At 68.5% G+C, this 41,997-nt stretch carries 40 protein-coding genes; 15 read left to right on the plus strand and 25 right to left on the minus strand.

The features are described from left to right. A partial coding sequence (locus AAG565_RS14135; protein WP_348820279.1) for a hypothetical protein occupies positions 1-217 on the plus strand: 217 nt, incomplete at its 5' end. A gap of 335 nt (positions 218-552) precedes the next feature. Here the strand turns inward: AAG565_RS14135 and AAG565_RS14140 are convergent. From AAG565_RS14140 to AAG565_RS14155, 4 genes are read right to left on the minus strand one after another with little or no spacing between them, the layout of a single operon-like run. Further along, on the minus strand, positions 553-924 hold the full coding sequence (locus tag AAG565_RS14140; protein WP_348820280.1) for a hypothetical protein: 372 nt from the start codon (positions 922-924) through the stop codon (positions 553-555). A gap of 29 nt (positions 925-953) precedes the next feature. Next, the gene (locus AAG565_RS14145) at positions 954-1,211 is read right to left on the minus strand and encodes an acyl carrier protein (protein ID WP_348820282.1); all 258 of its coding nucleotides are present in this window, start codon (positions 1,209-1,211) and stop codon (positions 954-956) included. 42 nt (positions 1,212-1,253) lie between these two features. Continuing rightward, entirely contained in the window at positions 1,254-2,078 is an 825-nt protein-coding gene (locus AAG565_RS14150) for a lysophospholipid acyltransferase family protein (protein WP_348820283.1), read from the minus strand. A gap of 29 nt (positions 2,079-2,107) precedes the next feature. After that, the gene (locus tag AAG565_RS14155; RefSeq protein ID WP_348820284.1) at positions 2,108-3,112 is read right to left on the minus strand and encodes a pteridine-dependent deoxygenase; all 1,005 of its coding nucleotides are present in this window, start codon (positions 3,110-3,112) and stop codon (positions 2,108-2,110) included. Between the two features lie 262 nt (positions 3,113-3,374). Between AAG565_RS14155 and AAG565_RS14160 the strand changes: the two genes are divergently transcribed. The 10 genes from AAG565_RS14160 to AAG565_RS14205 all read left to right on the plus strand — a co-directional run bounded on the left by AAG565_RS14160 (position 3,375) and on the right by AAG565_RS14205 (position 10,993). Next, positions 3,375-3,659, plus strand: a complete 285-nt coding sequence (locus AAG565_RS14160) for a phosphopantetheine-binding protein (RefSeq protein WP_348820285.1) — start codon at positions 3,375-3,377, stop codon at positions 3,657-3,659. Positions 3,660-3,680: 21 nt separating this feature from the next. Continuing rightward, positions 3,681-4,289: a hypothetical protein gene (locus AAG565_RS14165; protein WP_348820287.1), complete on the plus strand. Its 609-nt coding sequence runs from the start codon at positions 3,681-3,683 to the stop codon at positions 4,287-4,289. A gap of 2 nt (positions 4,290-4,291) precedes the next feature. Next, positions 4,292-5,560 carry an AMP-binding protein gene (locus AAG565_RS14170; RefSeq protein ID WP_348820288.1) on the plus strand — a complete coding sequence of 423 codons (1,269 nt, stop codon included), beginning with the start codon at positions 4,292-4,294 and terminating at the stop codon, positions 5,558-5,560. After that, positions 5,553-5,879 (plus strand): hypothetical protein, encoded by a 327-nt coding sequence (locus AAG565_RS14175; protein ID WP_348820289.1) that lies wholly within the window; start codon positions 5,553-5,555, stop codon positions 5,877-5,879. The genes AAG565_RS14170 and AAG565_RS14175 overlap by 8 nt, the downstream gene beginning before the upstream one ends. A gap of 25 nt (positions 5,880-5,904) precedes the next feature. After that, complete coding sequence (locus AAG565_RS14180; RefSeq protein ID WP_348820290.1) at positions 5,905-7,152, plus strand: NAD(P)/FAD-dependent oxidoreductase; 1,248 nt, start codon at positions 5,905-5,907, stop codon at positions 7,150-7,152. A gap of 1 nt (position 7,153) precedes the next feature. Next, a complete protein-coding gene (locus AAG565_RS14185; RefSeq protein WP_348820291.1) occupies positions 7,154-8,056 on the plus strand; it encodes a lipid A biosynthesis acyltransferase in 903 nt (300 codons plus the stop codon). After that, complete coding sequence (locus tag AAG565_RS14190) at positions 8,053-9,234, plus strand: beta-ketoacyl-[acyl-carrier-protein] synthase family protein (protein ID WP_348820292.1); 1,182 nt, start codon at positions 8,053-8,055, stop codon at positions 9,232-9,234. Before AAG565_RS14185 ends, AAG565_RS14190 begins: the two co-directional genes overlap by 4 nt. Further along, positions 9,231-10,013, plus strand: coding sequence for a beta-ketoacyl synthase chain length factor (locus AAG565_RS14195; RefSeq protein ID WP_348820293.1), 783 nt, complete (start codon positions 9,231-9,233; stop codon positions 10,011-10,013). The genes AAG565_RS14190 and AAG565_RS14195 overlap by 4 nt, the downstream gene beginning before the upstream one ends. Beyond that, the gene (locus AAG565_RS14200) at positions 10,010-10,459 is read left to right on the plus strand and encodes a hypothetical protein (RefSeq protein ID WP_348820294.1); all 450 of its coding nucleotides are present in this window, start codon (positions 10,010-10,012) and stop codon (positions 10,457-10,459) included. The genes AAG565_RS14195 and AAG565_RS14200 overlap by 4 nt, the downstream gene beginning before the upstream one ends. 114 nt (positions 10,460-10,573) lie before the next feature. Beyond that, complete coding sequence (locus AAG565_RS14205; protein ID WP_348820295.1) at positions 10,574-10,993, plus strand: hypothetical protein; 420 nt, start codon at positions 10,574-10,576, stop codon at positions 10,991-10,993. Positions 10,994-11,226: 233 nt separating this feature from the next. On the opposite strand, the gene AAG565_RS14210 is transcribed toward AAG565_RS14205, so the two are convergent. From AAG565_RS14210 to gltB, 10 genes are all read right to left on the minus strand, one after another. After that, a complete protein-coding gene (locus AAG565_RS14210) occupies positions 11,227-12,159 on the minus strand; it encodes an acyltransferase (protein WP_348820296.1) in 933 nt (310 codons plus the stop codon). Positions 12,160-12,176: 17 nt separating this feature from the next. After that, positions 12,177-13,232, minus strand: a complete 1,056-nt coding sequence (gene hemE, locus AAG565_RS14215) for a uroporphyrinogen decarboxylase (RefSeq protein ID WP_348820297.1) — start codon at positions 13,230-13,232, stop codon at positions 12,177-12,179. Between the two features lie 12 nt (positions 13,233-13,244). Then, entirely contained in the window at positions 13,245-13,991 is a 747-nt protein-coding gene (pyrF, locus tag AAG565_RS14220) for an orotidine-5'-phosphate decarboxylase (RefSeq protein WP_348820298.1), read from the minus strand. 45 nt (positions 13,992-14,036) lie between these two features. Then, positions 14,037-14,726: a hypothetical protein gene (locus AAG565_RS14225; RefSeq protein WP_348820299.1), complete on the minus strand. Its 690-nt coding sequence runs from the start codon at positions 14,724-14,726 to the stop codon at positions 14,037-14,039. A 72-nt stretch (positions 14,727-14,798) separates the two neighbouring features. Beyond that, a complete protein-coding gene (hrpA, locus tag AAG565_RS14230) occupies positions 14,799-18,635 on the minus strand; it encodes an ATP-dependent RNA helicase HrpA (protein WP_348820300.1) in 3,837 nt (1,278 codons plus the stop codon). Between the two features lie 49 nt (positions 18,636-18,684). After that, positions 18,685-19,338 (minus strand): DUF480 domain-containing protein, encoded by a 654-nt coding sequence (locus tag AAG565_RS14235; protein ID WP_348820301.1) that lies wholly within the window; start codon positions 19,336-19,338, stop codon positions 18,685-18,687. Beyond that, complete coding sequence (locus tag AAG565_RS14240; protein ID WP_348820302.1) at positions 19,335-20,471, minus strand: PQQ-dependent sugar dehydrogenase; 1,137 nt, start codon at positions 20,469-20,471, stop codon at positions 19,335-19,337. The genes AAG565_RS14235 and AAG565_RS14240 overlap by 4 nt, the downstream gene beginning before the upstream one ends. Positions 20,472-20,485: 14 nt before the next feature. Then, positions 20,486-20,872 carry a group II truncated hemoglobin gene (locus AAG565_RS14245; protein WP_348820303.1) on the minus strand — a complete coding sequence of 129 codons (387 nt, stop codon included), beginning with the start codon at positions 20,870-20,872 and terminating at the stop codon, positions 20,486-20,488. 12 nt (positions 20,873-20,884) lie between these two features. Beyond that, entirely contained in the window at positions 20,885-22,303 is a 1,419-nt protein-coding gene (locus AAG565_RS14250) for an FAD-dependent oxidoreductase (protein ID WP_348820304.1), read from the minus strand. A 12-nt stretch (positions 22,304-22,315) separates the two neighbouring features. Further along, positions 22,316-26,818, minus strand: a complete 4,503-nt coding sequence (gene gltB, locus AAG565_RS14255) for a glutamate synthase large subunit (RefSeq protein WP_348820305.1) — start codon at positions 26,816-26,818, stop codon at positions 22,316-22,318. A 196-nt stretch (positions 26,819-27,014) separates the two neighbouring features. Here gltB and AAG565_RS14260 point away from each other — a divergent pair, with 196 nt between their 5' ends. Continuing rightward, positions 27,015-27,275 (plus strand): type II toxin-antitoxin system Phd/YefM family antitoxin, encoded by a 261-nt coding sequence (locus tag AAG565_RS14260; RefSeq protein ID WP_348820306.1) that lies wholly within the window; start codon positions 27,015-27,017, stop codon positions 27,273-27,275. Continuing rightward, positions 27,275-27,700: a hypothetical protein gene (locus AAG565_RS14265; protein ID WP_348820307.1), complete on the plus strand. Its 426-nt coding sequence runs from the start codon at positions 27,275-27,277 to the stop codon at positions 27,698-27,700. Before AAG565_RS14260 ends, AAG565_RS14265 begins: the two co-directional genes overlap by 1 nt. A gap of 59 nt (positions 27,701-27,759) precedes the next feature. Here AAG565_RS14265 and AAG565_RS14270 read toward each other — a convergent pair whose 3' ends face one another. The 8 genes from AAG565_RS14270 to AAG565_RS14305 form a co-directional block, all read right to left on the minus strand. After that, positions 27,760-28,908, minus strand: a complete 1,149-nt coding sequence (locus tag AAG565_RS14270; RefSeq protein ID WP_348820308.1) for a deoxyguanosinetriphosphate triphosphohydrolase — start codon at positions 28,906-28,908, stop codon at positions 27,760-27,762. Continuing rightward, complete coding sequence (gene aroB, locus AAG565_RS14275; protein WP_348820310.1) at positions 28,905-30,017, minus strand: 3-dehydroquinate synthase; 1,113 nt, start codon at positions 30,015-30,017, stop codon at positions 28,905-28,907. Before aroB ends, AAG565_RS14270 begins: the two co-directional genes overlap by 4 nt. A 31-nt stretch (positions 30,018-30,048) precedes the next feature. Next, on the minus strand, positions 30,049-30,579 hold the full coding sequence (aroK, locus tag AAG565_RS14280) for a shikimate kinase AroK (RefSeq protein WP_348820311.1): 531 nt from the start codon (positions 30,577-30,579) through the stop codon (positions 30,049-30,051). Positions 30,580-30,642: 63 nt separating this feature from the next. Beyond that, a complete protein-coding gene (locus AAG565_RS14285) occupies positions 30,643-32,721 on the minus strand; it encodes a type IV pilus secretin PilQ (RefSeq protein WP_348820312.1) in 2,079 nt (692 codons plus the stop codon). A 44-nt stretch (positions 32,722-32,765) separates the two neighbouring features. Further along, positions 32,766-33,281, minus strand: a complete 516-nt coding sequence (locus AAG565_RS14290) for a pilus assembly protein PilP (RefSeq protein ID WP_348820313.1) — start codon at positions 33,279-33,281, stop codon at positions 32,766-32,768. Then, positions 33,278-33,934: a type 4a pilus biogenesis protein PilO gene (locus AAG565_RS14295; RefSeq protein WP_348820314.1), complete on the minus strand. Its 657-nt coding sequence runs from the start codon at positions 33,932-33,934 to the stop codon at positions 33,278-33,280. The genes AAG565_RS14290 and AAG565_RS14295 overlap by 4 nt, the downstream gene beginning before the upstream one ends. Then, on the minus strand, positions 33,931-34,539 hold the full coding sequence (locus AAG565_RS14300) for a PilN domain-containing protein (RefSeq protein WP_348820315.1): 609 nt from the start codon (positions 34,537-34,539) through the stop codon (positions 33,931-33,933). The genes AAG565_RS14295 and AAG565_RS14300 overlap by 4 nt, the downstream gene beginning before the upstream one ends. Before the next feature lie 28 nt (positions 34,540-34,567). Further along, positions 34,568-35,647 carry a pilus assembly protein PilM gene (locus AAG565_RS14305; RefSeq protein ID WP_348820321.1) on the minus strand — a complete coding sequence of 360 codons (1,080 nt, stop codon included), beginning with the start codon at positions 35,645-35,647 and terminating at the stop codon, positions 34,568-34,570. A gap of 177 nt (positions 35,648-35,824) precedes the next feature. Between AAG565_RS14305 and AAG565_RS14310 the strand changes: the two genes are divergently transcribed. Beyond that, a complete protein-coding gene (locus tag AAG565_RS14310; protein WP_348820316.1) occupies positions 35,825-38,209 on the plus strand; it encodes a penicillin-binding protein 1A in 2,385 nt (794 codons plus the stop codon). A 46-nt stretch (positions 38,210-38,255) separates the two neighbouring features. Beyond that, positions 38,256-38,846, plus strand: coding sequence for a hypothetical protein (locus AAG565_RS14315; protein ID WP_348820317.1), 591 nt, complete (start codon positions 38,256-38,258; stop codon positions 38,844-38,846). Positions 38,847-38,912: 66 nt separating this feature from the next. Here AAG565_RS14315 and AAG565_RS14320 read toward each other — a convergent pair whose 3' ends face one another. From AAG565_RS14320 to rpmE, 3 genes are all read right to left on the minus strand, one after another. After that, positions 38,913-40,208 carry a citrate synthase gene (locus tag AAG565_RS14320; RefSeq protein ID WP_348820318.1) on the minus strand — a complete coding sequence of 432 codons (1,296 nt, stop codon included), beginning with the start codon at positions 40,206-40,208 and terminating at the stop codon, positions 38,913-38,915. 10 nt (positions 40,209-40,218) lie between these two features. Beyond that, entirely contained in the window at positions 40,219-41,475 is a 1,257-nt protein-coding gene (locus AAG565_RS14325) for a malic enzyme-like NAD(P)-binding protein (RefSeq protein ID WP_348820319.1), read from the minus strand. 136 nt (positions 41,476-41,611) lie between these two features. Beyond that, entirely contained in the window at positions 41,612-41,821 is a 210-nt protein-coding gene (gene rpmE / locus AAG565_RS14330; protein ID WP_348820320.1) for a 50S ribosomal protein L31, read from the minus strand. Positions 41,822-41,997 lie beyond the last annotated feature (176 nt).

The following is a 41,997-nucleotide window of genomic DNA, read 5'->3' on the forward strand; positions in this document are numbered from 1 at the left end:
AGATTTCCGACGCACCGCCGACAACCTCATCGTCAATGCCAGAGCGGGTTGCAGCCGGAGCATGGGCGTCAAATCACCCACACGGAATCACGAAGAGCCTGAAAACGTGCCTCTCCATCGCTGTGGCGACAAGCTTCTTGTCAAGCGCGAGAGCGCCCAAGACCTGCTCGTCTTGACTCAAGATCGAGACAGTTTCGTCCTCCTGGGTGGCGCTTAGTGGCGCCTTGAGGTCGGATGCCGGATTCAGGATCTCAGCAGCGGCGAGACCTCTAAGTTGTTGTCGAATCTGCGACGGATCGAGCGCGAAAGCTGTGCTTGACACAAGCAGAACCGACGCGGCAGCAAGCCGCAGACATGACATTAGGCTGGACATTCCCCACTCCCCGTTGCAACCCGGCGGGTTGCTGTAAGTCTTGCCGTACAACAGTACGGGTCGAATTCTTACAAAAGCAACTAGCCATCCGGCCAATTGACAGATTGCGATTTATTTGCTTTCGCTTGCGTGGCAAGAACGCGGCGGCGGTCCGGATTGTTCCAATGCGCAGGCGCTACCTACGTCGGACGTAGAGAAGGGGAGGCCGCGGCGGCATTGAAGCGCAGGCGCCCGGACGAGTGCACGGTAGCGCCGGCGACGTAGCTGAAGGCAACGTCCTGCGCGCCCAGCTTCTCGAGGCGCAGGGTCAGACGGTCGCCCGGGCGCAGCGGCTGCATGAACTTGAGCCCGCTCAGGCGCGCGAGCTCGCCGGGCATGCCGCACTCGCGCTGCGCCGCGCGCACCGCCCAGCCCAGCTGAACGACGCCGGGCAGCATCGGGTATTCGGGGAAATGGTCCGGAAAGACATCCAGCGACGGTTCGATGCGGATGCGCAGCTCGACGCGATCACCGTCGCGCACGACGGCCTCGGGACGGAGTTCGGCGAGCATCCGCGTGCCGGGTCCGGTCGGGCCGCCGCTCAGGGCGTGGCGAACAGGGCCTGCACGGCATCGACGACGTCGCCGACACTGCGCACGTGCTTGAAATCCTCGGGCCGCACCTTCTTGCCGGTGTAGTCCTTGAGCTGCAGGATCAGGTCGATGGCGTCGATGCTATCGACCTCCAGATCCTGGTAGAGCTGCGCCTCGAGGCTGATCTTGGCCGGATCGACCTCGAACAGCTCGACGAGCAGGGATTTGACGCGCTCGAAGATCTCTTCTTTGCTGGGCGTGGACATGGCCTTGCAGGCTCTGCGGGTGATGACGCGGACGGTATTGTGTCACGCCACCGGCGCCGCCGGCAGCGTGCCGGCCGGGGCGCCGGGGGCCTCCCCGCGGCGCTGCTCGAAATAGCGCATCCAGTCCTGCGACAGGCGCCGGGCGGCGATCGCGGTGTTCGGCGCCTCGCGCAGGTAATGGCGCACGTCGGCCGGCTCGCCGACCTCGATGCGGTAGTGCCCGGGCCGCTCCGGCACACGGTGCCAGGGCACGTGCTTGCTGAGCATGATCGGCTCGCAGCGGATCGTCACCGGCAGCACCGGCACGCCGGCCTCCAGCGCGATGCGCGCCGTGCCGTGCGGGATGTGGATCGGCCGGCCGGGCACGCTGCGCGTGCCTTCGGGGAAGATCAGCAGCGAGTTGCCGGCCTTGAGCGTCGCCGCGCAGTCCTCGACCAGCTGCGTCGGCGGCGCACCGCTGCCGGAGCCGTTGCCGATGTATCCCGCCCAGCGGATCGGGAAGCGCGTGAACGGATTCCGGAACAGCGCTTCCTTGACGATGCAATCGACTTCCGGGATGTAGCCGATCAGCAGCACGACGTCGATCAGTGTCGGATGGTTGGCGATGATCAGCTGGCCGCGCCGGCGCAGCTTCTCGGCGCCGTGGATCTCCCACGAAATCACCCCGACGACGCGCATCAGGTGCGAGAACAGGTGGAACCAGCGCCAGACGATCCACTGCGCGCGGCGCTTGGCCACTCGCGGGTCGCGCGTCGTCAGGCAGGCGGCCGGGAAGATCGTCAGCCCGCAGACCACGCCGACGACGCCGAACACGACGAAGCACAGCCCCGTCGCGAACTGCCGCCAGCGCCGGTCGAGCGCCCGCATCAGGGAGGAACGCCGCGAGACCTGCGCGCTCACAGCGGTGCGTCGATGCGGAACACCGCTTCGGCTTCCAGGATCAGGTCGCTGCGGCAGATGTCGCCATGCAGCACCAGCAGCGGCACGTCGCCGGCGCCGCGCAGCCGCGTCAACTGCCCACGCAATGCGGGCAGCAGGCCGGGATCGCGCAGGTACAGCTTGACCGACTCCGCATGGACCGCCGCGCGCGGCAGGCCGCCGAAATGCCGCGCGAGCGCGTTGTCGATCAGCGCGTCGAAGTTGCGCAGCGTCTCGTCGAGCTGAAGCACCGGATCGCCGGGGTGGACGCTCTCGTGCCCAACCACGCTGGCGGTACCGGACACCAGCAGGCGCGAGTCCGCGCCTGCACCGATCAGCGTCGCGCGCGCGAAGCTGGGACTGCGCGGGCCGTACTGCCGCGGGTAGCGGTAGGCGCTGACCTGACGTGGGTTCTCGACCGGCTGCCCCGGCTGCTTGCCGGCGAGGAAGTACACCACCAGCCCCGGTTCGGCCATGCCGATCGCGGTGGCCGCCGGCAGGCGCTGCTCGAAATCCGGTTTGAGCGCCAGTGCGCGGCTGCGGCCGGCGCTGAACAGGCGATAGCGTTCGTGGTCGCCTTCGCCGGCGTTGATGCCGGCGAGGAAGTTCCACATGCGCAGGCAGTGGGGATAGCCGAGCTTGCGCAGCAGCTGCTCGATGTGCACGTAGAGCTTGAGCGTCGCGCGCTCGAGGTCCACCAGCTCCGCTTCGGGCAGGTGGATCTGCCCGAACAGCACTTCGCCGTCGTGGCTGTAGCCGAAACCGTCGGCACGGCCGGAACGCACCGGCCGGGTGCTGACCCATTGCTCGGCCCAGCACGGCAGTTCGAGCGCCTCCAGGCCGACGCGCACACGGCGCGGGTCGTCGTCGCCGCGCGCACCACGGCCGAACTCCACGCGCCCGAGCGCGCCCGCCGGCAGCGCGGTGTCGGGGGCAACGTATTCGCAGCGCAAGGCGCGGCTGTTGAAGATGTGGGCGGTCATCGGGGCCATCGCGGGGCAGGATCCGCGCATTCGCTCGTGCGGCCGCACCCTGCGCGGCTGCCGGTGTATGATGATTCCATGGGGCCTGGGTCGGGCGGGGCTGCGGGCCGCGCCCGGGGCGCGGATGCCGCCGGGACCCCTCCCGTTGCACCTCGTCGGGCCTTGAGCTCCGGTTGTTCCGGCGCCGTGCGGCCTTGGCGGGGATTATACGGGCGAGCACGGACAGACATCCCCTCGGGGGACTTACCAGGTGACGGAAGTGATGACGGCCACGGGACAAAGCGCCGCAGAGCGCGAGATGGCGGAACTGCTGGTTGCGGCGCTGAACCTCGAACACATCGATGCCGCGGCGGTCGATCCGTCCGCGCCGCTGTTCGGCGCCGATCGCAACGGCTGGGGGCTGGACTCGATCGACGCGCTGGAGATGGCCCTGGCCATCAAGCAGCGCTACGGCGTCGAGCTGCGCTCCGAAGACGAGACCGTCAAGAAGGCCTTCGAGTCGCTGCGCAGCCTGACGGCGCTGGTCGCGGAGCGGCGCGCCGCCTGATGCCCCGTTCGGGGCACTCGCATGAAGGTGCTGCCGATCCTGCTGTTCCTGGCCTATCCGGCGCTGGTGCACGCCGGAGTCGTGCTCGATGCGCCGGGCCTGGCGCTGGCGGGCCTCCTGGTGCTGGTTGCGGTCGTGCTCTACAAGCCGCTGGCCGCGCCGCGACCCTGGGCCTGGGCGCTCCTCGTACTCGGCGGCGCGCTGCTGTACGCCTTGGCGCACTCCGACGCCGTCCGCTACGCCGTCTATGCCCCGTCGCTGGCGATTCCGGCCGCGCTGGCCGCGCTGTTTGGCGCCAGCCTGCGTGACGGTCGCGAGCCGCTGATCAGCCGGATCGCCCGGATCGAGCGCGGCGGGATGCTCGCCCCGGATCTGGCCGTGTACACCCGCCAGCTGACGCAGCTGTGGACTGCGGCCTTCGTGCTGATGTTCGTGTTGGCCCTGGCGCTGATCGCGCTCGGCGAGATCCAGTGGTGGTCGCTGCTCACCAACGTGCTCAATTACGTGGCGATCGGCCTGCTGTTCGCGCTCGAATATGGCTATCGCCGCTGGCGCTTCCCGCAGCATCCGCACCGCGGATTTCTCGACCACATCCGCACGGTGGCCCGCCACCGCCGCACCACCGGCTGATCATGCAGCTGCCGCTGATCTCCGCTTTCCGCCCCGACGCCCCGCTGGCGCGGCACGAGGGCCGCTGGATCACGCAGGGCGAGTTCGTCGCACAGGCGCAGGCGCTGGCGGAACGGCTGCCCGCCGGCCGTCATGCGATCAATCTGTGCATGAATCGCTATCGCTTCCTGCTCGGCTTCGCCGCCGCCAGTCTGCGCGGCCAGACCAGCCTGCTGCCATCCAGCCCGGTGCCCGCGGCGGTCGCCGAACTGCACCGGGCCTATGCGGACAGTTACCCGCTGACCGATGCGGACCTCCCGCTCATCGACACGGGCCGCGCGAGCGCCTCGCCCACGCTCGGCGCCGACCATCTCGCCGCCATCCTGTTCACCTCCGGCAGCACCGGCACGCCGCAGCCGCAGCCCAAGCGCTGGGACACGCTGTGCGCGATCGGCGCGCAGCTGTCGCAGCACCTGCTCGACGGTGCACCGGCGCACATCACCGCCACCGTGCCGTCGCAGCACATGTACGGCCTCGAAACCACCGTCCTGCTGGCGCTGTCCGGCGCCTGCGCGCTGCACGACGGCCGGCCGTTCTTTCCGGCCGACGTGGCGCGGGCTCTGCACGAACTGCCGGCGCCGCGGGTGCTGGTGACCACGCCGGTGCATCTGCGCGCGCTGATCGAGTCGCAGACGGCGCTGCCGCCGCTGCGCTTCGTGCTGTCGGCGACCGCGCCGCTGACCGAGTCGCTGGCCGCGGCCTGCGAGTCGGCCTGGGGCGCGCCGGTGCTGGAGATCTATGGCTGCACCGAGGCCGGCAGCACGGCGACGCGGCGCACGCTGGACGGCCCGGCCTGGCGGCTGTTGCCGGGCCGGTGCCTGGTCGAGCGCGAAGGACTGACGACGGTGCAGGCGGATCACCTGCCGGAAGCGGTGCCGCTGCAGGACGTCCTCGAACCGATCGACGCGGAAACCTTCCGCCTGCTCGGCCGCAGCGGCGACCTGCTCAAGGTCGCCGGCAAGCGCGCCTCGCTCGCCGACCTGACGCAGAAGCTGCAGGCGATTCCGGGCGTGATCGATGCGGTGATCTTCGCCGCCACGGATGGCGAGGCGGCGCGCCCGGCGGCGCTGGTCGTCGCCCCGGACTTGAGCGAATCCGCCATCCTGCAGGCGCTGGCGCAGCAGATCGACCCGGTGTTCCTGCCACGGCCGCTGCGCAAGGTCGAACGGCTGCCGCGCAACGAACTGGGCAAGCTGCCGCGCCGGCGGCTGATCGAGATGCTGCATGACTGAACAGCGCCGCACGGACTGCGTCGCCGCCGATCACCCGTCGATCGCCGGCCACTTCCCGGGCAATCCGATCGTGCCGGGCGTGGTGCTGCTCGAACGCGTGCTCGCGGCCGTGCAGGCCGCTCCGGCCGGCGCAGGACCGCGCCGCCTGACCGGGATTCCGAATCTGAAGTTCGTGCAGCCGCTGCGCCCCGGCACGCCGTTCTCGATCTGCTGGACCGAGCACGGCACGCAGCTGCGGTTCCGCTGCGAATCCGGCGGCGCCGAGGCGCCGCAGCTGCACGTGCAGGGCCTGTTGTCGTTCACGAACGATGCCGGATAATGCCGTTCCACTCAGGGATACACACATGACCGACGTCTTGATCATCGGCGCGGGCCCGTCGGGCTCGACCGCGGCCGCATTCCTCGTGCGCCAGGGGTTCAAGGTTCTGGTGCTGGAGCGCCAGAAATTCCCGCGTTTCTCGATCGGCGAGAGCATGCTGCCGGCGAGCATGGAGTTCATCGAGAAGGCCGGCATGATGGAGGCGGTGATGGGCGCCAGCTTCCAGTACAAGGACGGCGCGGTGTTCCACTACCGTGGCCAGGTCCACCAGTTCAAGTTCCCGCTCAAGTTCTCGCCGGGGCCGGGCTTCACCTTCGAGGTGCCGCGCGACGAGTTCGACAAGATCCTGATCGACGAGGCCGAGCGCCAGGGCGCACAGGTGCGCTACGAGGTCGAGATCACCGCGGTCGATTTCACCGACGGCAAGCCGACCGTCACCGCACGCACCAAGGACGGCACGATCGAGACGCACCGGCCGCGCTTCGTGCTCGACGCCAGCGGCTTCGGCCGCACGCTGCCGCGCCTGCTCGACCTGGAAACCCCGTCGAACTTCCCGGTGCGCTCGGCGCTGTTCACCCAGGTGTACGACCACATCCCGTCCGGAGCCTTCGACCGGCAGAAGATCCTCGTCGTCATCCATCCCGAGCGCCGCGACGTCTGGTTCTGGGTGATTCCGTTCTCCAACGGCCGCGTGTCGATGGGCGTGGTCGCCAGCGCCGAGTTTCACGACCGCTATCAGGGAACGCCGGAGCAGCGCCTGTGGACCATCGTCAACGAGGTCGATTCGCTGCGCGAACTGCTGAAGCACGCCAAGCCGGCGAATCCGGTCGGCGAGCTGCGCGGCTACGCGGCCAATGTGAAGGCGCTGCACGGTCCGGGCTGGGCGCTGCTCGGCAATGCCGCCGAGTTCCTCGACCCGGTGTTCTCCTCCGGCGTGTGCATCGCGATGAAATCCGCGGACCTCGCCGCGGACGTGCTCGGCCGCCAGCTCAGGGGCCAGCCGGTGGACTGGGAGAACGAATTCGCCAAGCCGCTGAAGATCGGCGTCGAGACCTTCCGCGGCTTCGTCGAGCACTGGTACGACGGCGGACTGGCCGACATCTTCTTCCACCCGCGCAAGAACGAGAAGATCCAGCGCATGATCTGCTCGGTGCTCGCCGGCTACGGCTGGGACACCAACAATCCCTATGTCGGCGTCGGCAAGCGCCGTCTCACCGCGCTGGTCGAGGCCTGCCGCGGCGGGGCCGACATGGAACTGTCGATGGCCAGCTGACGTGGCGGGCGTGGCCGCCAGCTGGGAGCGGCAGAACGAGCGCGGCGCGCTGTGGGCGATGCGCCTGCTGTTCTGGATCGCGCGCATGCTCGGCCGGCGTGTCGCGCGGCTGGTCCTGTACCCGATCACCGCATACTTCCTGCTCACCGGGCGCGCGGCACGTGCCGCCTCGCGCGACTACCTGCGCCGCGCGCTGCAGCGCGAACCCGGCTGGCGCGACGTCGCCCGACACTTCTTCACCTTCGCGGCGGTGTCGCTGGACCGCGTCTTCTGGCTGATCGGGACCGGACAGGCCCCGCGGGTGACGCGGCATCGCCCCGACGAGGTGTACCGCATCCAGCGCCGCGGCGGGTGCCTGATCCTCGTCGCCCATTTCGGTTCGTTCGAGGTGCGCCACGATCCGAGCAGCACCCAGCACGAGGTGCCGCTGCGCATCGTGCTCGACCGCGCGCACGGCCGCATGTTCACGCAGCTCCTGGAACAGACCAACCCGCAGGCGGCGAAGTCCGTGATCGACGCGTCGCAACCCGGGCCGACGCTGATGCTGGCGATCAAGCAGGCGCTCGACGGCGGCGCGATGGTCGGACTGATGGCCGATCGCGCGCGCGCGGGCGAGCGCACGGTCACGGTGGATTTCCTCGGCGGCAAGGCCAGGCTGCCGGCCACGCCGTGGATCCTCGCCGGCGTACTCAACGTACCGGTCGTCATCGGCTTCGGCATCTACCGTGGCGGCCTGGACTACGACGCGCATTTCGAGCTGCTCGCCGAACGCGTCGTGCTGCCGCGCGCACAGCGTGACACAGCGATCCAGGCCCATGCCCAGCGCTACGCCGACCGTCTCGCGCACTATGTGCGCGCAGCGCCGTACAACTGGTTCAACTTCTACGATTTCTGGGCCCCATGAAACCCTTGCGCCTGGCGGCGATGACCGCCACCTCCGCTCTCGGACATGGACTGGCCGCGCAGCGCGCCGCCCTGGAGCAGGGACGCAGCGGCCTGTCACAGACGCCCTTCGAGCACTGCGACCTGCCGTGCTGGACCGGCGCGGTCGAAGGGCTCGACGTGCCGCTGACCGGGACCTGGGCGGCATGGGACTGCCGCAACAACCGCCTGTCCGAGCGGGCGCTGGACCAGGACGGTTTCCGCGCCGCGGTCGCCGCATCCGCGCAGCGTCACGGTGCCGATCGTGTCGGCGTGTTCGTCGGTACCAGCACCTCCGGCATGCTCAGCACCGAGCATGCCTACCGGGCGATCGACCCCGGCACCGGCCGGCTGCCGGCCGACTACGACTACCGGACGACCCACAACCCGCACGCGGCGGCCGAGTTCGTGCGCCTGCAGCTCGGACTGCAGGGCCCGGCGCTGGCGATCTGCACGGCCTGCTCGTCCAGCGCCAAGGTGTTCGCTGCCGCGTACCGCGCGCTCGACGCCGGCTGGTGCGATGCCGCGGTGGTCGGCGGCATCGACAGTCTGTGCCTGACGACACTGTACGGATTCCATTCGCTGCAGCTGATCGCCGACGACATCTGCCGCCCGGCCGACGTGCACCGCAAGGGCATCTCGATCGGCGAGGCCGCCGGTTTCGCGCTGCTGGAGCGCGGCGCACGGTCTGGCGATCTGGCCCTGCTGGGCTATGGCGAATCCTCGGACGCCTATCACATGTCGGCGCCGGATCCGGACGGCCGCGGCGCGCAGCTGGCGATGCGCGATGCGCTGGAACGCGCCGGGCTGCACGCCGCAGACATCGGTTACGTCAACCTGCACGGCACCGCCACCCCCGCCAACGATGCCAGCGAGGATCGCGCGGTGATGCGCGTGTTCGGTGCGCAGACCCCGTGCAGCTCGACCAAGGGCTACACCGGGCACACGCTCGGCGCGGCCGGCATCGTCGAAGCGGTGATCGCGGCACTGGCGGTCGAACACGGCTTCCTGCCGGCATCGATCACGACGCGCGAGAAGGATCCGGCGATCGAAGGCAACATCGTCCTGCAGCCGCAGCGCGCGACGATCCGTGCGGCGCTGTCCAACTCGTTCGGCTTCGGCGGCAACAACGCCAGCCTGATCCTGGGGCGCGCGGCATGATGACCGTCGGCGTGCTGTCGGTCGGCCTGTCGGCGCCGGGCCTGCCGAGCTGGGCCGAGGGCGCCGCGGTCCTGCGCGGCGAACGGCCCTACCAGCCGGCGACGCTGGCCGCCTACGCGCCCGTCCTGCTGCCGGCCAACGAGCGCCGCCGCGCGACCGCGGCAGTACGCCAGGCCTTCCGCGCCGGCGAGGAGGCGATCGCCGGACGCGATGCCTCGGCGCTGGCGACGGTCTTTGCCAGCTCCGACGGCGATCTCAACATCCTCAACCGCATCTGCGGCGCGCTGACCAGCCCCGGGCACGTCGTGTCACCGACCGACTTCCACAACTCGGTGCACAACGCCGCGGCCGGCTACTGGGGCATCGCCACCGGCGCGCGCGCACCATCGACGACACTGGCCGGCTACGACGGCTCCTTCGCACTGGGATTGCTGGAAGCCGCAACCCAGGTGGTCAGCGAACGGCATCCGGTGCTGCTGGTCGCCTTCGACGTGCCGGCACCCGAACCGATCGCGTTGCAGCGCACACACGCGGACAGTGCCAGCTGCGCGCTGTGGCTGCAGCCGCCGGATGCAAGGGACAACACCGCCACGCTGGAGCTCGGCCTGACCGACGCGCCGGAAACGGACTGCGCCGACGAACCCCTGGAACGCGCACGCCGGGGCAACCCGGCGCTGCGCGCCCTGCCGTTGCTGCTCTTGCTGGCGCGCGCGCAGCCGGGCCGCGTCGTGCTGCCGATGGCCGGCGGCCGCCGGCTCGCCGTGGCACTGCGCGGATGACGGTGCTGCTCGATCGCGCCGGCATCGAGGCACTGATCCCGCACGCCGGGGCGATGTCGTTGTGGGACGAACTGCTCGCGGCGGACGAAACCGCCGTGCGGCTGCGCACGGACAGTCACCGGCGCGCCGGGAATCCCCTGCGCCGCGACGGCCAGCTGACGGCCGTCCACCTGATCGAATACGGCGCACAGGCGATGGCGGTGCACGGCGGCTGGCTCGCGCGGCACACCCCCGCCGGCCGCGCACGGCCCGGCGTGCTCGCGGCAGTGCGCGACTTCCGGCTGAACGTCGCGCGGCTCGATGACCTGGACGCGCCGCTCGAATGCGTCGCGCAACGCCTGGTCGCCAACGCCGGCGGCTGGATGTACGGCTTCACGCTGTGCTGCGGTGGTCACGAGCTGGCGAGCGGCCGCGCGTCGGTGATTCACCTGCCCGACGCCGCCTGAACGACGCAGCGCGTGGGCCGGTGCGGCCGGCCGCCCCCTTTTCGCGTGCCGGAGGTCGGCGCATCATCACGGCGGCCCTTATGGTCCCGATTCCCGCACCGCAAGGAGTCGCCGATGCGTCTCGACGAGCTATTCATCGCCGCGGGTCTGGCCAGCGACGAACAGGTCGCGGCCGCGCGCACACGGCAGCTCGAAAGCGGCCGCCCGCTGGGCGAGAGCCTGGTCGCGGCCGGTGCGATCTCGCAGTTGGCGCTGGATCGCTTCATGGAGCGCATTCCGGCCGAACCGGAGCAACTGGCCGACAGCCACATCGACGGATCAGTGCTGCTCGACCTGACGATCAAGCTGATCTACGCGGAGCGCCTCGAAACCGCGGCGCAGATCGCCGCGGCGATCAAGCTCCCTCCGCACCTCGTCGCCGAGTTGCTCGGCATGGCGGTCAACCGCGGGCTGCTGCAATGCCTCGGCGAACGTGACCTGACGATGCGCTACGCCCTGACCGGGTCGTGTCCCACGTCGTGGTGTAGGTTCTGAAGGTCATCGGTGGCAACTGGTTTAGGTTTGGGTTTCGACGACCAACCTGAAACCGAGGAACCACCGATGACCGAGAGATGATGAACCTGCGTGCGCTGCTGGAGAAGAGCCCGGACGCAGACCTGCTGCGCGAGATGATCGGCTTTGCCAGGTAAGCGGCTGACGGAGCTGGAAGTGGGCGCGCGGCGCCGGACCCCGGGACTCAGGGCGTCGAGCGGAGCGCCTGACCGCGATCAGCCGTGTGCCGGCCGCGGCGCATGCATGGCCGGCCGGGTGTTGAGCATGCGTTCGAGACGCGCGTCCTTGCGTGCCCAGATGCCGTTGATCCAGGCCTGGAAGCGCTTGCGGAACTCGGGGTCGTTCTCGTAATCGCCCGCCATCATCTCCGGCGGGATCGGCAGCAGATCGACGTGCACCGCCAGCTGGTTCTGCTCACCGCAGGCAAAGCTCCACAACAGCGGCTTGTCGGTCGGCTGGTAGGCGATGGTCACGTCGATGATGCCGGCGAACTGCTCGCCCATGGCGTTGAGCGTGAAACTCATGCCGGCCGCCTTGGGCCGCAGCAGGTGGCGGTAGGGTGACTGGCGCGCGACGCGCTTGGCCTCGGTGAAGCGCGTGCCTTCGAGGAAGTTGATCACCGTGACCGGCTCGGTGCGGTACAGCTCGCAGGCGCGGCGCGTCGTCTCCAGATCCTGGTTGCGCAGTTCCGGGTGGGCCTGCAGCGCGCTCTTGCCGTGCCGGCGCATGAACGGGAAGTCCATCGCCCAGCAGGCGATGCCGATGATCGGCACGTAGATCAGTTCGCGCTTCAGGAAGAAACGCGGGAACGGCGTGCGTGCATGCAGCAGGTCGCAGAGCACGAGGATGTCGATCCACGACTGATGATTCGAGATCAGCAGGTAGTTCCTGCGCGGATCGAGCTGCGCGCGCAGGTCGATGTCCCATTGCACCGCGTGCAGCAGGCGCAGCAGCAGCTTGTTGTTGCGCACCCAGTTGGTCGCGATCCAGATCGTGAAGCGGCTGCAGGCGCGCTGCAGCGGCGGATACGGGATCAGCTTGAGCAGCGCCGCGGGCGACAGCAGGATGAAGCTGACGACCATCCACGCGACGATGACCACTGCCGTCAGGATGCCCATCACCGTCGGAGGAAAGATCACCGATAGCATCGCCGCACCTCGCGCCGTCAGGTCTTGTGGTACTCCGGGCTCAGTGCCCGCACCGCCTCGATCATCGCCGCCGCGTGTTCCGGCGGCGTCTGCTGCAGGATACCGTGGCCCAGGTTGAACACGTGCCCCGGCCCCGGTCCATACGAAGCCAGTACGCGCGCCACGGCAGTCTCGATGCGCTCCGGCCGCGCCAGCAGCCAGGCCGGGTCGAGATTGCCCTGCAGCGCCACCTTGGACCCGACGCGCGCGCGTGCGTTCCCCAGATCGGTGGTCCAGTCCACGCCCAGCGCGTCGCAGCCGGTCTCGGCCATCGCTTCGAGATGCTGACCGCCGTTCTTCGTGAACAGGATCACCGGCACCTCGGGCGCGACGCGCTTGAGATGCTCGACGATGCGCGCCATCGGTTCCAGCGAGAACTGCAGGTACTCGACCGGCGCCAGCACGCCGCCCCAGGTGTCGAAGATCATCAGCGCGTCGGCGCCGGCGCGGACCTGTGCTTCGAGGTACAGGCTGACCGCGGCGGCGAGCTTGGCGACGAGGTTGTCGAGCGCGACCGGCTCGTCGTAGCCCATGCGCCGGATCCGCGTGAAGTCCGAACCGCCGCCACCCTCGACCATGTAGGTCGCCAGCGTCCACGGGCTGCCGGCGAAGCCGATCAGCGGCAGGCGGTGACCGAGCGCGCCGCGGATCGCGCGCACCGCGTCCATCACGTAGCGCAGTTCGGTCTCCGGATCGGGCACGCCGAGCGCCTCGATCGCGTGCGCATCGCGCACCGGACGGTCGAACACCGGGCCCTCGCCTTCGACGAAGCGCAGGCCCAGGCCCATCGCATCGGGAATCGTCAGGATGTCGGAGAACAGGATCGCGGCGTCCAGGCCGTAGCGCTCGATCGGCTGCAGCGTGACCTCGCAGCACAGCTCCGGGTTGCGGCACAGGCTCATGAAGTCGCCGGCCTTGGCGCGCGACGCACGGTACTCCGGCAGATAGCGGCCGGCCTGGCGCATCATCCACACCGGCGTGCGGTCCACCGGCTGGCGCCGCAGCGCGCGCAGGAATCTGTCGTTCTCGATCATCGAAGTGAAACCTTAGCGGGCGTTACTGAGTCGCGCCTGAACCGCGCTCGCGATCTCGGCCTGGATGCTCGCCGCCATCGCGCGCGGGTCGGCGGCGTCGCGGATCGGCCGGCCGACGACCAGGTGATCGGCGCCGGCGGCGATCGCCGCAGCCGGCGTCATGATGCGCTTCTGATCGGCCTCGACGCGGTTCTCGACCGGACGGATGCCGGGCGTCACGCAGATCAGCTCGCGCGGTGCCTCGGCGCGAAGCTTCGCGACTTCGAGACCGGACGAGACCACGCCGTCGCAGCCGGCCTGCAGCGCGCGGCGCGCGCGCGACAGCACCAGATCCGCGACGCTGCAGGCAAAGCCCAGGTCGTTCAGGTCACCCTGATCGAGGCTGGTCAGCGCGGTCACGGCCAGCACCTTGAGAGTGCCGGACTTGGCCTGCGCCGCCGCTTCCATGATCGACTGGTTGCCGTGCACGGTGCAGTAGTCGGCGCCGCGCTCGGCGAGGTTGCGCACCGCGCGCGCGACGGTCTCCGGGATGTCGAAGAACTTCAGATCGACGAACACCTTCCTGTGCTCGGCCTTGAGCCAGTCGAGCAGGTCGAAGAAGCCCGGCGCCATCAGCAGTTCGAGGCCGATCTTGTAGAAGCGCACCGTGTCGCCGAGGCGCAGCACCAGTTCGCGCGCCTGCGGCGCGGCCGGCACGTCGAGCGCGACGATCAGGCGCTCTTCGACGGGAATGCTGTGCGGATGCGGGGACGACGGCACCGGAGACCCTCGGCTCGGCCATGGACCGAGCCATTCTACAGAGGATCAGCGCCGCGCCATCCGCTCGCGGTGCAGGTCGAGCCAGTCGCGCACCTGCTCGCCGACCGAACGCTGCGCGGCCGGGGGGCGCTCGTCCTGTTCCTCGCGTTCGTCGGTCTCGACGGGGCGCAGACGCAGCATGCCGCTGGCGATCGTCACGCTCAGCGGCCACAGCGCCGCCGGGTTGAGTGCAAGCTGGAAGCCGAGCAGCTGTGGCGCCGGCAGCTCGGTCAGCTGGATGATCGGGATCGTGCCGGCCGCGCCGACGATCGACTCGGACAGCGCGGCGGCCAGCTGCGGCGCGTATCGGATCAGGCCGGGTTGCAGGCTCAGCTCCGCGCGCATGACCTGGCGCGCACCTTCGGGCGTCACCAGCCGCGCGTGGATCTGCAGGGTCAGCGTCTCACCATCCTGCGGCGGTGCACGCAAGGCCGATTCGACGACGGCCAGATCCGGCGGCAGCGGCTGATTGCCGGTCAGCACCTGCAGCAGTCCCTGGACCAGCACGCGCAGATGGGCCGGGTCGCGTGCGCCCTGCGCTTCGAGTGCCGCGGCGTCCGCCGACAGGTGCAGCAGGTCCTGACCGATCGACGGCGGCGGCGTCACCGGCACCGGCGCCGCGACCGGCTCGGGCGTCACCGGCACGGGTGCCGGTGCCACCGTCGCGGGATTCAGGTTGATGTCGGGAACACGCATGGTCCGTCACGCAGGGCTGCTCGTCGCCAGCGTAGCGGCTTTGCCGCGCCGATCTGAAGTGCGCGGACGGTTTCAGGCGCCGGCGATCAGCGCGCGGATGCGCGCCGCCGATGGCGCGGACTGAGCGCGCAATTCCTGCGCAAACAAGGCGATGCGCCACTCCTCCAGCAGCCAGCGCGCGGCATGGAAGGGCCCCGGCAGCGCGCCGACGAGCGGCGCGACCTGTTGCGTCAGATCCTCGTCGCGCGCGGGTTTGTTGGCCAGCCGCTCCAGGCGCACGTCCATCGCGCGCAGGTACAGCGCGATGCGCGGCCACTGCGCGTCCGGAATCGCGGCGACGAAGCCGGGCGCGAACAGGCTGTCGAGCTGATTGCGCAGATCGGCGAGCGAAGCCGGCCAGCGGTCGCCGGCGGCGTGGATGCGCGCGCGCAGCTCGCGCGCCTTGGTCAGCCAGCGCAGCATGTCGTCGAGGCGTTGCTGCGCGTCCATCGAGAACGCGCCGCGCTTTTCCAGCGCCGCCTGGAATCCGGCGCGCGTGCGCAGCGCACCGTCGAGCATCGTCGCCTCCACGCTGCGCTGCGCCAGCTGCCGGGTTGTCGTGTCGAGATCGAGCGCGAAGGCCGGTGCCAGCTGGCCGAGCTTGCCACGCACCGACTTGGCCAGGTCGCGCATGCGGTCCGGCATGCGCGCCAGCAGCAGTGCGCGCACGCCGTGGCGATGCGCCACTGCGGCGGCCTCGGCCGACTCGAACAGGCGCAGGTCGATGCGGCCGTCCTGGATCACCAGCGCGGGGAACGCGTATCCGCCGCCGGGGAGTCGCAGGTGCTCGGGCAGGTCGTCGAAGTCCCAGTCGGTCAGGTTCTCGCGGCTCCAGCGCCTGAGCATCTCGTCGCCGGCCGCCGCGCTGTTGAGCGCGCGCCGCGCGGCGCCGCTGTAGCGCTGCTGCAGCGCTGCCAGCGAATCGCCGACGCCGAGCACCTGGCCGCGCTCGTCTTCGAGCTGGAAGCGCGGCTTCAGATGCACGTCGATGCGCTCCACATCGAAGTCGGCCGGCGTCACGTCGGCGCCGGTCATCGCCTTGAGCGCGCCGCACAAGGCCGGCAGCAGTTCGCCCTGCGGCGGATCGAGCCGCGCGGCGGCGGCGCTGGCGAACTCCGCAGCCGGCGTGAACGCGCGCCGCAGACGGTTCGGCAGCGTGCGGATCAGCGCCTCGATCAGCGCGACGCGCAGGCCCGGCACCAGCCAGTCGAAGGCGTCCTGCGGCAGCGCGTGCGCGTGGGCGAGCGGGATGTGGAAGGTCACGCCGTCGTGCTCGGCGCCCGGATCGTGGTGATAGGACAGGCCGACGCGCACCTCGCCGAAGTCGAGATGATCCGGAAACAGGTCGGACACGTCCGCCTTCGCGCCGGGTCGCAGGGCGTCGGCTTCCTGCATCGTGAGACGTGAGACGTGGGACGTGAGGCGCGAATCCTTGAGCAAGCGTCGCAGACCCGCCGTCGTGCAGACGTCCTGCGGCAGGCGCGCGTCGTACCAGGCGAAGAGTTGCGCATCGTCGGCGAGCAGGTCGGGACGGCGCAGGCGTGCTTCCTTGTCGCGGATCGCCGCGATCACCGCGAAGTTGTGTTCGAGGAAGGCCGGTTTCTTCGGGATGCGGCCGCCGATCAGCGCCTCGCGGATGAAGATCTCGCGCGCCTCGCGTGGATGCGTCGAGCCGTAGTGGCGCGGGCGGCTGACCAGCGGCAGGCCGAGCAGGCTCAGGTGCTCGGTGGCGCTGACCTCGCCGCGTTCCGGATTCCATTCGGGATGCAGCAGCGCGCGCTTGATCAGGTGTCCGCCGACCTGCTCCAGCCACTCCGGCTCGATCGCCGCGTTGGTGCGCGCGAACAGGCGCGAGGTCTGCGCGAGCTGCGCGCTCATCACCCAGGCCGGCGCCTTCTTCGCCAGCGCCGAGCCGGGGTGCAGGCGGAAGCGCCGGCCCTTGGGCCCCTGATACTCCGGCTGTTCCGGAATCTTCTGGCCGATGTGGTCGATCAGGCCGGCGAGCAGCGCCTGATGAATCGGCGCATACAGGCCTTCCAGGGATTCGACCGTCCACGTTTCGACGTCGCCTTTCCGATTCCAGATTCCCGATTCCCGATTCCCGAGCAAATCGAAGATCTGCTTCGCCACCGCCTCCCATTCCTCCATGCGCAGGAACGAGACGAAGTGGTCGTGACACAGGCGCCGCAGCTGGCGGTTGGACGAGTCCTTGCTCCAGTCGCGCCAGCGCTGCCAGAGCAGCAGCAGCGACAGGAAATCCGAGCGCCGGTGCCGCCACGCCGCATGCTTCTGCCGTGCCGCGTCCTGTGCTTCGGCAGGGACCTCGTGCGGGTCCTGCACCGACAGCGCCGCGGCGAGCACGAAGACTTCGGTCTCCACCGGCGTGCCGCACCCGGCGAGCGCGATGCGCGCGATGCGCGGATCGAGCGGCAGGCGCGCCAGCTCGCGGCCCAGCGGCGTCAGCTGGCCGCTTTCGTCGAAGGCGCCGAGCGTCTGCAGCACGCGGTAGGCCTCGGCGACGTGGCGACCTTCCGGTGGATCGACCCACGGAAACTCATCGACATGGCCCAACCCCAGCGCCGCCATCTGCAGGATCACGCCGGCCAGGTTGGCGCGCTTGATCTCCGGATCGGTGAAGGCCGGCCGTGCGGCGAAGTCGTCCTCGGCGTAGAGGCGGATGCAGATGCCCGGCCCCAGGCGTCCGCAACGTCCCGTGCGCTGGTTCGCCGCGGCCTGAGACACGGGTTCGATCTGCAACTGCTGCACGCCGGTGCGCGGCGCGTAGCGGTTGAGACGCGCATTGCCGGTATCGATCACGTAGCGGATGCCCGGCACGGTCAGCGAAGTCTCGGCGACGTTGGTCGCCAGCACGATGCGTGGCTTGGTCGCGCGCGTGAACACCTGGTCCTGCGCCTGCGCCGCCAGGCGCGAGTACAGCGGCAGCACTTCGGCGCGCGGAAAGCGCCCGGTCAGCACGCGCGCGGCGTCCCGGATCTCGCGCTCGCCGGGCAGGAAGACGAGGATGTCACCGCTGGTCGAGCGGCCCCACAGCTCGTCCACCGCACCGGCGATCGCGTCCTCGATGTCGGCGTCCTCGCCCACCGGCCGGTAGCGCGTCTCCACCGGGTAGGTGCGGCCGGAGACTTCGAGAATCGGCGCATCGTCGAAGTGGCGCGACAGGCGCTCCGGGTCGAGCGTCGCCGAGGTGACGATCAGTTTCAGGTCCGGGCGCTGCGGCAGGATGCGCTTGAGCCAGCCGAGCAGGAAGTCGATGTTGAGGCTGCGTTCGTGCGCCTCGTCGATGATGATCGTGTCGTAGCTGGTCAGCAGATGGTCGCGGCCCAGCTCGGCGAGCAGGATGCCATCGGTCATCAGCTTGACGAGGCTCTGCTCGGAGACGCGACGGTCGAAGCGCGTCTCGTAGCCGACGCCCTCGCCCAGCTTCGTGTGCAGCTCCGAGGCGATGCGGTTGGCAACGCTGCGCGCCGCCAGGCGACGCGGTTGCGTGTGGCCGATCAGTCCGCGCGCGCCGCGGCCCAGTTCCAGACACAGCTTGGGCAGCTGCGTGGTCTTGCCGGACCCGGTCTCGCCGCAGACGACGACCACCTGGTGTTCGCGGATCGCGCGCAGCAGCTCCTCGCGCGCCTGCACGACCGGCAGCTCGGACGGATAGTCGAGCTGCTGCGGCAACAGCCGGCGCCGGTTCTCGCCGCGCAGCAGCGCGTGCTGCAGATCGCGCTCGTAGCGCGCGCCGTCGAAGCGACGCGGATCGGCGCGGCTCAGCAGCCGATCGAAACGCCGCGCATCGCGTGCCAGCAACTGCTCGCGCAGAGCATCGAGACGGCGGCGGGCGGCGGCGGAATCAAACACGTGCGGCAGGGGACGGCGCAGGGCCGCGCATCATACGGCAGAGCGACGCTCAGTCGGCCAGCGGTGTTTCCGCGACGACCCCGAGCTGCCGCTCCAGTTCACTGACCCGCGCCTCCAGCGCCTGGATGCGTTGCATCAGTTCCGTTACGCCCGCCGGTGACGCCGCGGGGCGTGGCGTTTCAACCTGCTGCGATGTCGCCGCATCCGGTGCGCCGCACAGCGTGTGCGCCCAGCGCGTCGCGGCCTGTCCGGGCGCGCGCGGAAGTTCGACCACCAGCGGCTGCGCGCGGTCGGCGAGATCGGCAAGCGCGGCACTGAGCGCGGCGGCGTCGCCCGGTCCGCCGAGCGCGGCGGCGTTGGCGCGCAGTTCGGCGGCGGTCTGCGGACCGCGCAGCATCAGCGTCACCAGCACGGCCTGCGTCGGCGGCTTGAGCAGCAGCTGGTGCTGGAACTGCTGGCGCCACTTCTGCGCGCGGGCGGAGAAGCTGTCGCGCACGACCAGCTTGAGCTCCTCCAGCCGGTTGAGCGTGCTGCCGACTTCGCCTTCGGTCAGGTTCATCACCGGCTGGCGCGAGGTTTTCTGGTTGGCCGCCGCGGTGATCGCGTTCACCGTCATCGGGTAGTACTGCGGCGTCGTGATCGACTTCTCGACGAGGACGGCGACGACGCGCGCTTCTTCGGGACTCAGTTGCAGATCGTTCATGGCGATGGGGAGGCGGACAGTCCGACGCGCAGGATGGCGCCGTCGGCTTCGTCGGTGAGCAGATAGAGATAGCCGTCCGGTCCCTGGCGCACGTCGCGGATGCGCTGCTTGCGCTCACCGAGCAGGCGTTCCTCGCGCAGCACGCGCTCGTCATCGAGTTCCAGGCGGACGAGCTGGCCGAACTTGAGCGAGCCGACGAACAGGCTGCCGCGCCAGGCCGGGAAACGGCCGGCGGTATAGAAGGCCATGCCGCTGGGCGCGATCGACGGCACCCACCAGTACAATGGCTGCTCCATGCCCGGCGCCTCGGTCAGACCGTCGCCGACCGCGAGGCCCGAGTATTCGCGGCCGTGGGTGATCACCGGCCAGCCGTAGTTGCGGCCGCGCCGCGCGATGTTGATCTCGTCGCCGCCGCGCGGGCCGTGCTCGTGGATCCACAGCTCGCCGGTCTGCGGATGGATCGCCGCGCCCTGCGGGTTGCGATGGCCGTAGGACCAGACTTCCGGGCGCGCGCCGCTGCGCTGCACGAACGGATTGTCGTCCGGCACCGAGCCGTCGGCGCGGATGCGGATCACCTTGCCCAGGTGGGTGCCGGGATCCTGCGCCAGCTCACGGGCAGAGGCGCGTTCGCCGAGCGTCACGTAGAGCAGGCCGTCGCGGTCGAAGGCGAGACGGCAGCCGAAGTGGTGGCTGCTGTCCCAGTCCGGTCGCTGCCGGAAGATCACCGTCACCGATTCCAGTGCGGCCTCGCCGAGCCGTGCATGGGCGACGGCGGTGCCGTTCTTGTCGGCGCGCGGTTCCGCATAGCAGAAGTAGATCCTGCGCGAAGCCGCGAAATCCGGGGCCAGGACGACATCGAGCAACCCGCCCTGGCCGCGCGCGTACACCGTCGGCACGTTCGCCAGCGGCGCCGACAGCGCGCCGTCGGCGCTGACGATGCGCATGCGCCCGGGCCGCTCGGTGACCAGCAGGCGCCCGTCCGGCAGAAACGCAAGCCCCCAGGGATTTTCGAGGCCGCGCGCGACTTCGACCACCTCGATCGCCCTGGCATCGACCGTCGCGGCCGACGCCGACGGCTTGGCGCCACAGGCGCTAGCGAGGGCGAGCAGGATCAGGGACGTCAGTGCGCGCATGCGCACAGTGTGTCTCAGCCCGGCTGGTTGCGCATCCAGTCGGCAACGGGCACCAGTGCCTGCAGCAGCGCCTGCATCAGGTCCGGCGCCAGCGCGCGGGTGCGCATCGCATCGGCCATGCAGGCCAGCCACTGGTCGCGTTCGGATTCACCGATCGCGAACGGCAGATGCCGCGCGCGCAGGCGCGGATGGCCGAAGCGCTCGACGTAGTGCTGCGGACCGCCGCTCCAGCCGCACAGGAACCAGTGGAGCTTGTCGCGCGAACCGGACAGGTCGGCGGGGTGCAGCGCGCGCAGGCCGGCATAGGCCGGCGCTGCGTCCATGCGGTCGTAGAAGGCATCGACCAGTGCACGCACACCCGACTCGCCGCCGAGGGCGTCAAAGAAAGTGACTTCCGCCACGGCGGTACAGGCTTACACGTCCAGGTAGTCGAGGATGCCCTCGGCGGCCTCGCGGCCTTCGAACACGGCGGTGACGACCAGGTCCGAACCACGGACCATGTCGCCGCCGGCGAAGACCTTCGGATTCGAGGTCTGGAACTTGTGCTTGGCCAGCACCTCGCCGTTGACCTTCATGCGGCCGTCCTCGTGCAGCTTGAGGCCGTGCTCGGCGAACCACGGTGCGGGGCTCGGACGGAAGCCGAAGGCGATGATCACGCGGTCCGCGGGGATGATCTCCTCGGAACCGGGCACGACTTCCGGCTTGCGGCGGCCACGCGCGTCGGACTTGCCGAGCTGCGTCGTCACCAGCTTGACGCCCTCGACCTTGTCCTTGCCGACGATCTCCACCGGCTGGCGGTTCCACAGGAACTCGACGCCTTCTTCCTTCGCGTTGGCGACTTCGCGCTTCGAGCCGGGCATGTTGGCCTCGTCGCGGCGATACGCGCAGGTCACGCTCTCGGCATTCTGGCGGATCGAGGTGCGGTTGCAGTCCATCGCGGTGTCGCCACCGCCGAGCACGACGACGCGCTCGCCCTTGACGTCATAGGCCATGTCGGCGTTCGTGCCCTGGCCGAGCTGGCGGTTGATGTTGGCGATCAGGAACGGCAGCGCCTCGAACACGCCGGGCAGGTCCTCGCCGGGGAAGCCGCCCTTCATGTAGGTGTAGGTGCCCATGCCGAGGAACACCGCGTCGTAGTCCTTGAGCAGCTTCTCGAAGGCGATGTCCTTGCCGATCTCGGTGTTCAGGCGGAATTCGACGCCCATGCCTTCGAGGATCTTGCGGCGCGTCTTGACGACGTCCTTCTCGAGCTTGAACGGCGGGATGCCGTAGGTCAGCAGGCCACCGATCTCGTTGTACTTGTCGAACACGATCGGCTTGACGCCGTTGCGTGCGAGCACGTCCGCGCAGCCCAGCCCGGCCGGGCCGGCGCCGACGATCGCGACCTTCTTCTTGGTCCACTTGACCTTCGACATGTCCGGGCGCCAGCCCTGCTTGAGCGCCTCGTCGGTGATGTACTTCTCGATCGAGCCGATGGTCACCGCGCCGAAGCCGTCCTCCAGCGTGCACGCGCCTTCGCACAGGCGGTCCTGCGGGCAGATGCGGCCGCAGATCTCCGGCAGCGAGTTCGTGCGATGCGACAGTTCGGCGGCAGCGAACAGATTGCCTTCCTCGACCAGCTTGAGCCAGTTCGGGATGAAGTTGTGCACCGGGCACTTCCACTCGCAGTACGGATTGCCGCAGGCGAGGCAACGGCCAGCCTGCGCCTTGGCCTGGTCCGGCTGGAACTGGCCGTAGATCTCGCGGAAGTCGTGCACGCGCTGTTCCACCGGCGACTTCACCGGGTCCTGGCGCGGCAGGTCGAGAAACTGGTTGACGTTCTTTGCACCCATGACTTTCCTTCCTTATGCCGCTGCGCGCACGGAGTCGATCAAGGTGCCGATCTCCGCCGCCTTGGGCTTGACCAGCCAGAACTTGCCGACGAAATCCGCCCAGTCCGACAGGATCGCCTGCGCCCACTTCGAGCCGGTCGCGGCGGCGTACTCGGCGACGACGCTGCGCAGGTAATGCTCGTGCGCTTCCATCGACTCGGAGACGACGCGATGGATGTCGATCAGCTCGTGGTTGTAGCGATCGACGAAGCTGCGCTTCTCGTCGAGCACGTAGGCGAAGCCGCCGGTCATGCCCGCGCCGAAGTTGACGCCGGTGCGACCGAGCACGACGACGACACCGCCGGTCATGTATTCGCAGCCGTGATCACCGCAGCCCTCGACCACCGCATGCGCGCCCGAGTTGCGCACCGCGAAGCGCTCGCCGGCCATGCCGACCGCGTACAGCGTGCCGCCGGTGGCGCCATACAGGCAGGTGTTGCCGATGATCGCCGCCTCGCGCGTCTCGTAGCGCACGCCCTTGGGTGGCTTGACGATGATGCGGCCGCCGGCCATGCCCTTGCCGACGTAGTCGTTGGCATCGCCTTCGAGTTCGAGGTTCAGGCCGCCGGCGTTCCACACGCCCAGCGACTGGCCGGCGGTGCCCTTGAGCTTGATCGTGATCGGCTTGTCGGACATGCCCAGGTTGCCGTGGCGGCGCGCGATCTCGCCGGACAGGCGTGCGCCGATCGAGCGGTGCCGGTTCTGCACGGTGTAATGGAAGATGCCGCCGGTCTTGTGCTCGATCGCCGGCAGGCAGTCGTGCAGCATCGCCTCGGCGAGCTCGCCCTTGTCGAATGGCTCGTTGTTGAACATGCAGTACTGCGCGCTCGGCAGCACCATGCCGGCCGATTCGAGGATCGGCTGCAGGTCGAGGTTCTGCGTCTTGGCGTTCTCGGCCTGGTCGATCTCGAGCAGGTCGGTGCGGCCGATCAGCTCGGCGATCGAGCGCACGCCCAGCGCCGCGAGCCACTCGCGCGTCTCCTGCGCGACGAAGCGGAAATAGTTCATCACCATTTCCGGCAGGCCGATGAAATGCTCGAGGCGCAGCGTCGCGTTCTGCGTCGCGACGCCGGTCGCGCAGTTGTTCAGATGGCAGATGCGCAGGTACTTGCAGCCCAGCGCGACCATCGGCGCGGTACCGAAGCCGAAGGACTCGGCGCCGAGGATCGCGGCCTTGACCACGTCGAGGCCGGTCTTGAGGCCGCCGTCGGTCTGCACGCGCACCTTGTCGCGCAGGTTGTTCATACGCAGCGTCTGGTGCGTCTCCGACAGGCCCAGTTCCCAGGGCGTGCCGGCGTACTTGACCGAGGTCAGCGGGCTCGCGCCGGTGCCGCCGTCGTAGCCGGAGATCGTGATCAGGTCGGCGTAGGCCTTGGCGACGCCCGCCGCGATGGTGCCGACACCGGGACCGGAGACCAGCTTGACCGAGACCAGTGCCTGCGGATTGACCTGCTTCAAGTCGAAGATCAGCTGCGCGAGGTCCTCGATCGAGTAGATGTCGTGGTGCGGCGGCGGCGAGATCAGCGCGACGCCGGGGCGGGCATAGCGCAGCTTCGCGATCTGCTCGTTGACCTTGTCGCCGGGCAGCTGGCCGCCTTCGCCGGGCTTGGCGCCCTGCGCGATCTTGATCTGCAGCACTTCGGCGTTGACCAGGTAGGCCGGCGTGACGCCGAAGCGGCCGGACGCGACCTGCTTGATCTTCGACATCTTCTCGGTGCCGTAGCGCGCCGGGTCCTCGCCGCCTTCGCCGGAGTTCGAGCGGCCGCCGAGGCGGTTCATCGCGATCGCCAGCGCCTCGTGCGCCTCGGGCGAGAGCGCGCCCAGCGACATGCCGGCGGAGTCGAAGCGCTTGAGGATCGATTCGACCGGCTCGACCTCATCGACGGAAATCGCGTTGCCGGTCCTGAGCTTGAACAGGTCGCGGATCGTCGCCACCGGCCGTTCGTTGACGAAGCTCGCGAAGTGCTTGTAGTCCTCGTAACGACCGGATTTCACCGCCTTCTGCAGCGTGCCGATCACGTCCGGGTTGTAGGCGTGGTATTCGCCGCCATGCACGTACTTGTACAGGCCGCCCTGCTCGATCGGCTTGCGCGCGCTCCAGGCGACGTCGGCCAGGCGCTCCTGCTCGTCCTGCAGCTGTGCGAAGCGCGCGCCGCCGATGCGCGAGACCGTGCCTTCGAAACACAGATCGACCACTTCGTCGTGCAGGCCGACGATCTCGAACAGCTGCGCGCCGCGGTACGAGGAGATCGTCGCGATGCCCATCTTCGAGATGATCTTGTACAGGCCCTTGTTGATGCCCTTGCGGTACGACTGCGCGAGCTGTTCGGCCGGCTTGTTCTTGACCTGTCCCGCGCGCGCCATCTCGTAGAGCGTCGCGTAGGCGAGATAGGGATAGATCACCGACGCGCCGTAGCCGATCAGGCAGGCGAAGTGGTGCGGGTCGCGCGCGGTCGCGGTCTCGACGGCGATGTTGCAGTCGCAGCGCAGGCCCTCGCGGACCAGGCGATTGTTGACCGCACCGACCGCGAGCAGCGCGTGGATCGGCAGCTTGCCGCGCTCGATCGCGCGATCCGACAGCACCAGCACCACCTTGCCGGACTTCACCGCCGCCACGGCCTCGTCGCAGACATGCTCGACCGCGGCCTTCAGGCCGACCTCGGGTTCGCCCGCATGGGGCGAATAGTTGAGGTCGATGATGTGATGCGCGTAGGCCGGATCGTCGTTGCCGATCGCGAGCAGGCGCTTGAACTTGGCTTCCGACAGGATCGGCGAGTCGATCAGCAGGCGCGCGGCGCGCTCCGGCGTCTCCTCGAACATGCCCTTCTCGGCGCCGAGCTGGCATTCCAGCGACATCACGATCTGCTCGCGCAGCGGGTCGATCGGCGGGTTGGTCACCTGCGCGAACATCTGTCGGAAGTAGTCGTAGACCGAGCGCACCTTGTCCGACAGCACCGCGAACGGCGTGTCGTCGCCCATCGAGCCGACCGCTTCCTGGCCAGACTCGGACAGCGGGCGCAGCACCTGGTCGCGCTCCTCGAAGGTGAGCTGGAACATCTTGTGATAGGTCGCCACCATGTCCGGCGGCATCACTTCCAGCGAGCTCGGGTCGTCGGACAGGCGCGCCTCCAGGCGCTTCATGTTCGACTTCAGCCACTGCTTGTACGGCTTGCGGCTGGCGAGCATGCGGTCGATGTCCTCGGGACGCAGCAGCGCACCGGTCTCGGTATCGACGGCGAGAATCTCGCCCGGACGCAGGCGGCCCTTCTCGACGACATCCTGCGGGCGGAAGTCATGCACGCCGATCTCCGAGGCCAGCACGATCTGGCGGTCCGCGGTGATGACGTAGCGCGCCGGCCGCAGGCCGTTGCGGTCGAGCGTGCAGGCCGCGTAGCGGCCGTCGGTGAGGACGACGCCGGCGGGGCCGTCCCAGGGCTCCATGTTGACCGAGTTGTACTCGTAGAACGCACGCACGTCGGAATCGAGATCCTCGACGTTCTGCCAGGCGGGCGGGATCAGCGCGCGCAGCGCGGCAAAGATGTCCATGCCGCCGGCGAGCAGCACTTCGAGCATGTTGTCGAGCGACTGCGAGTCCGAGCCGTGCATGCTCACCAATGGTGCGATCTCGTCGATGTCCGGCAGATCGGCGCACTGGAACTTCTTGGCCCGCGCCAGCGCCCACTTGCGGTTGCCGGAGATCGTGTTGATCTCGCCGTTGTGCGCGAGGTAGCGGAACGGGTGGCACAGGTTCCAGCGCGGCAGCGTGTTGGTCGAGAAGCGCTGGTGGAACACGCACATCGACGATTCCAGCGCGGGGTCGGCGAGGTCCGGGTAGAACACCGGCAGGAACTCCGGCATCACCAGGCCCTTGTAGACGATCACGCGACAGGACAGGTGCGTGACGTAGAAGTCGTGATCGCCCTCGTTGTCGATGATCTTCTCGGCGCGGCGACGGGCCTTGAACAGCTTCAGCTCGAACGCGAACTTGTGCATGCCCCTGGGCGCGGTGATGAACGCCTGCTCGATCACCGGCAGCGACTTGAGTGCTTCCTCGCCGAGCGCCGAGCGGTCGGTCGGCACTTCGCGGAAGCCGGCCAGGGTCAGGCCGTGCAGTTCGAGGCTCTCCTTGAGCACGGCCTTGGCGCGTGCGCGCCGCTTGGCGTCCTGCGCGAAGAAGATGTTGCCGGCGCAGTAGTTGCTTTGCCCGTCACCCAGATCGAAGCCGAGTTTCGCGGCCTCGCGGCGCAGGAAGGCATCCGGCTTCTTCATCAACAGGCCGCAGCCGTCGCCGGTCTTGCCGTCGGCGGCGACGGCGCCGCGGTGGGTCATGCGGTGCAGCGCGGTCACGGCGGTCTGCACCAGCTTGTGGCTCGGCTGGTCGTCCATGTGGGCGATCAGGCCGAAACCGCAGCTGTCTTTCTCAAACTCTGGCCTGTAAAGGCCAAGGCTCTGGTTGGGGTGTACGCGGTCGAACATCGACGTGCTCCTCAAGGCGCGCATGGCGCGCGGCGGCATCCGCCCGGCAGGGGCGGGCGCACAGTGTCTTGCGCCCGCATCGGTGCGCGCAAATCAGGATTCGTCTTGCCGCGCACTGGCCGAATTACATAAATTGAGTCAACAAGTTACATTCGTATAAAATGGCCATCTAAATGGCCATTATGCGCGAGCAGGAATGAAATCAGTCTCGGTAGCGGAAGCCAAGGACAGCCTGACCGAGCTGCTGCGCGAGGTCGAGGGGGGCCATCCGGTGACCATCAGCCGCCGCGGCCGGCCGGTCGCGGTGCTGCTCGCCGAGGCCGAGTACGAGCGCCTGCGCAGCGCCGGTCCGGCACCGGATTTCGGCCAGTGGCTGAGCACGTGGCGCGCGCGCGCGGGCCCCACTTTCGAAGGCATCAGCGCCGACGAGCTCGAGCGCTGGGCGGGCGAAACCTGATGGCGCGCGCGCGCTACCTGCTCGACCTGCCGGTGCTGGCCGAGCTGACTCGGCCGGCTGGCAACCGGCTGGTGCTCACCCGCTTCCTGCAGCACCAGCAGGTCTGCGCGATCGCTGCGCCGATCGCCTATGTGCTGCTGCGCGGCGTCGAGACGCTCCCCGACGGCGCGCGCCGCACCCAGCTCGCGGGATTCGTGCACGAACTGCTGCGCAGCGGTCCGGCGGTGGCCCCGTTCGATCTGGAGGCCGCGATCTGGCTGGCGCGCGAGACGCCGCGCCGCACGCGGCAGGGGCGCGCCTGGAGCGAGGTCGAGGGCCAGCAGGCGGCGATCGCCGCGGTGCGCGAACTGACGCTGGTCACGCGCAGCCCGGCGACCTATGCGGGAGCAAGCGGCGTAAAAGTCGAAGACTGGTTCCGACCGTAGGTACGTCCTGTACAACACGCGGCCATCCTTGGCCGCGGGATTCAAAAGAAGCAGTGTCGTTATCTGAGCCGGCGTGGATCGAACAGGCGCTCGTACTCGTCGAGCGCATAGCGGTCGGTCATGCCGGCGATGTAGTCGGCGATGGCGCGGGCGCGTCCGGTTTCGCCGTCGCTGGCTTCCATGCGCCGCGCGGCGTCGGAGAAATCGGGCGGCATCAGGCGCGGGTCGGCGAAGAAGGCGTCGAACAGTTCGGTGACGACGCGCTTGGCCTTGACCATGATCCGGTAGACCTGCGGGTGGCTGTAGAGGTGTTCGCGCAGGAAGCGTTTGAGCGCCTCGTTCTCGGCCTGCACTTGCGCACTGAAGCAGATCAGCGGCGCGTGCATGCCACGCACTTCGTCGATCGTGGCCACGCCGGCATCGGCGAGCGCCTTGCGCGAGGACTCGGTGAGATCGACCACCAGCGTGTTGATGATGCGGCGCGTGGTCTCGTGGCGCTGCTGCTTGGGACTGATCGCGCCGTAGCGCTGCACCACGAGATCGTGGTGGCGGCGGAACAGCGGCACCTCGCGCAGCTGCTCGATGGTCAGCAGGCGCGCGCGCAGGCCGTCGTCGATGTCGTGGTTGTTGTAGGCGATCTCGTCGGCACGGTTGGCCAGCTGCGCCTCCAGGCTCGGCTGGGTGCGCTGCAAAAAGCGTTCACCGACATCGCCGAGCGTGCGGGCACGCGCGACCGAGCAGTGCTTGAGGATGCCCTCGCGCGTGTCGAACATCAGGTTCAGGCCGCGGAACTCGGCGTACTTGTCCTCCAGCTCATCGACCACGCGCAGGGACTGCGCGTTGTGCTCGAAGCCGCCGTAGGGCTTCATGCAGGCATTGAGCGCATCCTGGCCGGCGTGGCCGAAAGGCGTGTGGCCGAGGTCGTGCGCCAACGATACGGCCTCGCACAGGTCTTCGTTGAGCGCGAGCGTGCGCGCCATCGTGCGCGCGATCTGCGCGACCTCGATCGAGTGCGTCAACCGCGTGCGGAACAGGTCGCCCTCGTGGTTGACGAAGACCTGGGTCTTGTATTCGAGCCGCCGGAACGCGCCGGAGTGGATGATGCGGTCGCGGTCGCGCTGGTACTCGCTGCGATGTCCGGGCGAGGCTTCGGGATGGCGGCGCCCCCGCGAATGCCGGTCGTCGGCGGCGTAGGGCGCGAGCGTCATTGCTGGCGAGACGCGAGGTGTGAGACGTGAGACGCGCTGCAAAAATGATCCAGCGTCTCGGCGAGCTTCGCCGGGTCGAAATCGCCGGTCACGACGGCTTCGCCGAGCGCACGCAGCAGCACCAGGCGCAACCTGCCGCCGGCGACTTTCTTGTCGAGCGCCATGTTGCGCACGAAATCGTCCGGACTCATGCCGGCCGGCGGCCGCACCGGCAGGCCGCAGCGCTCGATCAGCGCAATGCAGGACTGCGCATCGTCGTGGCCGATCCAGCCCAGCCGCGCCGACAGGTCGGCGGCCATGCACAGGCCGGTGGCGACGGCCTCGCCATGCAGCCATTCGCCATAGCCGGCGTGGGTTTCGATGGCGTGCGCGAAGGTGTGGCCGAGATTGAGCAGCGCGCGCGGACCGCCCTCGCGCTCGTCGCGTGCGACGATCTCTGCCTTCATCTCGCAGCTGCGGCGGATCGCATGTGCGATCGCTTCGGGTTCGAGTGCGAGCAGACGGTCCAGATGCGCGTCGATCCAGCCGAGGAAGCCGCGATCGCCGAGCATGCCGTACTTGATGACCTCGGCCAGGCCGGCGAGCAGTTCGCGCCTGGGCAGGCTGCGCAAGGTATCGGTGTCGGCCAGCACCAGACGCGGCTGATGGAAGGCGCCGATCATGTTCTTGCCGCGCGGATGATTCACGCCGGTCTTGCCACCGACGGACGAGTCCACCTGCGCCAGCAGGGTCGTCGGCACCTGCACGAAGTCGATGCCGCGCTGGTAGATCGCCGCGCAGAAACCGACCAGATCGCCGATGACGCCGCCGCCCAGGGCGATCAGGCAGCCGTCGCGCGGCAGGCGCGTCTCCAGCAGCCAGTCGAGAAGCGCCTCGACCTGCTGCAGATTCTTCTGCGGCTCGCCGGCCGGAATGACGCGGACCGCGGCGGTCTGCAGGCCGAGGACGCGGACGACGGGATCGAGGTAGTGGGCGGCGACGTGGCTATCCGTGACCAGGCGCAGCGCACGGCCGCGCAGCGCCGCCCACGATCGCGGGTCGCCGAGCAGGCCGGCGCCGATATGGATCGGATAGCTGCGGTCGCCGAGAGCGACGTCGAGGGTTTGCATGAGGCGGACGGACGACGGACAGGCGCGCAGTTTAGCCGCTGCGCCCCTGATCCAGCGCGTCCTCGATCTCACGCACGACCGACTTGGTGCTGCGGTGATCGGTGGCGACGACGATGTCGGCGATCTCGCGGTACAGCGGGTCGCGGATGCGGAACAGCTGTTCGAGCGTGGCGCGCCGGTCGCTGGCCTGCTGCAGCAACGGGCGATTGTCGGCGCGCGCGGTGCGCAGCAGTTGCTGATCGACGCTGGCCTGCAGATAGACGACGACGCCGCGTGCGGCGAGCGCCTGGCGGTTGTCCGGGTCGAGGATCGCGCCGCCACCGGTGGCCAGCACGATGCCGGAGCGCATCGTCAGGTCGGCGATCACCTGTTTCTCGCGCCTGCGGAAGCCGGCTTCGCCCTCCTTCTCGAAGATGAAGGGGATATCGACACCGGTGCGCTGCTCGATCTCGTGGTCCGAGTCCACGAACTCCAGGCCGCGCAGCTCGGCGAGGCGGCGGCCGATCGTGGTCTTGCCGGCGCCCATCGGCCCGACCAGGAAGATGTTGGGATGCGTGCTCACACCGCTATTGTAGAAGCGCCGTCGAACGCGACGGCGCCTCACCCGCCAAGGCGCGGTGCGGTGCTACTTGACCGCGAGACCCTCCTGCAGCACGCGCGGCGTAACGAAGATCAGCAGCTCGCGCTTGTTCTGCGACGTGCGGGTGTTCTTGAACAGAGCCCCCAGCAGCGGCACATCGCCGAGCAGCGGCACCTTGGCCGAAGAGCGCTGGCTCTCCTCCTGGAACACGCCGCCGAGCACGACGGTCTCGCCGCTCTTGATCAGCACCTGGGTGTTGAGCTTGCGCGTGTCGATCGCCGGCGCACTGCCGAGGCCGGTGTTGACGTTCTCGCCCTGGGAGTCGTTGGTGACCGCCAGATCCATGACGACGCGGTTGTCGGGCGTGATCTGCGGCGTCACCGTCAGCGACAGCACCGCCTTCTTGAACTGGGTCTGCGTGCCCTGATTGCCGCTCGACGTCTGGTACGGGATCTCGCGGCCCTGCTCGATCACCGCCTCCTTGCCATTGGCGGTGACCACGCGCGGGGTCGAGATCAGTTCGCCGCGGCCTTCCGACTGCAGCGCGCTCAGTTCGAGATCGATCAGGAAATCTTTCCCGAGAATCGTCCATGCAATCGACGGAGCGCCAAGCGCCGGCAGGTTAACTAGGTAACTATCAACCAAAAATGGAGTAGCTGCAGTTGAGCCGCCTGCTAATGTTCCTGTAACAGTGCGCGAGCCCAAATTAGTGCCAGACTGCCCAACCGTGTTGTTGCCGACCGTGCCGATCGTGCTGACGCCGAAACGGGTCCCGAGCTCGCGGGCGAAGTCGTCGTTGGCGATGACGATGCGCGACTCGATCAGGACCTGGCGCACCGGGATGTCCAGACGCGCGACCAGATCGCGGATCTCGTCGAGCTTGTCGCGGGTTTCCAGCACCAGCAGGGTGTTGGTGCGGTCGTCGACCGAGACCCTTCCACGCTCGGAGAGCAGGGAATTGTCGCCGCTGACGAGCAGCGCCTTCATGTCGCTGGCCTTGGCGTAGTTGACCTGGATGATCTCCGACCGCAGGGGCGCCAGCTCGGTCTTCTGCTTCTGCGCCTCCAACTCGACGCGCTCGCGCGCGGCGATCTCCTCGACCGGCGCGACCAGCATCACGTTGCCCTGCTGGCGCATGCCCAGTCCCTTGGTGCGCAGGATGATGTCCAGCGCCTGGTCCCAGGGCACGTTTTCGAGTCGCATCGCGATCTGGCCCTTGACCGAGTCGCTGATGACCATGTTGGTGCCGGCGACGTCGGCGATGATCTGCAGCAGCGAGCGCACATCGACGTTCTGGAACGACAGGCTGATGCGCTCGCCGGTGAACTGCGGCTGCTGCTTCTGCTTCTCGGCGACCTCCGCAGGCGTCAGTGGCTGCAGCTCCAGCGTGAACAGGTCGCCCGACTGGTAGGCGGACTGCTCGAACTCGATGCCGGACACCGGCGTGATCGCGATCAGGCTGTTGGGCCCGTCCGCCCGCACATCGACGAACTTCACCGGCGTGGCGAAATCGAGCACGTCGAGGCGCTTGGACAGCTCGCTGCCGACCGCCGTGTCACGGAACACGGCGACGACCCTGCCGGCTTCCTCGCGCACATCGACGACCGCCTTGGGATCGCTCAGGCGGACGATCACCCGCCCCTCGCCCTTCTCGCCGCGACGGAAATCGATGCCGTTGATGCTGCCCGTGCTGCGTCCGGGCGGTGCCAGCGCGGCGGCCGCTGCGGCCGGCGCGCCGCCGTCGATCTGCAGCACCACCTTGTTGCCGTCCACGTTGAGCTTGTAAGGCGCGGTTTCGGCGAGCTCGACGACGACGCGCGTGCGCCCGCGCGCCTCGGCGCTGGCGACGGCGCGGACATTGCCGACGTTGACGCGCTGGTAGCGTTCGCCCAGGCCCATGCGCGTGTCGGGGAAGTCGAGCGAGATGCGCGCCGGCTTGTCCACCGTGAACACCGCCGGCTGCGGCGCGGGCTCGGACAGGGTCAGAGTCATCTGCACGCGACCGCTGCCGAGCGCGACGAAGTCCACGGCGGTGAGGGTACGCGCGGCGTCCTGGGCGTGGACGGCCAGCGAAGCGGCGGTGAGCGCCAGGCCCCACCAGAGTCGATGTCGAATTGCGGCCATGAGCGTGTGCATTGCGAAAACTCCCTGGAGCCTTTGCGGCTGGGTCATCGATCGGACAGCGCCAGGATGGCACCGCGCTGGGTCCAGCCACCGAAGCCATCGGGGACCAGCTCCTGCAAGCGCACTTCGGTGCCGGAAATGGCAACGATCTGTCCGTAGTTCTGCCCCATGTAATTCTTCAGCGTGACTCGGTGGATCACGTTGTCCGGCGCGCGGATCAGCGCGAAGACCCCTTCGGGCGTGCTGATCGTGCCCAGCATGCGCAGCGCATCGAGCGGGAACTCCTCCAGCGGCTCGCGGTTGCGGTTCAGGTCTGGCTTCGGTCCGCTGGCGGCCGTCTCGCGCTCCGCCGGCCGCACTTCGATGAACGGATCGCGCCGCCCGCCGGGCACGTAGGCGAACGCTTCGTACTGCTTGATCTGTGGAATCGGCTCGATCTTGGTCGACTTGCGCGCCTTGACCTCGGCGACGTACTGCTCCAGATCGGACATGTCACCGCTGCAGCCGGCGAGCAGCAGCGCGGTGGCGGCGACGGCGATGGCGCGCGTCAGGGCGCTCATTTCTTGCCTCCCTTGCCCTTGGCTGCCGGCTTGCTGGCCGCGATCTCGCTGTCGTCGAGATAGCGATACGTCATGACCTGCGCGGTCATGCGCAGCTGGGTCGCCGCGGTCTTGCCCTTGCCGCCGGTCGAACGGACCTCGGCGTCCTCGATGGTGACGATGCGCGGCAGCGCTGCGACCGCGCCGACGAAGCTGCCCATCTCGTGATAGCTGCCGAGCACGATGATCTTGTTGGGAATCGCCGCATAGAAGTCCTTGGGCATCTCGCTCTGCGGCTGGAACAGCTCCTCTTCGAGGCTGGCGGCGACGCGCGCCTGCGAGATGTCGTTGAGCAGGTTGGCGACCTCCGCCTTGCTCGGCAGCTGCTTGAGCATCGCGCCGAAGGACTGCTCCATCTCGGCGAGCTGGGCGCGATAGGCGTCCAGCGCGGCGACCTTCTTCTGCTTGGCCTCGAAATCGGCGCGCAGGTTCTGTTCGGTGACGCGCTCGGCCTGGATCTGTTCGTACACCGGATTGACGAGGAACCAGCCGCCGGCACCGACGAGGATGACGCCCAGCAGCACCGCCGCGGCGGTGCGCACCCAGCCGGGCCACGCGCCCGGATTCTGCATGTCCAGCGTGTTGAGCTGCTGGATGATCTCCTGGACGTTCATTCGATCACCCCGTCTTCGGACTGACCCTCGGTCGCGGTGTCCTGCGCCTTGCGTTCCTGAGGCTTGGTCAGCCGGTTGACCACCAGCTGGAATTCGCCCTTGCGCAGGCGGTCCTTCTCGCCGGTCTTGATGACGATCAGGCGCGGATCGGAGAACCAGGGCGAGGCGTCGAGATTCTTCATGTAAGTCGATACCCGACCGTTCGACTCGGCGATGCCGTCGATCGTGACCTTGTTGCCCTGCTGCTTGAAGCCGGTCAGGCTGACACCATCGGGCAGCGTGTTGACCAGTTCGTCGAAGAAGTGCACGGACGCGGTGCGGCTGGCCTGCAGCTGCTCGATCACGCGCATGCGCGCGAGCAGATTGGCGCGCACCTTCTCCAGTTCCTCGATCTCCTTGATCTTCTTGTCCATCTCCTTGATCTGGACGCGGAGGAACTCGTTGCGCGCCTGCTGGTACTGCAGCTCGCCATCGACCAGCATCCAGCCCGCGGCGACGATGCCGCCGGCGATGGCCACCGCCAGGCCGAGGGTGGCGATGAATTCCTTCTTGCGCCGTTCCCGGCGTTCCTTGCGCCAGTCGAGCAGGTTGATGTGGATGGTCATGGCATCCCTCCCTGCGCGCTCCGGAAACTCATGCTTTTTCCTCGTCGAAGGCGCGGTAGGCCAGCCCGCAGGCGACCAGCAGCGAAGCCTCGTCCTGCGCGAGGTTCGCCGGCTTGGCGCGCGAGGCGATGCTCATCTGCGCGAAGGGCTTGGCGACGACCGTCGGAATCTGCAGGCGTTCCTGGATACTGACATCGACCCCGGGAATCTGCGCGCAGCCGCCGGCGAGGATGATCTGGTCGATCGTGCTGTACTGGGTGACCGCAGAGAAGAAGAACTGCAACGCACGGTCGATCTGCTGCGCCATGTCGGCGACGAAGTGCGCGAGCACGTCGGTGGCGTAGTTCTCCGGCAGCGAGCCGCTCTTCTTCGCCTTGGTCGCCTCCTCGAAGGACATGCCGTAGGTGCGCATGATGTCCTCGGTGAGCTGGCGACCGCCGAAGTTCTGGTCGCGCGTGTAGATGGTCTTGCCGTCGAACAGGATCATCATCGACGTGACCGCCGCGCCGACATCGACCACCGCGATGGCCTTCTGACGGCCGCCGTCCGGCATCTGGTGCTGCAGGAACTGGCAGGCGTTTTCCAGCGCGTAGGACTCGACATCGACCACCGTCGGCTTGAGGCCGGCCAGTTCGACGGCCGCGCACAGCTGCTCGACCTGCTCGCGGCGGCACGCGGCGAGCACGACCTCGACCATCTCGCTGTTCTTCGGACTCGGACCGAGCACCTCGAAGTCGAGGCTGACCTCGTCGATCGGATAGGGGATGTACTGGTCCGCCTCGGCCTTGATCTGCTCTTCCATGTCGTCGCCGGACAGCGTCTTGGGCATCTCGACGATCTTGGTGATCACCGAGGCGCCGGACACGGCGATCGCGGCCTGGCGGGTGCGGGTGCCGGCGCGGCTGAGCGCACGGGCGATGGTCTCGCCGAGCGCCTTGGGATCGGCGATCTGCTTGTCGGACAGGGCCGCGGGCGGCAGCGGCTCCACCGCATAGGCCTCGACGTTGAAGCGGGCACCCTTGCGCGACAGCTCCAGCAGCTTGACCGAGCTGGAACTGATGTCCAGTCCGACGAGTTGCTGGCTGCGCTTGCCGAACAGCGATTGCAAATTGGCCATCAGTGCCCCGAGCCGCTGCGTTGACAATCCCCCGCGGGAAAGAGACTCTTCCCGCATCAGGCCGTACTATAACGCAATATTTCTACTGCGCAACTGGAAGTTCCCGCGGCAACTGTCTGATCTGGTTGCAAACATTCAAAGTGTTCTGTTCCGTCTCCCTGACTGCCGATGACGCCTGAACGATCCCGCCGGCGGCCGTGGCTGTGGCTGCTCGGCGCCTTCCTCCTAGTCGTGCTGACGGCGGCGCTGGCCGCGTCCTTCGCTCTCGCCAGGCTGAGCCGCGAGCTGCCGTCGGTGGCCAGCCTGCGCGAGCTGCAGCTGGCGGTGCCGCTGCGCATCTACAGCGCCGACGGCAGGCTGATCGGCGAGTTCGGCGCCGAGCGCCGCGCGCTGCTGCGCTACGACGAGCTCCCGCCGCAGCTGATCGGCGCCTTCCTCGCCGCCGAGGACGATCGCTTCTTCACGCACCCGGGTATCGATTGGCAGGGCCTGCTGCGCGCGTCGTTCAAGTACCTGTCCACCGGCGAGAAGAGCCAGGGCGGCAGCACCATCACGATGCAGCTCGCGCGCAACGTGTTCCTGTCCAGCGAGCGCACCTTCACGCGCAAGTTCAAGGAGATCCTGCTCGCCATCCGCATCGAGCGCGAGCTCAGCAAGGAGCAGATCCTCGAGCTGTACCTGAACAAGATCTTTCTCGGCGAGCGTGCCTATGGCGTCGGTGCCGCGGCGCTGGTCTATTTCGACAAGGACGTCGGTGCGCTGACGCTCGGCGAGATGGCGACGATCGCCGGACTGCCCAAGGCGCCGTCGCGCGACAACCCGGTGGCCAGTCCCGAACGCGCGCAGGCGCGGCGCGATTACGTGCTGCGCCGCATGCGTGATCTGGGCCGGGTATCGCAGCAGGACTATCAGGCGGCGCTCGAAGAACCGGTCGTGGTGCGTCCGTACCGCGCCAAGGTGGATGTCGAGGCCGACTACGTCGCCGAGATGGCGCGCGCCGAGCTGGTCGCCCAGTACGGCGAGGATGCCTACGCCCGTGGCTTCGTCGTGACGACGACGATCGACTCCGCACGCCAGGCAGCCGCCAATGCGGCGCTGCGCAACGCACTGCTGGAGTACGACCAGCGGCACGGCTGGCGCGGTCCGGAGAGCCGCATCGAGCCGGCGCTGCTGCAGCCGGGCCGCGAGCGCGAGCTGGCGCGGGCTTTCGAGCGGCTGCCGACGATCGGCGGCCTGGAACCGGCGATCGTGACCGACTTCCGCGCCGACCGGGTGTCGCTGGTCACGCGCCAGGGCAGCCTGACCCTGGCCAAGCCGGCCTTCGAATGGGCCAGGCTGTCGGTGGAGAAGAACCCGCTGCAGCCTGGCGAGGTCGTGCGCCTGCAGGTCACGTCGGCCGGCGCGCGGCTGGCGCAGGTGCCGCAGGTGCAGGGCGCGCTGGTCGCACTCGATCCGGCGGACGGTGCCATCCAGGCGCTGGTGGGTGGCTTCGACTTCTACGCCGGCAAGTTCAACCGCGCGACCCAGGCACGCCGCCAGGCCGGGTCCGGTTTCAAGCCCTTCCTGTATTCGGCGGCGCTCGAAAACGGTTTCACGCCGGCATCGGTGCTGCTCGACGCGCCGGTCGTGTACGACGATCCCGGACTCGAATCGAGCTGGCGACCGGAGAACTACGGTGGCGACATCCAGGGTCCGATGCGCCTGCGCGAAGCGCTGGTGCAATCGCGCAATCTCGTGTCGATCCGCCTGCTGCAGTCCATCGGCGTCGCCACCGCGCGCGACTACGTGCCGCGCTTCGGCCTGCCGCAGGACCGCCTGCCGCAGGACCTGACGATGGCGCTGGGCAGCGCAGTCTTCACGCCGCTGGAACTGGCGCGCGGTTACGCGACCATCGCCAACGGCGGGTTCGTGGTCGATCCCTACTTCATCCGCGAAGTCCGTGACAGCAGCGGCCGGACCGTATTCGCAGCGCAGCCGCGGCGCGCCTGCGCCGAGTGCGCCGAGCCACAGCCGCCCGCGAGCGGCGCGACGGACCCGGCAGCCACGCCGGCGCCCGCCGATCCGTCGCTGGCGCCGCGTGCAATCGACCCGAGGACCATCTGGATGATCACCGACATCCTGCACGACGTCACCGTGCGCGGCACCGCCGCCAAGGTCGCGCAGCTGGGCCGCAACGACCTGGCCGGCAAGACCGGCACGACCAACGACGAAACAGACGCCTGGTTCAACGGCTTCCAGAAGCATCTCGTCGCGGTGGCCTGGGTCGGATTCGACCAGCCGACGCCGCTGGGCCGCGGTGAAGTGGGCGGCCGGGCGGCGCTGCCGGCGTGGATGGATTTCATGCGCGTCGCCCTCAAGGACGTGCCACAGGAAACGCTGCCGCGCCCGGCCGGCCTGGCCGAAGTCCGCATCAACCGCAACAGCGGCCGCCTCGCGGCTGCCGGCGATCCCGCCGCGATCTTCGAAACGGTGCCGCAGGACCGGATACCCGAGCCCGAGGACGCCGCGGCCCAGCGGCGCGACGAGACCGACGGCCTGCAGGATCTGTACTGAACGTGTGCATGTCCTGCACAAGCCGGCGCCGTCTTTCAAAGCAAGCATGAGCTACCAGGGCCGTTCGGGCATCGTCGAGGAAGCGGCGCGCATCGTCTGCGTGGAGCTGGTGACCGACTATGGCCAGGCCAAGCGGCGCGCCGCGCAGCGGCTCGGCCTGCCGTCGCAGGCGGGGCTGCCCGACAACGCCGCCGTGCATGCCGCCGTGCTCGACTACCTGCGGCTGTTCGGCGGTGACGAATATCGCCGGCGGCTGCGGCAGATGCGCAGCACCGCGCTTTCGGCGATGCGCATGCTGGCGGCGTACTCGCCGCGCCTGGCCGGCGCCACGCTCAGCGGCGCGGTGACCGCGGCCCACCGCGTGCAGCTGCACCTGTTCGCCGAGTCCGCAGAAGCCGTCGATATCGAGCTGCTCAACCGCGGCGTCGCCTTCGAGCACGGCGAGCGCCGCTACCGCTACGCGGATGGCGGCGAGCGGAACGTGCCCCTGTTGCGCCTCGACGTCGGCGGCGTCGGCGTGGATGCCGCGGTGTTCGCACCCGACGACCTGCGGCGCGCGCCGCTCAGCCCACTCGATGGCCGGCCGTTCCGCCGCGCGGACCTGGCCGAGGTCGAACGCCTGCTCGAATCCGGCTGATGCGGCCGCGCAAACGGCACGGCCCTCGCAAGGAGGGCCGTGGGCGACCGCGGAAAACGCGGAGACTCAGCGCTTGGCGAGCGGCACGACGTTGCGCTCGGCGGCGCCGGTATAGACCTGGCGCGGGCGCGCGATGCGCATCGTCGGATCGGCGACCATCTCGATCCAGTGCGCCGCCCAGCCGACCGTGCGCGCGATCGCGAACATCGGCGTGAACATGTTCACCGGGATGCCGAGTGCCTTGTAGATGATGCCCGAGTAGAAATCGACGTTCGGGTAGAGCTTGCGCTCCTTGAAGTAATCGTCCGACAGCGCGATCTCTTCCAGCTTCATCGCCAGTTCGAGCTGCGGATCGTTCTCCTTGCCCAGGTGCTTGAGCACCTTGTGGCACTGGTCGCGGATGATCGTCGCGCGCGGGTCGAAGTTCTTGTACACGCGGTGGCCAAAGCCCATCAGGCGCACGCCCGACTGCTTGTCCTTGACCTTGTTCATGAAGCCGGCGACGTTCTTCACGTCACCGATCTCGTTGAGCATCTTCAGCACGGCCTCGTTGGCACCGCCGTGCGCCGGCCCCCACAGCGCGGCGATGCCCGACGCGATCGCGGCATACGGATTGGTGCCGGTCGAGCCGGCCATGCGCACGGTCGAAGTCGAGGCGTTCTGCTCGTGGTCGGCGTGCAGGATGAACAGCACGTCCAGAGCCCTGGCGGCGATCGGATCGACACGATACGGCTCGGCCGGCACCGCGAACATCATGTGCAGCAGGTTGCTGCAGTAGTCGAGGTGGTTCTGCGGGTAGACGTAGGGCTGGCCGTAGTACTTCTTGTAGGCCGCGGCGGCGATCGTCGGGATCTTGGCGATCATGCGATGCGCGAAGATCTCGCGGTGGCGCGCGTCCTTGTTGTTGGTGGTGTCGTGATAGAACGCCGACAGAGATCCGACGACGCCGGTGAGCATCGCCATCGGATGCGCGTCGTAGTTGAAGCCCTGGAAGAACCCTTTCAGGTTCTCGTTGATCATCGTGTGGCGACGGATCGTCTGGTCGAAGTCCTGCAGCTGCTTCGCGTTCGGCAGCTCGCCGTTGAGGATCAGGTAAGCGACTTCGATGAAGCTGCAGTGCTCGGCCAGCTGCGCCACCGGGTAGCCACGGTACAGCAGCACGCCGGCATCGCCGTCGATGTACGTGATCGCGCTCTTGGTCGAACAGGTCGAGCTGAAGCCCGGGTCGTAGGTGAACACGTCGAGCTTGTCGTACACCTTGCCGACGTCCAGGCCCGCGGGACCGAGCGTGCCGGTGATCGCCGGCAGGTCGATCTTCTCGCCGGTAGCGTTGTTGACCAGGCTGTAGCTGGGCGTGCTCATGAATGAACCCTCAACTTGGATAATGCGGCGGATACGGCTGCCGTGCGGCACCGCTGGCAACGGCCGCGCGGGCCACCGCGGGCGCGACACAGTCGCGCAAACGGGGATCGAGCGGCTTGGGAATGATGTATTCCGGGCCGAAGGATAGCGATTTTTGCCCGTAGGCTTCCAGCATCGAGGGCGGCACCGGTTCGCGTGCCAGCGCCGCCAGCGCGCGCACGGCGGCGACTTTCATCTCGCGGTTGATCAGGCGCGCACGCACATCCAGCGCGCCGCGAAACAGGAACGGGAAGCACAGCACGTTGTTGACCTGATTGGGATAGTCGCTGCGACCGGTCGCCATGATCAGGTCCTTGCGCACGTTCCATGCCGCTTCCGGCAGGATCTCCGGCACCGGGTTCGACAGCGCGAACACGATCGGGCGCTCGTTCATCAGCATCAGCCATTCCGGCTTCATCAGGCCCGGCCCGGACACGCCGATGAACACATCGGCGCCGGCGAGCGCGCCGGCGAGCGTGCGCCGCTCGCTCGGCGGACCGGCGAACTCGCGCTTCTCCTTGTTGAGCGTCGCGTAGTCCTCGCGCTGGTCGTGGATCACGCCCTTGCGATCCACCAGCCACAGGTTCTCGCGCCGGGCCCCGAGTTCCACGGCCAGGCGCATCGATGCGATGCCGGCCGCGCCGGCGCCGCAGCAGACGATGCGCGCGTCCTCGATCTTCTTGCCCTGCAGCTCCAGCGCATTGAGCAGCGCCGCGGCCATCACGATCGCGGTCCCGTGCTGGTCATCGTGGAACACCGGGATGTCGCAGCGCCGGATCAGCGCGTCCTCGATCTCGAAGCAAGCCGGCGCGGCGATGTCTTCGAGATTGATGCCGCCGAAGGTCGGCGCGATGCGCGCGATGGTGTCGATGACATCCTTCGGCTCTTTCGCGTCGATCTCGATGTCGAAGACATCGATGTCGGCGAACTTCTTGAACAGCACCGCCTTGCCTTCCATCACCGGCTTGGACGCCAGCGCGCCGCAGTCGCCCAGGCCCAGCACGGCGGTGCCGTTGGAGATCACCGCGACGAGATTGCCCTTCGCGGTGTAGCGGTAGGCGTCGTCCGGGCGTTCCTGGATGGCGAGCACCGGCTCGGCGACGCCGGGGGTGTACGCGAGGGAGAGATCGGCGGGACCGGCCACCGGCTTGGTGATGGCGATGCCGAGTTTTCCGGGGTGCGGACGCTCGTGATAGTCGAGCGCCGCCTGCTTGAGCGTGGCGGTCATGGGTGCGCAGTGCCTTCTGCCTGGGTGCGCGAGCGGCCGAGGCGGCCGCTCAGGGGGGCGGCATCTTGCCTGCAGACCCTGAAAACGGCAAGGCCGCGCACCAGGCGCGGCCTCGCGGGTGATGCAATGAGACGGCTCAGGCCGCCTTGCCGTAGCGCTTCTTGAACTTGTCCACGCGGCCGCCGGCGTCCATCACCTTCTGCTTGCCGGTGTAGAACGGGTGGCAGGCGGAGCAGACTTCGACGTGCAGGACGTCCTTGCCGACCGTCGAGCGCGTCTTGAAGGAGTTGCCGCAGCTGCACTGCACGGTCACGTCCTTGTAGTTCGGGTGGATGCCTTCTTTCATCGGAACACCGGTCAAACGGGATCGCAAAACGCGAAAGGGGGCGGATTCTAGCCGGTCCGGGCCCGGACTTTCAACCGGCAGCCTCTTCCAATGACACATGAGCCTGAAGGGGGTGCGTGATTCCAACGTGAAGTGAGCCTGAAAGGCCGGCGGGGCGGCGGGATCATCGGAGGATG

Source organism: Fontimonas sp. SYSU GA230001 (assembly GCF_040066175.1).
Taxonomy (GTDB): Bacteria; Pseudomonadota; Gammaproteobacteria; order Nevskiales; family Nevskiaceae; genus Solimonas.

What these genes read in the sequence shown, in the direction of transcription:
- AAG565_RS14150 (WP_348820283.1), bottom strand. Translation starts at nt 2,078, where the DNA reads ATGCGGGCGCTCGACCGGCGCTGGCGGCAGTTCGCGACGGGGCTGTGC.
- AAG565_RS14160 (WP_348820285.1), top strand. Translation starts at nt 3,375, where the DNA reads ATGACGGCCACGGGACAAAGCGCCGCAGAGCGCGAGATGGCGGAACTG.
- AAG565_RS14270 (WP_348820308.1), bottom strand. Translation starts at nt 28,908, where the DNA reads ATGACGCTCGCGCCCTACGCCGCCGACGACCGGCATTCGCGGGGGCGC.
- AAG565_RS14320 (WP_348820318.1), bottom strand. Translation starts at nt 40,208, where the DNA reads ATGAGCACGCCCAGCTACAGCCTGGTCAACAACGCTACCGGCGAGAAG.
- AAG565_RS14315 (WP_348820317.1), top strand. Translation starts at nt 38,256, where the DNA reads ATGAGCTACCAGGGCCGTTCGGGCATCGTCGAGGAAGCGGCGCGCATC.
- AAG565_RS14235 (WP_348820301.1), bottom strand. Translation starts at nt 19,338, where the DNA reads ATGAACGATCTGCAACTGAGTCCCGAAGAAGCGCGCGTCGTCGCCGTC.
- AAG565_RS14260 (WP_348820306.1), top strand. Translation starts at nt 27,015, where the DNA reads ATGAAATCAGTCTCGGTAGCGGAAGCCAAGGACAGCCTGACCGAGCTG.
- AAG565_RS14250 (WP_348820304.1), bottom strand. Translation starts at nt 22,303, where the DNA reads ATGGGTGCAAAGAACGTCAACCAGTTTCTCGACCTGCCGCGCCAGGAC.
- AAG565_RS14240 (WP_348820302.1), bottom strand. Translation starts at nt 20,471, where the DNA reads ATGCGCGCACTGACGTCCCTGATCCTGCTCGCCCTCGCTAGCGCCTGT.
- AAG565_RS14140 (WP_348820280.1), bottom strand. Translation starts at nt 924, where the DNA reads ATGCTCGCCGAACTCCGTCCCGAGGCCGTCGTGCGCGACGGTGATCGC.
- AAG565_RS14295 (WP_348820314.1), bottom strand. Translation starts at nt 33,934, where the DNA reads ATGAACGTCCAGGAGATCATCCAGCAGCTCAACACGCTGGACATGCAG.
- AAG565_RS14145 (WP_348820282.1), bottom strand. Translation starts at nt 1,211, where the DNA reads ATGTCCACGCCCAGCAAAGAAGAGATCTTCGAGCGCGTCAAATCCCTG.
- AAG565_RS14165 (WP_348820287.1), top strand. Translation starts at nt 3,681, where the DNA reads ATGAAGGTGCTGCCGATCCTGCTGTTCCTGGCCTATCCGGCGCTGGTG.
- AAG565_RS14310 (WP_348820316.1), top strand. Translation starts at nt 35,825, where the DNA reads ATGACGCCTGAACGATCCCGCCGGCGGCCGTGGCTGTGGCTGCTCGGC.
- AAG565_RS14200 (WP_348820294.1), top strand. Translation starts at nt 10,010, where the DNA reads ATGACGGTGCTGCTCGATCGCGCCGGCATCGAGGCACTGATCCCGCAC.
- AAG565_RS14190 (WP_348820292.1), top strand. Translation starts at nt 8,053, where the DNA reads ATGAAACCCTTGCGCCTGGCGGCGATGACCGCCACCTCCGCTCTCGGA.
- AAG565_RS14285 (WP_348820312.1), bottom strand. Translation starts at nt 32,721, where the DNA reads ATGGCCGCAATTCGACATCGACTCTGGTGGGGCCTGGCGCTCACCGCC.
- AAG565_RS14300 (WP_348820315.1), bottom strand. Translation starts at nt 34,539, where the DNA reads ATGACCATCCACATCAACCTGCTCGACTGGCGCAAGGAACGCCGGGAA.
- gltB (WP_348820305.1), bottom strand. Translation starts at nt 26,818, where the DNA reads ATGTTCGACCGCGTACACCCCAACCAGAGCCTTGGCCTTTACAGGCCA.
- AAG565_RS14325 (WP_348820319.1), bottom strand. Translation starts at nt 41,475, where the DNA reads ATGACCGCCACGCTCAAGCAGGCGGCGCTCGACTATCACGAGCGTCCG.
- AAG565_RS14290 (WP_348820313.1), bottom strand. Translation starts at nt 33,281, where the DNA reads ATGAGCGCCCTGACGCGCGCCATCGCCGTCGCCGCCACCGCGCTGCTG.
- hemE (WP_348820297.1), bottom strand. Translation starts at nt 13,232, where the DNA reads ATGATCGAGAACGACAGATTCCTGCGCGCGCTGCGGCGCCAGCCGGTG.
- AAG565_RS14180 (WP_348820290.1), top strand. Translation starts at nt 5,905, where the DNA reads ATGACCGACGTCTTGATCATCGGCGCGGGCCCGTCGGGCTCGACCGCG.
- aroB (WP_348820310.1), bottom strand. Translation starts at nt 30,017, where the DNA reads ATGCAAACCCTCGACGTCGCTCTCGGCGACCGCAGCTATCCGATCCAT.
- AAG565_RS14205 (WP_348820295.1), top strand. Translation starts at nt 10,574, where the DNA reads ATGCGTCTCGACGAGCTATTCATCGCCGCGGGTCTGGCCAGCGACGAA.
- AAG565_RS14225 (WP_348820299.1), bottom strand. Translation starts at nt 14,726, where the DNA reads ATGCGTGTTCCCGACATCAACCTGAATCCCGCGACGGTGGCACCGGCA.
- AAG565_RS14195 (WP_348820293.1), top strand. Translation starts at nt 9,231, where the DNA reads ATGATGACCGTCGGCGTGCTGTCGGTCGGCCTGTCGGCGCCGGGCCTG.
- AAG565_RS14210 (WP_348820296.1), bottom strand. Translation starts at nt 12,159, where the DNA reads ATGCTATCGGTGATCTTTCCTCCGACGGTGATGGGCATCCTGACGGCA.
- AAG565_RS14170 (WP_348820288.1), top strand. Translation starts at nt 4,292, where the DNA reads ATGCAGCTGCCGCTGATCTCCGCTTTCCGCCCCGACGCCCCGCTGGCG.
- AAG565_RS14265 (WP_348820307.1), top strand. Translation starts at nt 27,275, where the DNA reads ATGGCGCGCGCGCGCTACCTGCTCGACCTGCCGGTGCTGGCCGAGCTG.
- AAG565_RS14175 (WP_348820289.1), top strand. Translation starts at nt 5,553, where the DNA reads ATGACTGAACAGCGCCGCACGGACTGCGTCGCCGCCGATCACCCGTCG.
- AAG565_RS14155 (WP_348820284.1), bottom strand. Translation starts at nt 3,112, where the DNA reads ATGACCGCCCACATCTTCAACAGCCGCGCCTTGCGCTGCGAATACGTT.
- rpmE (WP_348820320.1), bottom strand. Translation starts at nt 41,821, where the DNA reads ATGAAAGAAGGCATCCACCCGAACTACAAGGACGTGACCGTGCAGTGC.